General features: G+C 68.0%; 35 protein-coding genes and 2 pseudogenes (1 of these 37 running past the window's edge). 10 read left to right on the top strand and 27 right to left on the bottom strand.

The genetic code is table 11. The annotated features are described in order from the left end of the window. The 4 genes from ileS to KIH73_RS06905 form a co-directional block, all read right to left on the bottom strand. A protein-coding gene (gene ileS, locus KIH73_RS06920; protein ID WP_219081918.1) for a mupirocin-resistant isoleucine--tRNA ligase crosses the window boundary here: on the bottom strand, nt 1-1396 show its beginning. Its footprint begins 1931 nt before the window's first position; only the first 1396 of its 3327 coding nucleotides appear in the window; it begins with the start codon at nt 1394-1396; its stop codon lies off the left edge, out of view. Nucleotides 1397-1665: 269 nt separating this feature from the next. Then, nucleotides 1666-2313: a GNAT family N-acetyltransferase gene (locus tag KIH73_RS06915; protein ID WP_219081916.1), complete on the bottom strand. Its 648-nt coding sequence runs from the start codon at nt 2311-2313 to the stop codon at nt 1666-1668. Between the two features lie 92 nt (nt 2314-2405). Then, nucleotides 2406-2822 carry a GNAT family N-acetyltransferase gene (locus KIH73_RS06910; protein ID WP_219081914.1) on the bottom strand — a complete coding sequence of 139 codons (417 nt, stop codon included), beginning with the start codon at nt 2820-2822 and terminating at the stop codon, nt 2406-2408. A 708-nt stretch (nt 2823-3530) separates the two neighbouring features. Further along, the gene (locus tag KIH73_RS06905) at nt 3531-5768 is read right to left on the bottom strand and encodes an exo-alpha-(1->6)-L-arabinopyranosidase (RefSeq protein ID WP_219081912.1); all 2238 of its coding nucleotides are present in this window, start codon (nt 5766-5768) and stop codon (nt 3531-3533) included. Nucleotides 5769-6039: 271 nt separating this feature from the next. Here KIH73_RS06905 and KIH73_RS06900 point away from each other — a divergent pair, with 271 nt between their 5' ends. Then, the gene (locus KIH73_RS06900) at nt 6040-6777 is read left to right on the top strand and encodes a TetR/AcrR family transcriptional regulator (protein ID WP_219081910.1); all 738 of its coding nucleotides are present in this window, start codon (nt 6040-6042) and stop codon (nt 6775-6777) included. 52 nt (nt 6778-6829) lie between these two features. On the opposite strand, the gene KIH73_RS06895 is transcribed toward KIH73_RS06900, so the two are convergent. Then, a complete protein-coding gene (locus tag KIH73_RS06895) occupies nt 6830-7894 on the bottom strand; it encodes a LacI family DNA-binding transcriptional regulator (protein WP_219081908.1) in 1065 nt (354 codons plus the stop codon). Between the two features lie 369 nt (nt 7895-8263). Between KIH73_RS06895 and KIH73_RS06890 the strand changes: the two genes are divergently transcribed. From KIH73_RS06890 to KIH73_RS06880, 3 genes are all read left to right on the top strand, one after another. Continuing rightward, nucleotides 8264-9571 carry an MFS transporter gene (locus tag KIH73_RS06890; protein WP_219081906.1) on the top strand — a complete coding sequence of 436 codons (1308 nt, stop codon included), beginning with the start codon at nt 8264-8266 and terminating at the stop codon, nt 9569-9571. 250 nt (nt 9572-9821) lie between these two features. After that, on the top strand, nt 9822-12482 hold the full coding sequence (locus KIH73_RS06885; RefSeq protein WP_219081903.1) for an alpha-L-rhamnosidase: 2661 nt from the start codon (nt 9822-9824) through the stop codon (nt 12480-12482). Nucleotides 12483-12833: 351 nt separating this feature from the next. Next, the gene (locus tag KIH73_RS06880) at nt 12834-14123 is read left to right on the top strand and encodes an MFS transporter (RefSeq protein ID WP_219081901.1); all 1290 of its coding nucleotides are present in this window, start codon (nt 12834-12836) and stop codon (nt 14121-14123) included. A 280-nt stretch (nt 14124-14403) separates the two neighbouring features. On the opposite strand, the gene KIH73_RS06875 is transcribed toward KIH73_RS06880, so the two are convergent. The 10 genes from KIH73_RS06875 to KIH73_RS06830 all read right to left on the bottom strand — a co-directional run bounded on the left by KIH73_RS06875 (nt 14404) and on the right by KIH73_RS06830 (nt 29668). Next, nucleotides 14404-15120: an Abi family protein gene (locus tag KIH73_RS06875; protein ID WP_219081899.1), complete on the bottom strand. Its 717-nt coding sequence runs from the start codon at nt 15118-15120 to the stop codon at nt 14404-14406. An 821-nt stretch (nt 15121-15941) separates the two neighbouring features. Then, on the bottom strand, nt 15942-17390 hold the full coding sequence (dcuC, locus tag KIH73_RS06870) for a C4-dicarboxylate transporter DcuC (RefSeq protein WP_219081897.1): 1449 nt from the start codon (nt 17388-17390) through the stop codon (nt 15942-15944). A 228-nt stretch (nt 17391-17618) separates the two neighbouring features. Next, nucleotides 17619-18995 (bottom strand): C4-dicarboxylate transporter DcuC, encoded by a 1377-nt coding sequence (dcuC, locus tag KIH73_RS06865; protein ID WP_219081896.1) that lies wholly within the window; start codon nt 18993-18995, stop codon nt 17619-17621. Nucleotides 18996-19037: 42 nt separating this feature from the next. Beyond that, the gene (rihC, locus tag KIH73_RS06860; RefSeq protein ID WP_219081894.1) at nt 19038-19958 is read right to left on the bottom strand and encodes a ribonucleoside hydrolase RihC; all 921 of its coding nucleotides are present in this window, start codon (nt 19956-19958) and stop codon (nt 19038-19040) included. A gap of 56 nt (nt 19959-20014) precedes the next feature. Beyond that, nucleotides 20015-20506 (bottom strand): GNAT family N-acetyltransferase, encoded by a 492-nt coding sequence (locus tag KIH73_RS06855; RefSeq protein WP_219081892.1) that lies wholly within the window; start codon nt 20504-20506, stop codon nt 20015-20017. A 570-nt stretch (nt 20507-21076) separates the two neighbouring features. Continuing rightward, nucleotides 21077-22087 (bottom strand): LacI family DNA-binding transcriptional regulator, encoded by a 1011-nt coding sequence (locus tag KIH73_RS06850; protein ID WP_219081890.1) that lies wholly within the window; start codon nt 22085-22087, stop codon nt 21077-21079. Between the two features lie 265 nt (nt 22088-22352). Further along, nucleotides 22353-24371: an ABC transporter ATP-binding protein gene (locus KIH73_RS06845; RefSeq protein WP_219081888.1), complete on the bottom strand. Its 2019-nt coding sequence runs from the start codon at nt 24369-24371 to the stop codon at nt 22353-22355. Between the two features lie 59 nt (nt 24372-24430). Then, nucleotides 24431-26263, bottom strand: coding sequence for an ABC transporter ATP-binding protein (locus KIH73_RS06840; protein WP_219081886.1), 1833 nt, complete (start codon nt 26261-26263; stop codon nt 24431-24433). Continuing rightward, on the bottom strand, nt 26260-26886 hold the full coding sequence (locus KIH73_RS06835; RefSeq protein ID WP_219081884.1) for a MarR family winged helix-turn-helix transcriptional regulator: 627 nt from the start codon (nt 26884-26886) through the stop codon (nt 26260-26262). The genes KIH73_RS06840 and KIH73_RS06835 overlap by 4 nt, the downstream gene beginning before the upstream one ends. 445 nt (nt 26887-27331) lie before the next feature. Next, complete coding sequence (locus KIH73_RS06830) at nt 27332-29668, bottom strand: glycoside hydrolase family 3 N-terminal domain-containing protein (RefSeq protein ID WP_219081882.1); 2337 nt, start codon at nt 29666-29668, stop codon at nt 27332-27334. 120 nt (nt 29669-29788) lie between these two features. On the opposite strand from KIH73_RS06830, the gene KIH73_RS06825 reads away from it, so the two are divergent. Beyond that, a complete protein-coding gene (locus KIH73_RS06825; RefSeq protein WP_219081880.1) occupies nt 29789-30430 on the top strand; it encodes a TetR/AcrR family transcriptional regulator in 642 nt (213 codons plus the stop codon). Nucleotides 30431-30562: 132 nt separating this feature from the next. Here KIH73_RS06825 and KIH73_RS06820 read toward each other — a convergent pair whose 3' ends face one another. The 6 genes from KIH73_RS06820 to KIH73_RS06795 all read right to left on the bottom strand — a co-directional run bounded on the left by KIH73_RS06820 (nt 30563) and on the right by KIH73_RS06795 (nt 40407). After that, a complete protein-coding gene (locus KIH73_RS06820; protein WP_219081878.1) occupies nt 30563-32209 on the bottom strand; it encodes a glycoside hydrolase family 43 protein in 1647 nt (548 codons plus the stop codon). Between the two features lie 133 nt (nt 32210-32342). Beyond that, a complete protein-coding gene (locus KIH73_RS06815; protein WP_219081876.1) occupies nt 32343-33533 on the bottom strand; it encodes a glycoside hydrolase family 5 protein in 1191 nt (396 codons plus the stop codon). Between the two features lie 437 nt (nt 33534-33970). Next, nucleotides 33971-36085, bottom strand: coding sequence for a beta-galactosidase (locus tag KIH73_RS06810; protein WP_219081874.1), 2115 nt, complete (start codon nt 36083-36085; stop codon nt 33971-33973). A gap of 98 nt (nt 36086-36183) precedes the next feature. Beyond that, a complete protein-coding gene (locus KIH73_RS06805) occupies nt 36184-37524 on the bottom strand; it encodes a glycoside hydrolase family 30 protein (RefSeq protein WP_219081872.1) in 1341 nt (446 codons plus the stop codon). 167 nt (nt 37525-37691) lie between these two features. Then, entirely contained in the window at nt 37692-39020 is a 1329-nt protein-coding gene (locus tag KIH73_RS06800) for an MFS transporter (protein ID WP_219081870.1), read from the bottom strand. 724 nt (nt 39021-39744) lie between these two features. After that, nucleotides 39745-40407: a TetR/AcrR family transcriptional regulator gene (locus KIH73_RS06795; protein WP_219081935.1), complete on the bottom strand. Its 663-nt coding sequence runs from the start codon at nt 40405-40407 to the stop codon at nt 39745-39747. Between the two features lie 484 nt (nt 40408-40891). On the opposite strand from KIH73_RS06795, the gene KIH73_RS06790 reads away from it, so the two are divergent. Both KIH73_RS06790 and KIH73_RS06785 read left to right on the top strand, forming a co-directional pair. Beyond that, on the top strand, nt 40892-42151 hold the full coding sequence (locus KIH73_RS06790) for an MFS transporter (RefSeq protein ID WP_219081867.1): 1260 nt from the start codon (nt 40892-40894) through the stop codon (nt 42149-42151). A gap of 4 nt (nt 42152-42155) precedes the next feature. Next, nucleotides 42156-43676 carry an alpha-N-arabinofuranosidase gene (locus KIH73_RS06785; protein WP_219081865.1) on the top strand — a complete coding sequence of 507 codons (1521 nt, stop codon included), beginning with the start codon at nt 42156-42158 and terminating at the stop codon, nt 43674-43676. Between the two features lie 155 nt (nt 43677-43831). Here KIH73_RS06785 and KIH73_RS06780 read toward each other — a convergent pair whose 3' ends face one another. From KIH73_RS06780 to KIH73_RS06770, 4 genes and pseudogenes are all read right to left on the bottom strand, one after another. Further along, a complete protein-coding gene (locus KIH73_RS06780; RefSeq protein WP_219081863.1) occupies nt 43832-44461 on the bottom strand; it encodes a TetR/AcrR family transcriptional regulator in 630 nt (209 codons plus the stop codon). A gap of 210 nt (nt 44462-44671) precedes the next feature. Beyond that, nucleotides 44672-47692, bottom strand: a pseudogene (locus KIH73_RS11210) (acyl-CoA dehydratase activase-related protein); the annotation flags it as partial. Nucleotides 47693-47823: 131 nt separating this feature from the next. Continuing rightward, a pseudogene (locus KIH73_RS11205) lies at nt 47824-49663 on the bottom strand (acyl-CoA dehydratase activase); the annotation flags it as partial. Nucleotides 49664-49838: 175 nt separating this feature from the next. Continuing rightward, nucleotides 49839-50726 carry a C39 family peptidase gene (locus KIH73_RS06770; RefSeq protein ID WP_219081858.1) on the bottom strand — a complete coding sequence of 296 codons (888 nt, stop codon included), beginning with the start codon at nt 50724-50726 and terminating at the stop codon, nt 49839-49841. A gap of 273 nt (nt 50727-50999) precedes the next feature. Here KIH73_RS06770 and KIH73_RS06765 point away from each other — a divergent pair, with 273 nt between their 5' ends. Further along, nucleotides 51000-51869: a D-hexose-6-phosphate mutarotase gene (locus KIH73_RS06765; RefSeq protein WP_219081857.1), complete on the top strand. Its 870-nt coding sequence runs from the start codon at nt 51000-51002 to the stop codon at nt 51867-51869. A 201-nt stretch (nt 51870-52070) separates the two neighbouring features. Here KIH73_RS06765 and nrdG read toward each other — a convergent pair whose 3' ends face one another. Both nrdG and nrdD read right to left on the bottom strand, forming a co-directional pair. After that, nucleotides 52071-52787: an anaerobic ribonucleoside-triphosphate reductase activating protein gene (gene nrdG / locus KIH73_RS06760; protein ID WP_219081855.1), complete on the bottom strand. Its 717-nt coding sequence runs from the start codon at nt 52785-52787 to the stop codon at nt 52071-52073. 175 nt (nt 52788-52962) lie between these two features. Continuing rightward, entirely contained in the window at nt 52963-55347 is a 2385-nt protein-coding gene (nrdD, locus tag KIH73_RS06755) for an anaerobic ribonucleoside-triphosphate reductase (protein ID WP_219081852.1), read from the bottom strand. 400 nt (nt 55348-55747) lie between these two features. On the opposite strand from nrdD, the gene xseA reads away from it, so the two are divergent. After that, entirely contained in the window at nt 55748-57061 is a 1314-nt protein-coding gene (gene xseA, locus KIH73_RS06750) for an exodeoxyribonuclease VII large subunit (protein ID WP_219081850.1), read from the top strand. A gap of 128 nt (nt 57062-57189) precedes the next feature. Further along, nucleotides 57190-57546: an exodeoxyribonuclease VII small subunit gene (locus KIH73_RS06745; RefSeq protein ID WP_219081848.1), complete on the top strand. Its 357-nt coding sequence runs from the start codon at nt 57190-57192 to the stop codon at nt 57544-57546. Nucleotides 57547-57671: the final 125 nt, after the last annotated feature.

Here is a 57671-nt window from a genome sequence, read left to right as displayed (position 1 = left end):
CCTTGATCTTGGTCACGGAGACGAACCAGCTGGAGACCGGCTTGTAGATCAGCGGGGTCGCGCAGCGCCAGCAGTGCGGGTAGGAATGCACGTAGCTCTTCTCCTGGAACAGGATCGCGCGGTGCTCCTCGGGCACGGCGGCCAGCGGGCCGTCGCCGGCGCGTAGGTTGCGCAGGATCGGCAGGTTGGCGTCGAACACGTACAGGCCCTCGTAGTCGGGGCACAGCGACGTGAACTTGCAGCCGGCGTCGAGCACGTCCACGGACCTGATGTCGTGGGCGTTGAGCGTGTTCATGTCGTCCTCGCCGTAGGGGGCCTGGTGGACCAGACCGGTGCCCTCGGTGGTGTCGACGTAGTCGGCGGTGAGGATCTGGTAGGCGTTCGGGCCGGGGGTGCCGCCCTCGGCGAGCGCGTCGTCGCCCGCGAAGTACGGGAAGACCGGCCAGTAGCGCCAGCCGACCATGTCGGAGCCCTTGAGCTCGCGCACCACCTCGTAGCCCTCGCCGAGCTCCTTGGCGTACGAGCCGAGCAGCGCCTTGGCGAAGTAGAACTTCTTGCCGGCGAACCTGCCCTCGACCGGCTTGACCTCCACGTAGTCGATGTCCGCGCCGACGACGATCGCGAAGTTGGTCGGCACGGTCCACGGAGTGGTGGTCCAGAACACCGCGTAGGCGTCCTCCTCGTCCCTGAGCCTGACGGCGACGGAGACGGTGGTGTCCTGACGGTCCTGGTAGACGTCCGCGTCCATGCGCAGCTCGTGCGCGCTCAGCGGCGTCTGGTCCTTCGGGCAGTACGGCAGCACGCGGTAGCCCTGGTAGGCCAGGCCCTTGTCGTACAGCTGCTTGAACGCCCACATCACCGACTCCATGTACGGGATGTTCAGCGTCTTGTAACCGTGCTCGAAGTCGACCCAGCGGGCCTGGCGGTGCACGTAGTCCTGCCACTCGTTCGTGTACTTGAGCACCGAGGCGCGGCAGGCGTCGTTGAACTTGGCGATGCCCATCTGCTCGATCTGGTCGACGGACTCGATGCCGAGCTCCTTCTGCGCCTCGAGCTCCGCGGGCAGGCCGTGCGTGTCCCAGCCGAACACGCGGTTGACCTTGTGGCCCTTCATCGTCTGGTAACGCGGGATGACATCCTTGGCGTAGCCGGTGAGCAGGTGGCCGTAGTGCGGCAGGCCGTTGGCGAACGGCGGGCCGTCGAAGAACACGAACTCGTTCTGGCTGTGGTCGCCGCTCGGGCGGCGCTCGATGGACTTCTGGAAGGTGTCGTCCTTGTCCCAGTAGTCAAGGACGGATTCCTCAAGCCGCGGGAAGCTCGGGTTCGGAGCGACGTTCGCGCTCTGCTCGCCGGCCGCGGCCTTGGGGTACACATGGGAATTGGTGGTCTCGCTCACCGTTGGTCTCCTCGTGCAGGTCTTGCCGTTGTTCTTTCTGCCTCACGAGGACGACGACCGCCCGGCTCGCGTCCGCCTCGGCCGTCCGGCCCTCTCCGGGACCGGTGCGACCGCCGCATCCGCTCGCCGCGGCTGCCACCGCGGTACCACCTCGCTTGCCGCGCGCCGGACCGGGCCTCCGGTTCGTTCCGTCATCCGAAACGACTCCGGCGTGCCCGCCGCGCGACCGCTCGACGTTCGGCTGTGTCGGGCCGATCCCGTCGGTTCTACTAGGCCCTCCGGCCGTTCTTCCGATGGCTCCCCGCTGATAACGGATCATCGCCGTGCAACGCCGCCCATCTTATCACCGGCGTCCGGACGTAGGCGCCACCCCGCCGGAGAACGCACGTCCCATGGGACGGGACGCGCGTTTCCCGGACGGGCCGCCGCCGGGATGGACCGGCGAACGGGATCACATCTCCCTGACCATGATCAGGAACTCGTAGACGCCACCGTTGGAGTCGCGCTCTACGGTCTCCCGGTCGCGGAATCCGCAGGAACGGTACACCTTGATGGCCCGCTGGTTGAAAGGACGCCACGCTCATGACCAGCCTGTCGAACCGATAATGCTCCTCTATGAACTCCACGATGCGTCCGACGAAGCGCCGGCCCATGCCCTTGCCGCACATGTCCGGTCTCATGCCGAGACCGATTTCGATCGACCGGTCTTCCTTGACGACGCAGAAGAACCCGATCAGCCGGTCGTTCTCCCACACCTCGTAGTGGTCGTTCCGGTTCCGCAGATCCTCGTCGACGAATTCCTCGTAGTCCTCCACGTCGGCGGTCATGTCATAGAAGGCATATTCGCCGTCGTACTTCCACTCGTCCGCAATCTCCAACGCATGCTCCTGCGTCAGCGGCTTGATCACCAAATCCATGAATCGTCTTTCTTTTCGGTGCCGCAACGCCCGATTCCGCGAACATCGCGCATCCAAGGGCCGTGGGATGCACGGGATTCAGCGGGCGGGGCCTAGCGGCGGACCATCTTGAACATTCCGGGACCGTCCCACGCGCAGGGACGTTCCTCGAAACCCCTTTTCACGTAGAACGGAAGCGCCTCCTTCGTGCTGATCAGCTCCAGGCTGACGGCCCACCCCGGGTCGATGCGCTCCCTGATGCACCCCTCCAGCCGCTCCATCAACAGGGTCCCCACACCCCGGGCCTGATATTCCGGGATCACCGCGAAGTCCTTGATGTAGAACGACATGCCGCCGTCGCCGATCAGCCGCACCATCCCGACCGGCCGTTCGCCGTCATAGGCGGTGAACGTCGCCGTCGTGTTGCGCAGCGCCTCGCCGACCTGTTCGAGGCACGGCGCCTCCCAGCCGACCGAGGTGTACAGCGCCAGGAACAGCTCCGGCGTCAATGTGTTGATGCTTACGTCCATGCCAATCCCCAATCACGGGGCCGACCGCCCCGATACATATACGGATGTCAATCGAATATCACGGATATCAATCGGCTGCGCCGCGGCGCATCATCGACGCACGCGGCGCCGACGACGGCGGAAGACGCCGCGCCGGCCGTTCAGGCACTACAGTGTGCCTACCCGTTTATTTCCACATGCCTCCATGCTACAGCCGCTCCGCGACGACGCGGCCGCGGCGGAGCCATGAACGCCGCGCCGCCATCCGGTTCCGTGCACCCGAAGCGCTACGGCGCAGACGGATCGTTGACCTTCAAGATTCGCGTGTCAGCGGTGTGCCGTCGATTATCGTTCCATGAAACGCTGCGTGCGCCATCATGCGACGACGAAGGTCGCGCATTGGCGCTGTGTTATCGACTGCCATTCAGCAGCCGATAACACAGTCCACATACGAGTCCCGCCGCACACCACCGCACACTGCCAGTTACCGCACGCCGCACGCCGCCGCACGCCGGCAGTCGCCACGCCCGCCCCTGACAACACGCGAGGGGAGGCACCCGTCGATACGGGTGCCTCCCCTTGCTGTCGGTGCGTGCCGAGGCGCGGAGCGACCGGGCCGAACAGCCGGACCGGGCGCCGGACGGCCGCCGACGGCGGATGCGGCGCGCGTCACGCGGGCGTCGCCATGCGCCCCGCGTCCCGGCGCCCGGCCGCCGGCTCAGCGGACCGTCACTTGGCGGTCGCCTTGCGGTAGGCCTCGACCAGGTCGGCGGCCAGCCTGCGGCCCTCGTCGCCCAGGATGACGCCCAGGCCGTTGAGCGGCATGCTGCGCAGGAACATGGTCATCAGCGCGCTGGCCTGGATGATCGGATGGCCGGCCTCGGCCTCCATGTCGGCCAGCACATGCTGCAGGATCGGGGCGCCGATCGGGTCGTCGAGCCACTCGCCGTAGGTCGACCACTCGTCGAGGTCCATGATCTTGCCGTCGTCGTCGATCTCCACGGTCACGGTGTCGGCGATGTCGCGCGAGGAGACGCCGACCTCGATCGCGTACGAGCCGCCCTCGACGTGCCAGTCGTCGAAGGTCTCGGACCAGTAGGCGAACGCGCGCTCGTCCAGTTCGATCTCGACGGCCTTCGACTCGCCCGGCTCCAGCCGGACCTTGGCGAAGCCCTTGAGCTCGTGCACCGGGCGGGCGACCTTCGCCTTCGGCGGGGCGACGTATACCTGCACGGTCTCGGCGCCGGCGACCTTCGAGGTGTTGGTCACGGTCGCGCTCACGCGCACGGCCCGCGGGCCGGTCTTCTCGGCCGTCACGCCGTCGATCGCGAACGTGGCGTAGGACAGGCCGTAGCCGAACGGGTAGGTGACGGCCTTGCCGAAGGTGTCGTAGTAGCGGTAGCCGACGAACACGCCCTCGCCGTAGTCGACGTGGCCCTCCTCGCCCGGCCAGTTCACCATGCTCGGGTCGTCGTTGATGTCGTCGATGATGGTCTGCGACAGCTTGCCGGACGGGGACACCTTGCCGAAGATCACGTCGGCGAGCGCCGCGCCGCCGGCCTGGCCAAGCAGCCAGGTCTCGAGCACGGCCTTGGCCTTGCCCCGCCACGGCAGGGAGACGACCGAGCCGTTCGACAGCACGACGACGACGTTCTCGTTCGCCGCGGCCACGGCCTCGAGCAGGTCGATCTGCTTGGCCGGGATCGACAGGGTCTCGCGGTCGAAGCCCTCGGACTCGTACTCGGCGGGCAGGCCGAGGAACAGCAGCACGGTGTCGGCGCCCTCGGCGGCCTTCACGGCCTGCTCGGTCAGGGCCGGGTCCTGCTCGGCGCCGTCGAGCGTGAAGCCGGGCGCGAAGTCGGCCTTGATGCCCTCGGCCTCGAGCGCGTCGAGGAAGCTGGTGAGCCTGGTGGGGTTGATCAGCGAGGAGCCGGCGCCCTGGTAGCGCGGCGTGCGGGCGAACTCGCCGATGACGGCGACCTTGGCGCCCTTGGCGACCGGCAGGATGCCGCCCTCGTTCTTGAGCAGCACCATCGATTCGACGGCGGCCTGGCGGGCGATCGCGTCATGGGCGTCCACGTCGTAGCGGTACCCCTCGATGCTCATGGCCGGACGGGCCTTGTCGACCAGGTCGATCATGCCCTGGGCCATCTCGTCGAGCTGCTTGGGGGTGATGCGGCCGTCGAGCGCCGCCCTGACGATCTGGTCGTCGGTGCCGCTCGGCGGCATCTCGAGGTTCAGGCCGGCGTTCAGCGAGGCGACGCGGTCGTGCACGGCGCCCCAGTCGGACATGACGATGCCCTCGAAGCCCCATTCGCCGCGCAGCACGTCGGTGAGCAGCCAGCGGTTCTGCGAGGAGTGCACGCCGTTGATCCGGTTGTACGAGCACATGACGGTCCACGGCTGGGCGGTCTTGACGATGTGTTCGAAGGCCGGGAGGTAGATCTCGCGCAGCGCGCGCCGGGAGACGGTGGCGCTGATGCGCAGGCGGTCGGTCTCCTGGTTGTTGGCGGCGAAGTGCTTGAGCGAGGTGCCGACGCCCTTGGACTGCACGCCCTTGACGACGCCGACGGCCTCGTGTCCGGCGAGGTACGGGTCCTCGCTCCAGTACTCGAAGCAGCGGCCGCCGAGCGGGTTGCGCTTGATGTTCACGCCGGGGCCGAGGATGACGGCGACCTTCTCCTGGATGCACTCCTCGCCCATCGCCTCGCCGACGCGCTCGATGAGCTCGGGGTTCCACGAGCTGGACAGGCCGGCGGCCGGCGGGAAGCAGGTGGCCGGCACGTTCTGCTCGACGTCCATCGACTCGGTGTTCTGGGCCTTGCGCAGGCCGTGGGGGCCGTCGGTGATCGTGTAGTTCGGCAGGCCCTTGGCCTCGACGTTGCCCAGGCTCCACGGATTGGTGCCGCTGGTCAGCGCGGCCTTCTCCTCGACGGTCAGGTCCTTGACGGACGGGTAGTCGCTCATCGTTGTTCGCTCCTTATAATCGTCATCGATTTCGGCCGGCCGGGTGGGCGCCGCCTCGCGTCGCTTACCAACCGGTTGGTAGGCAATTATGATACCGGCGTTCCGCCGATCGCGCAACCATGTCGCCGCGTCGCGGGGCCGGGTGGTACACGTTCGCATCGGCGAGCGCGCGCGACGCCCGCGCGGCGCCCCGTGCGTCCTATGATAGGGTCACGAACGGTGCGGTCCGAGCCCCGGCCCGCACGACCGCCGCACCATCGAAGGAGCCGACATGCCTCACCGCGACCCGGACCGTCTGAGCCAGATCGAACGCGTCACCGCGGAGCTGTTCGGCAAATCGGGGTACTACGCCACCTCGCTGCAGTCCATCGCCGACATGGTGGGCATCACCAAGGCGGGGCTGCTGCACTACGTGGGCAGCAAGGACAACCTGCTCACCATGGTGATGCGCGACTACGACGTCGAGGGCATGGCGGCGACGGGGCTGACGGCGGAGGGATTCGCGGCGGACGGCCCCGACGCCCCCGCAACGGACGCCCCGGCGACGGACGATTCCCCCGACGCGGCGACGGATGCAGATACGGCAGATGCGGATACGACGGATGCGGACGCAGGCGACGGCACGGATGCCGGCGCGGCGCCCCGCGGCGGGGAGCCGGCGGGAAGCCGGTCGGTGCCGGAATACTTCCGCCAGCTGGTGGAGACCAACGCCAGGCGGCCGGAATTCGTCCGGCTGTTCACGATGCTGAACACGGAGACGCTGAACCCCGACCATCCGGCGCACGCCTACTTCCGCGAGCGCGAGGCGATGCTCGAGCGCGAGGCCGCCGACCCGCGCTGGCGCATCCCCGAGGGCGTGGACGGACAGGCGGCCATCATGGCGGCGTTCCTGGCGATGGACGGCATCCAGATCACCTGGCTGCGCGAGCCGGGGCGCGACCTGGTCGCCATGTGGCGGCGCATCGAGCCCGCGCTCTTCCCGCCGCAGATCTGGGGCGAGGCCGAATAGCGACAGCGGGCGTCCGGCCGGCCACGGGCCGGCGGCGCACGCCCGGACCGGCTCAGGCGCGCGTCGAATCGCGCCGGTGCAGGTGCGGTTCCAGCATCGTGACGCTGTTGACGTAGCCGACCGGGTTCTCGATCGCGTCCAGCAGCTCGGTCATGGCCTTGCGGCCCATGTCGGCGCCCGGGGCGTCGACCGTCGTCAGCTGCACCGGCGCGGTGTGCGACAGCCGCACCCCCTCGCACCCGATCACGCCGACGTCTTCCGGCACGCGCAGCACGCCTCCGTCGACCAGCGCGCGGATGACCCCGACGCCGAGGTGGTCGCTGGCGGCGATCACGCCGTCCGGCACCCCCTCGCCGCCCTCGGCGCGCCGGGTCAGGGCGGCGCCGACCTTGTAGCCGTCCTCCACCATCAGACCCTGCGAGTCGATAAGCTCCAGCGACACCGCGCCTCCCCGGCGCTCCACCGCACGGCGCACGCCGGCGTACCGCTCCTGCACGGCCTGGTAGTCGAAGGAGTGCGCGACGAACGCCAGCCGGGCGCAGCCGGTGCGGATCAGCTCCTCGGCGGCGATCATGCCGGCCGAGAGGTTGTTCTCCAGGACGCTGCTCACCGGCACCGTCGACAGCGGATCCGCATGGTCGACCAGCACGACCCGCACGCCGGCGGCATGCGCGGCCTCGACGTCGCGCCCCGAGCCGGTGACGCTGCTCAGCACGATCCCGGCGCACCCCATCCGCACGAACATGCGCACCAGCTCGCTCTGGCGGCTCGCGTCCGAGGAGGCGTTGGCGCCGACGACCTGCATGTCGTTGTCCTCGCACACCTCCTGGATGCCCTCGAACACGTCGGTGAACAGCGAGTGCTCGATGTCGGTCATCACGTAGCCGACCAGCCCGCCGGCCGGCGAGGCCTGCCGCTGGGCGCGCCCCTGCCGCGGCACATACCCCAGCTCGTCGATCGCCGCCTTGATCTTGGCCTTGAGCGTGTCGGACACGCGGTCGGGATAGTTCAGATAGTTCGACACGGTGCCGATGGCGACGTCGGCGCGCTTGGCGACGTCGGAGACGCCCACGCGCTTCGAGCCCTGCGCGCGCGGCCCGCGATCCGCTGACGACATATACCCCTCCTGCCCCGTGGGAGCCGGCCGCGACGGGCCGGCGTTTGAACGTTCACCATCCATCGTAGGGCACCACGCCGGCATATCGCCGCATTGGCCGCGACACGCCGCCAACAAGATTTCAACAATTTTTCAATCCTGATTTGAAATTTCAAAACAGCACACCTATACTCGACATCAGCGGGAACAACGGCCATCCGGCCCGCCACCAGCGGAAAGAGCCGGCCGCGCCGCTCGCGGGCACTGATTCCAAACCGCCTGCTCGATGCCGAGCGTTGGACACCAGACGATTTGAAATGAGTTGAAAATATTGAATTTCATGTTGCGCCGCCGCAGCATCGCGACGACGCCGCAGGAAAGGAACGGAGAATGACCTCGTCACAGAAGCAAAGCAGGGGACTCGGCCGCTACATGTCGCTGGCCGTGGCCGCGGGCGTCGGCTCGATGCTGGGCTCCGGCATCATCGTCGGCCTGTCGTCCACCATCACCGTCTGGCAGAACGGCCTGGGGCTGACCACCGGCCAGGTCGGCATCCTCTCCGGCGTGCTGACCTTCGCCATCGGCTTCGGCTCGCTGTTCGGCGGGCGCATCGCCGACAAGATCGGCCGCGTCCTGTTCTTCAACTGGATCAACATGTTCTACGCCATCGGCGCGGCGATCTGCATCTTCGCCAACAACTTCGCGATGCTGCTCATCGGCCTGGTCATCGCGGGCTTCGCCTCCGGCGGCGACCTGCCCGTGTCGATGACGGTCGTCTCGCACGACGCCCCGGACGAGCACACCGCCGCACGCCTGGTCTCCACCACCCAGGTGTTCTGGCAGGTCGGCGTGTTCATCTCCTACATCTGCGCGTTCCTGGTCTCCACGATGTCCGGCGCCGCCGGCGGCCGCGTCGTGTTCGCCATCCTCGCCGCGTTCGCCGTCGTCGCCTGGCTGTGGCGCGTCGCCTCGCCGACGTTCCGCCGCTTCCACGAGGAGGCCGACGCCCGCGACGCCGCCCGCCCGGCCGCCGCGCAGCCGCAGGGCAAGGTCTCGGTGACCTCCGTGCTCTTCGGCGCCGACAGGAAGGTCCTGCTCACCTTCTTCCTGGCGATCACGGTCTTCTACGTGGGCTGGAACCTGCTGGCCAACACCTGGGGCCAGTTCCAGACCTACATGTTCTCGCAGGCCGGCGCCTCGCAGTCGCTGGCCACCGGCCTGGGCATCATCCTCAACCTCGTCACGCTGGTCATCAACATCGTCTTCGCCTCGATCTCCGGCGGCAAACACCGCAACAAGGCGTTCTTCGTCGGCATCGTCATCAGCTTCATCGCCATGGTGTGCATGGCCATGGGCGGCACGAACCTGTGGGTGCTCGTCGCGGCCACCGCGTTCATGAACCTCGGCTCCCCGCTCGCCGGCGAGGCGCTGTACAAGGTCTGGACCCAGGAGAGCTTCCCGATCGAGATCCGCGCCTCCGTCCAGGGCTTCATCAACGGCTTCTCCCGCCTGTGCTGCGGCCTGTTCGCGCTGATCACCCCGGCGCTCGTGATGCCGGACACCATCCAGGTCACGATGTGGGCCTTCGCCGGCATCGTCATCGTCGAGGCCGTCGCCGGCACCATCATGGTCGTCTCGCAGAAGAAGCACGGCACCGACGAGCAGCGCCAGGCCCGGCTCGCGGCCAGGCAGGCGTAGCGGACGCCGCGGGGCCGAACCCGCGACCACGCACGCGGCCGCGCGCGAGAAGAGGAGCCGGGGCCGGTCACCCACGGCGCCGCGCGGCCGCCCGCCTCCGTCGTCCGGGCGTCCCTCTGCCCGCCCGGACGGCGCCGACCACCCACCCTGTCCCGAGGGGCCGGTAAGCCCGTCATCGAGGACGCCGACCCCTTCCGCGAACGAACCGACACACCACCCAGACACCCGCATACTCACGAAAGGAGCAGCAATGGACGCTGCACCTGAAACCACCCCCGACTACGCCATCGAACACCTGCGCGTGGAGCACTACAACGGCGACGTGCTCGGCATCGGCGAATCCCAGCCGAGGCTGTCCTGGAACTACACCGCCACGCCCCCGGCCGACGCCCAGCTCAAGGTGAGCGTGACCCGCCACGTCCTCGGCGGCCGGACCGTCACCGAGGAGACCTACCTGCCGGCCGAGCCCAGCACGCTGGTGCCCTGGCAGTTCCTGCCGCTGGCCTCCAAGGAGGAGGTCCTCGCCACCGTGCAGCTCGTCACGCCGAACCACCAGCCGCTGGGCGAGCCGAGCGCGACGCTGCGCTTCGAAACCGGCATCCTGGACTTCTACGACTACTGGGCCGACTTCGTCGGTCCCGCATGGCCCGAACCGCAGACCGACCACCGCCATCTGCCGCTGGTGCGCACCGAGATCGACCTCAGGGACAAGCCGGCCCGCGCCCGCCTGTACCTGACCGCGCTCGGCGTGGTCGAAGCCGAGATCAACGGCGAGCGCGTCGGCGACGACGTGCTGTGCCCCGGCTGGACCGTCTACGACAAGCGGCTGGAATGCTGGACCTACGACGTGACCGAGCAGCTGGAGGCCGGCCGCAATGCGCTCGGCTTCTGGCTGGGCGACGGCTGGTACCGCGGGCGCCTCGGTTTCGACGGCGGACGCGTGAACTTCTACGGCGACCGCATCGGCGTGCTCGCCCAGCTCGAGATCGAGTACGGGGACGGCACCACCGACAGCGTGTGTTCGAACTCGTGGGACGGCACCTGGAAGGCCGCGCCCGGCCCGATCGTGTGCTCCGACCTGTACGAGGGCGAGCATTACGACGCCCGTCTCGAGCAGCCCGGCTGGTCCGAACCCGGCTTCGACGACGCCGCCTGGACGCCGGTCGCCGAGGTGTTCTACGAGCCGCAGCGAATCGAATGCCCCGAGCTGCCGCCGATCCGCACGCGCGAGTCGCACGCGCCCGTCAGCATCGCGCAGGTCGGGGGCACGCGCCGTGACGACGGCACCGCCACCTGGCTGATCGACTTCGGGCAGAACTGCTCGCAGCGCATGCGCGTGCGCATGCACGGCCTCGGGGCCGGTCAGTCCGTGACGATGCGGCACGCCGAGGTGCTGGAGCCCGACGGCTCGTTGGCCACCCGCACGCTGCGCCGCGGCCAGCAGTGCGACGTGTACACCTCCAACGGCGCCGACGCCTGGTGGGAGCCGCGGTTCACGATGCACGGCTTCCGGTACGCGACCATCGAGGGCTGGCCGGGCGAGCTGACCGCCGAGGACATCGACTGCCGCGTCTACCACACCGACATGGAGCGCACCGGCTGGTTCGACAGCTCCGACCCGGCCCTCAACCGCCTGCACGACAACGCGCTGTGGTCGATGCGCTCGAACTTCCTGTCGATCCCGACCGACTGCCCGCAGCGCGACGAGCGCATGGGCTGGACCGGCGACATCGACCTGTTCGCGCCGACCGCCACGTACCTATACGACACGCAGGGGTTCCTGGTCAACTGGCTCAAGGACGTGCGCAACGAGCAGCTCGCGTGGGGCACGGTGCCGTTCTACGTGCCGTTCGTGCCGCTGCGCGTGTGGGCGATCCCGCAGGCGATCTCGATCTGGGGCGACGCGGCGGTGGCCGTGCCGTGGGCGCTGTACATGGACGGCGGCGACACGCGCGTGCTGGAGAAGACCTATCCGCTGGTCACGGCGTGGATCGACGAGGTCGCCGGCTACCTGTCCGAGGACGGGGTGTGGGACCGCGAGCCGCGCTACAGCCTCGGCCAGCTCGGCGACTGGCTCGACCCGACCGCGCCGCCGGACGATCCGACGCAGGCGGTGACCGACAAGGTGCTGGTGTCCACCGCGTTCTTCGCGCGCAGCTGCCGGCAGGCCGCCGACATCGCCGAGGCGCTGGGCCATGCCGAGGACGCCGAACGGTTCGCCGCGCTGCGCGACAAGGTGACGAAGGGCTTCCTCGATAGGTTCACGAACCTCGACGGCACGATGACCTCCGATACACAATGTGCGTATGCGCTGTCCATCGCCTTCGGCCTGCTCGACGGCGAGCCCGTGCGCAGGATCAAGGCCGGCAACCGCCTGGCCGAGCTGGTGCGCGAATCCGGCGGCCGAGTGAGCACCGGGTTCGCGGGCACGCCGTTCGTGCTGCCCGCGCTGAGCATGACCGGGCACGACGAGGAGGCCTACGGCCTGCTGATGTCCGACGCCTGCCCGAGCTGGCTGTACCAGGTGCGGATGGGCGCCACCACCACATGGGAGCGCTGGGACTCGATGCGCCCGGACGGCACGCTCAACCCCGGCGGCATGACCTCGTTCAACCACTACGCGCTCGGCTCGGTGTGCGAATGGCTGCATTCGCGCATCGGCGGCCTCAAGGCCCTCGAACCCGGATGGTCGAGGTTCGCGGTCTGCCCGCAGCCGGGCGGCGGCATCGACCACGCCTCGACCGCGCACCGCACTCCGCACGGCCTGGCGCGCTCGTCGTGGAGCGTCGCCGACGGCGTGATGTCGCTCGACGTGACCGTGCCCGTCGGCACGACCGCGGTGGTCGACGTCGCCGGGGCGCAGCCCGAGGAGCTCGGCGCCGGCACCCATCACCGCGAATACGCGCTGTGACGCCGCCGTCTTCCGCACAGTAGGCACATACGCGGTTCCGTAGGCACCCGTTTCGGGACTCCGACCGGCGGCATGTGGCTCAATGCCGGCGTTTCCGCCGCGCTTCGGCCCGGGGCCGCGCGGCGGATGTGCCTACGGAACCGGATAGGTGCCTGCCGAATGGCGTATTCGTCGTCCGGAACGGCTTCCGGGCGACGATGCGAACCATCCGCGCGTTCCGGGGCGCCTATCCATGCGGCCATGCGCCCCGGCCGCGCCTTCCCGCGGTGCGGGCAACGCCGCGGACATTCGCTTGTTTTCAGCCGCGCACGCGTATCGACGCGCGCGGCCATATCCGAAAGGACCATTCCCATGAGCCTCAACGATGAGGAGCGCGAGGCCGTCGTCGCCGACGACATCGCCCCGGACACCGGCCTGCCGATGCCCACCGGCCACAAGATCCGCTTCGCCGCCGGCATGATCGTCTTCAACATCCTGTGGATGACGGCCGGCACGGCCGCCTCGCAGGTGCTGCTGCCGAGCCGGTTCACCACCCTCGACATCGGCCAGCCGGAGACCGTGCTCGCCACGATGAACTCGGTGAGCATCATCTTCGCGCTGGTCGCCAACGTGGTGTTCGGCGCCCTTTCCGACAGCACGCGCAGCCGCTTCGGCAAGCGCACGCCATGGATCCCGCTCGGCGGCGTCGTCGCCGGCATCGCCTACTACATGACCTCCGTCGCCACGTCGCTGGTCGGCATCGTCGCCTGGTGGTCGGTGCTGCAGATCGGCGTCAACATCATGATCGCGCCCTGCGTGGCGATCCTCTCCGACCGCGTGCCCGCCAGGATCCGCGGCACGCTGTCCGCGTTCTACGGCGTGGGCCAGATCCTCGGCCAGTCGCTCGGCGCGCTGATCGGCGCCCAGTTCGTGACCAACGAGCGCGTCGGCTTCGTCATCGGCACCGTGATCTGGCTGCTCACCGGCTTCATCACCATCGTCATCATCCCGCGCGAGAAGTCCTCGCTCGGCGAGGGCGGCGAGCGGTTCAGCCTGCGCAAGGTCGTCATGCAGTTCCGGCCGCCGACCCGCAACGCCCGCGACTTCTACCTCGCGTTGGTCGGCCGCATGTGCCTGATCTTCGGCTACAACATGATCATGGCCTACCAGCTGTACGTGTGCATGAACCACATCGGACTCGACAACGAGGGCGCCGCCGGCGTGGTGGCCGAGATGGCGACCATCACGATGGTGGTCTCGCTGGTCACGTCGCTGGCGTCCGGGCCGATCTCCGACCGGCTTGGACGGCGCAAGCCGCCGATCGCCGTCGCCTCGGTCGTCATCGCCGCCGGATTCGCGGTGCCGTGGCTGGTGCCGACGTCGACGAGCATGCTCGTCATGGCCGGCGTGGTCGGCCTCGGCTACGGCATCTACATGGCCGTCGACCAGGCGCTGAACGTGGACGTGCTGCCCGATCCGGACGAGGCGGGCAAGGATCTGGGCATCCTCAACCTCGCCAACACGCTCGGCCAGGTCGTCGCGCCGATCATCACCTCGTCCCTGGTGATCGCGACCGGCTCGTACGCGGCGATCTTCCCCGTGGCGATCGCGGCCGTGCTGGTCGGCGCCGTGGTCATCATGTTCATCAGGAACACCCGCTGAGCGCGCGACGGGTGGCCCGCCGGCCGGCACGAAGCGGATGGCGGGCCACCTGTTTCGGCACCACCTCGACTATGTGTAGCGGATTTGAGGGTCTGCGGACATCGATATGCGCTACGTGAGGCATGCAAACGCGAAGACCCGGAGTACGGATGGCGGCATTCCGCGCCCGCCACTCCCGCAATGGCGGATGCAGTGCCTCACGTAATGCGGTTCGATGTCCGCAAGTTCTCAAATCCGCTACAGATAGTCGGGGTAACCATCTGGTCCGGTCATGCTCACGTCATTGTCTGCCGACCGGACGCCGGGCCAGCAGCCGGGGCACCGTGCTGTCGACGCCCATGAACCGCGCCAGGTCGCGGTCCAGCATCGCCGCGACCCGCATATATGCGGCGACGCCATCGCCGACGTCCAGACGATGCCGGACGTTGGGCATGGGAAAGCCACGCGCCAACGGCTCCTGATGCGCGCACCGGTTGCGCAGCTGCCTGACCACCTGCAGCTGGGACAGCACCCAGGAGCGACCATACCGCTCCCCCGCCATCCCGGCCTGCCGCCGGCCGCCCGGGAACGCGCGGTGCAGACCGTCGCGCCACAGGGAATCGAAATACGAGTTGAACAGGTTCACCCAGAACCCCAAGGTCAGTTCCGCCGTGAGGCTGGATCTGGTGACATCTTTCGCACGGCCGGCAAGGGACGTTTTGGCCATATGCAGGCCGCGTGACAGACGGCTTTGCGTGGCGAACACGGGCGACTCGAACCACCGGTCGCCCAGCAGGATCCGCAACTGCGTCTCTATCGAGTTGCGCAGCGCCAATTCGACGAGCGCCAGATCGCGCAGCACCGCATTGGACACGTCGCGGTCCCACAAGTACAGCCTCACCGCATCATCCGCGCGCCCCTGCGACTGGCCTCGGTAGACGGCCATGCGTTCGTCGGCGATGCAACGGCTCAGCGCCTCGGCGTAGCGACACGCGATATCGGACTCCGCGGCCCTCACGTTATCATGAACGTATAAGCCCCCGGGAACTCCTCTCCTGACTTGAGCAGTGATTGAGCCCGGGGTATTGTCTATTCGCCGTTCGTCCATCGCGTTGCCCCTGTCGATTCATCGCGTTCCGGCACGCACCAGCGCCGATGATTCGACGATAGGAAGGCTCGAACGCCAAGTCCACCCCGGGCGGCCGTTGTGGTCGAAGGGTTCGTGGTTATCCACAATGCGGCATGTCGTACCCCGCGCAGACGCGGGGGCCCGCTGCGCACGGACCGGACGCCGCGCGTTCCGGCCGTCCGCCGGACCGTATCTTGCCAAGGTGTAGCGGATTTGGGGGTCTGCAGACATCAATATGCGTTATGTGAGGCGGCATGGCGCCGGCGCCCCGGTCACCGTTGGCGGAATACCGCCAGTCATACTCCTGTTCTCCGTGATTCGATGCCACAGATAGCGCAGATCGATGTCCGCAATGCCTCAAAAGTACTACACATAACGCGAAAGGATCCGATCCGCCGGCGAACACCGTCCCGGGACGACCGCATACGGCGGGCGGCACCCCACCCATACGACAACGCCCGAACTCGCCGCCACGCGGGATCCGGAGCAGTAGCCACCGGCGTCGAGGATGTGGGCCCAAGCCCGTTGTCACGCGAAACTTCCGTCACGCTCCTGAACGTCGTGGCATTGTCGATGCCGCGAGCCCGCTGCCGCGCGGTACTTCAGCGACGCCACGCCGGACCGGTCGACCTTGCCGTCCCGAGTCCGTTGCCGCGCGGGGCTTCCGGCACGGCAACGGACTCGGGGGCGCGCGGTACCCAGCGCCGGCCCTAGGCGGCGCCCATCGGCAGGAAGACGGCCATCGACAGCACGAACATCACCACGACGCCGGTGATCATCGGCACGCAGGTGCGGCGGATGATCTCGAACGGGCTCCTTCTGACCGTGCCGGAGACGATCATGATGACGCCGGCCACCGGCGAGATCTGGCGCAGCAGGTTGCCGGCCAGGCTCATCGGCACGGAGATGGCCAGCACGTTGATGCCGGCGGCCGCGGCCAGCGGCACCATCAGCGGCACCATCGCGAAGAACAGCGCCGTGCCCGAACCGGACAGGATCACGATCAGCGCGCTCAACGCGACGAGGATCAGCGGCAGCACGAAACCGAGATTGCCGCCCTGGATGCCGGTCATCGCGCTCTGCAGCGCGTCGATCAGGCCGATCGACTGCAGGCCGACGACGAACACGGACGCGGCGACCAGCAGCGCGACCACCGGCATCGCGCCGCCCATGCCGGTGAAGAACGACTCGGTGCCGGCCAGCGTGGCGCGGGCGTCGCGCGTGCGCACGAACTCGCATGCGATCGCCACCACGAACGACAGGATCGAGGCCAGCTGGACGCTGATGCTGATCTGCAGGCCGGTGATCGAGGTGACCGCGAACACCACGAGCAGCATGATGATCGGCAGCAGCGGCAGGATCGCGTACACGGCGCGGTAGAGCGCGCCGCCCGTGACCTGACCGACCGACGCCAGCTCGATGTCCTCGTCGCCCATCGTCGTGGCGCGGCCGAGGCGCGCGTCGCGCCGGTCCATGAACCGCTGCCAGAAATAGTGGGCCACGGCCATGGCCAGCAGCGTCGGGATCGAGACGAGCACATGGTACCGGAACACGTACTCGCTGGCCGTGATGCCGGCGAACCGCGCGGTTTCGGCGAGCTCGGCGGCGATGGCGACGTTGTCCGAACCCAGCGGCGTGGGCATGACGGTGGCGCTGGTGGCCACGACGGCGGCGGCGCTCAACGTGCTCATGCCCGCCTGGCGCAGCACCGGGAACAACGTGGCCAACAGGATGATGGACAGGTTCGAGGCGCTCGGGACGACCAGCGAGAGCAGGTTGCCCAGCAGGAACGTGACCGGCACCAGGACGTACGACGACTTGATGCGCCCGAGCGGCTTGGACAGCACGCTCACGGTGACCTCGTTGGCACCGATCTTCGACATGTAGGCGGTGTAGCCGCCCAGGATGAGCATGATGAAGCCCGCCGAGGTCAGCGTCTCGACGAACTGGTCGCCGACCGCCTTGAACGGGTCGAGCCAGGTCACGCCGCTGGACGCGAAGTCCGAGAACGCGATGGGCTTGCCCATGATCAGCGCCACATACATCAGCAGGATGCCGATCATGAACAGCGAGATCTTGATGTCCATCTTCTTGATGAGCATGAACACCACCACGGCGACCGCAACGATGGCCACCAGGTACATCGCGATCATTTCCATGATCTTCTTCTTTCTTGTCCATTCATGCGCGGCCTCTCCTCACTGATTGGCGGCACATCATGACGCAAAAGGGTAAGTTCATATTCCCCAATCATTTCCGTGAGACGGAAACAGGGTCGGCCCGGAACGTCCCGGACCGACCCATTAGGGAGGGAAGGAAAGTACAGCAAGTGTAGCGGCCTGGACCGGCCAAACCGCTACACAGCGTCAATGCATTCTCCGTAACGATCAGTACGGCAGAATCAGCACAGACAGGACGAACACCGCGATGATGCCGACGATGCTCGGAACGCTGGTACGCTTCAGGATCTTGGTCGGCGCCACATTCACCGTTGCCGCGACGATCATGATAACCGCAGCGACCGGCGAGATGCCACGGGCAAGGTTCGCGATAAGCTGCATCGGCAGGGAAATCAGGATGCCGTCGACGCCAGCCGCGGCCGCAATACCCGGGATCAGGGCGATGACGGCGTAGAACATGGCCAGACCGCCACCACTCAGGATACCGAAGAGGCAGGTGGCAGCGGCAAAGATCAATGCCACCATCAGTCCGGCGCCGGTCGACCCCTGGACGGAATTGGTCAGTGCATCGATCAGGCCCAGCTTCTGGATGCCGGTCGTGAACAGCGAACCGCCGACCACGAGAATAACCACCTGGCTGAAGCCCTGTCCCATGCCCTTGAACATCTCACCGGCGGACTCCTGCACAGCCTTGAAGGACTTGTGACGAATCGTCTCGGTAATCAGCGCGACGAAGAAGGAGATAAACGTCAAGACGAAAATATCCATCGTCAGACCGTCGATGAACATCGCGGCGATACCGACACCGAGGATGAGAATCAGCGGCAACACGGGGAAGATGGCATAGTACTTCGGCACGGAAACGGTCTCTTGCTCCTGCAGGTTCGCATCCTCCAGACCGATGTACGCCGCGGAACCTTCGTGCTTATCGCACCACGCCTGCCAGAAGAAGTGGGCGACGCCCATGATGAGCAGTGCAGGAATGGAGACCTTGGCATTCCAGGCGACGTAATCGAGCAGGTTGTAACCGAGAGTCTCAGCGGCAATCACGTTATCCGCGCCAAGCGGGGTGGGCATGATGGTCGCGGTACAGGCGATCACGCCAGCCGCGGTAAGCGCAGAAACACCGGTACGCACCAGAATCGGGTACAGGATCGACATAAGGATGATAGCCAGGCTGGAAGCGCTCGGGACGACCAGCGACATCACGTTGCCCAGCAGGAACACGGCCGGCACGAACAGCGCCTTGTGCTTGATGTGCTTCAGCGGCTTGACCATGATGTCAACAGCCATCTGGTTCGCACCGATCTTATTCATGTACGCCGAATAGCCGAACAGAATCATGATGACCAGGCCGGCCGAGCTCAGCTGGCTAATCACGGTGTCCTTGAGCTGCATAAACACGTCGAAGAGACCGAAACCGGTTCCGGCTCCGTCTTCATACAGCGGGTGGCCGAGAGCCCATGCGCCCATCAGCAGCACCAGACCGCCGATGATGAGGCTCAATGCCGGGTTGTATTTCTTAATTATGAGGAAGCCGACTGCGACAAGCGCAACGACGACCAAGATGATTTCGGCAATCATCTAGTTCTCCTTTATTCTTTTCTCTGTTTATTCCCGTTCGGTTCAGACGCAACGCCTGATGCCGTCAAGGAACCACTTACGGAACGCCTCTCCATCCACATCGATGGCAACTGAAGCGTTCGAGTCCTGATGCAGATATCCCTTCAGATCCACAACCGTGCACCCACTGGTCAGCTCGCCACACACCTCAACATCGACATATGTATCGGCGAAGGTGAACAGCTCGGGTGCCAGCAGGCAGGCCACCGCGCACGGATCATACATCTTCAACCCCGTGTTGAAGCTCCCGCCGCGATAACGCTTAAACAGGTCGTGAATCATCGTGCCGGTCTTGCCCATAGCCGGAAGCTGTACGCTATCCTCCGGATAGACCAGCGCTTTGAGACCGACGTCCAGGCCGGCCATGACAATCGGGACTCCCGCGTGGAAGACGATTTTCGCGGCTTCCGGATCGACACCGATGTTAAACTCCGACATCACGCCCTTGTTTCCACGTGAAGCGGAGCCGCCCATCATGACGATGCGATCGATGTTCGCCTTCACTTCGGGATAGGTCTTCAACAGCAAGGCAATATTGGTAAGCGGACCGATCGGGATGAGGGTAATCTTCTCTTCGCTGTCGAGAATGAGCTTGCGCATCGCGTCAACCGCATTAAGAGAAGAAAGCAGCGATTCGTTCGGCTCGGGGAACTCGAAACCTTCCATTCCCGTCTTGCCGTGAATCGCGCTGGCGTCCTCAAGCGGACGCAGCAACGGCTCCGAAGCGCCACGAGCCACAGGCACGTCGACCCTGAAGTAAGTGACCAAACGAAGCGCGTTCAACGTGGTGTAGTCGATGCCCACATTGCCCGCCACCGTGGTGATAAGCTTCACATCAAGCTCTTCGGAGAACAGTGCGAGCGCGATCGCAACAGCATCATCGATGCCGGGATCGGTGTCTATGATGACCGGAATTGGCTTCATTGCTCCTCTTTTCTACTTGTTGTGTTTTCATGGGTCACACATATCCGTGAACGAATTCACGAAGTCAGAGCGGCCTCGAGAAACGTGGACCTCATCGCCTCGCCGGACGCGGCCGCGGGGACGCCCGCCGGCGCGGGATCAACGAAGCGGACCATGCCGCTGCCCAGGTCGGCCGTCGGGCGGCGGGTGAACCCGTGCCGCTCGTAGAAGCCCTCCTTGCCGGGCGTCGACATCAGGCCGACGTACGCGTGCTCGCAGCAGTGGGCCCGCACGTAGCCGATCAGCTCGTCGAGGACCATCGAGCCGATGCCCAGGTGGCGGTACTCCGGCGCCACCACCAGGTCCTTGACGAAGAAGGCGATGCGGCCGTCGCCGACCAGCCGGCCGATGCCGGCCGGGACGTCGTCGACGGTCACGACGACGGAGAACAGCCCGCCGTCGAGGGCGGCCTGGACGTCCTCGCGACGGTAGCGATGGAACCCCGCGGTCTCGCGGATGCCCTCATAGATCTCCGCCGTGAGCGCGTTGCGCCGAACCGAAATACGCATTGCCGATGGAACCTCCGCATTGAGCGTCCGTTGGATGCTACAACGTTTTATCAACCAACAAACGTCATGCTACATCGTTTTATCGCGACTGTCAAAACCGCCGCGGACATGGCATGACTCGCACGGCGGACCACCAGCGCATCGGCAGACGACCATCACCGCTCCTCCCGGCACCGGCCCGCACGGACCGGACGCCAGATCAACGCTCCGACGCCGCGGCACGACCCTGTGCCACGGCGACCGCGCACGCGGACGCCCCGACCGGCCCGGCACGCCCTCGTACCCGGAGCCCGCGGACGGCGCCTCCGCACCCACGATGGTTCAGCATCATAACAGCTCCGCGACCGTGCCGTCGCGGCCGGCGCGTCCGATGAGGCCGCCCTCCCGCCGGCGGCGCGCCCGACGTAATCGCCCGCTCCCCCGACGCGGCCCCGCATCCACCGGCGCGGCCGCACGGTCGGCTACGGCGCACACACCGGCACCGGCCACGCCGCCCCCACCGGCGCCCGGCACGGCCGCAACCCATCGCCCACCGCCGATCGGCCGGCCGCGCCCGACGCGCCGCCCGCGTCAGCCCACCGGCGCGACGCACACCGACCCGCGCTGGACGAACACGGTCGGGATCCGTCGGTTCTCGGCACGGCGCTTGCGCTTGGCGTCGATGCGCGCCAGCAGCATCTCGACGCCCTGGCGGCCCATGTCCCCCACCTGCTGCGAGATGATCGCGATCTGCGGGGTCATCAGCTTGAAGGCGTCGATGTCGTCGAACGACACCACCGACACGTCGGTGCCGATGTCGATGCTGCGGTCGTGCAGCAGGCCGATCAGCGCGATGGCGTCCGGCGAGTAGGCGAACACGATCGCGGTGACGTCGGCGGCCAACAGCTCGACGAGCGCCTGCTTGCGCGAGGCGAAGGTGTTGTCGCAGGCCACGATGGTCGGCTCCTGGTCGAACAGGCCGGCGGCGATCTCGCGGAACGCGGTCTCGCGCTCGTTCACGCTGAACGAGCCCAGCGAGGGGTGCGCCACGTAGCCGATGCGCCGATGCCCGAGCTGATGCAGCGTGTCCAACGCCTCCTGCAGCCCCGTGTACGGGTCGGAGACCACGAACGGCACGCTGTCGACGCCCTGCACGCGCCGGTCCACGAACACCAGCGGCAGATCCTGGTCGACGAGCATGTCGATGCCCGGGGACTGCACCCCCTGCGGCACCACGATCGCCCCGTCGATGCGGTAGCCCAGCAGCGTGTTGATGAACGCGTCCTGGCGGTTCACGTCCTCGGCGGACGTGCCGATCAGCGTGCTGTACCCCTTCTCGTGCAGCATCTCCTCCACCGAGCACACCAGGTCGGCGAAGAACGGGTTGCGGATGTCCGGCACCAGCAGGCCGACGGTCTTCGAGCGGGACGAACGGATCGCCTGCGCGCGCGAGTCGGGGATGTAGCCCAGCTCGTCCACGGTGCGCTGCACCAGGTCGCGCGTCTCCTGGGAGAACCGCCCCTTGCCGTGCAGAATCTGCGAGACCGCGGTTATCGACACCCCCGCCTGACGTGCGACGTCCCGGATCGTTACGAAGCCCATGACACCCTCCCTGCGTTTGACACCATACCTTACAGCGGCCGGATGTCGCCGGTGTGAAACACGGCCGTTCCTGTGCGGCAACCACACACCGCCGGCCCGTGAGGCGCAACGACGACGGGCCCGGAGCGCGCGGACCACACCCCCGAACGCCGGCGTCCGTCGGGGACGCCGTCGGGGGCATGGCCCGTGCGCTCCGGGCCCGTCGGCTGCATGGGCCAGGCTGCCGGCATGCGCGCGGCATGCGCGGCCGCCCGGCCGCACGGCGCTACTCGAGTTCGATCGCGCCGGTGTAGAGCTGGTAGTACTCGCCCTTCTTCTCCAGCAGCTCCTCGTGGGTGCCGCGCTCGATGATGCGGCCGTGGTCGAGGACCATGATCACGTCGGAGTTGCGGATCGTGGACAGGCGGTGCGCGATGACGAACACCGTGCGCCCCTTCATCAGGTTGTCCATGCCGGCCTGGACGACCGACTCGGTGCGGGTGTCGATCGACGAGGTGGCCTCGTCGAGGATCAGGCACGGCGGGTCGGCCACGGCGGCGCGCGCGATCGAGATCAGCTGGCGCTGGCCCTGCGACAGGCCGGAGCCGTCACCCTTGAGCACGGTGTCGTAACCCTGCGGCAGCATGCGGATGAAGCTGTCGGCGTTCACGAGCTTCGCCGCCTCGATGCACTGCTCGGGCGTGGCCTCCGGGTTGCCGTAGCGGATGTTGTCCATCACGGTGCCGGTGAACAGGTTCACGTCCTGCAGCACGATGCCCAGCGAGCGGCGCAGGTCCTGCTTGCGGATGCTCTTGACGTTGATGCCGTCGTACAGGATCTGGCCTTCCTGGATGTCGTAGAAGCGGTTGATCAGGTTGGTCACCGTCGTCTTGCCGGCGCCGGTCGCGCCGACGAGGGCGACCTTCTGGCCCGGCTCGGCGAACCAGGTGATGTCGTGCAGCACCGGCTTGTCCGGGTCGTAGCCGAAGGTCACGTTGGTGAAGCGCACGTCGCCGCGCAGCAGCGTCAGGCGCCCGTCCTCCGAGGTGACCGCCTGGCTGCGGGCGTCCGCGGCGATCTCGGCGGCGCGGCCCTTGAGGGTCTTCGCGTACTCGAGGGTGCGGGTGCCGTCGTCGCTGGCCTCGCGCTTCCAGGCCCAGTGGCCGGTCGGCCGGGGCCATTCGGTCATCGTGCGGCCGTCGGAGGAGAGCTGCACGTTGACCAGGCGCACGGTGCCGCGGTCGGTCTCGACCGGCTCGTCCATCAGCTGGAAGATTCGGCCGGCGCCGGCGAGCGCCATCATCACCATGTTCAGCTGCATCGAGACCTGGCCGAGCGGATTGATGAACGAACGCGACAGCGTCAGCAGCGAGATCAGCGCGCCGAGCGACAGCGCGCCCGAGCCGGACAGGCCGAAGTTGCCGAAGCCCGCGAGCGCCCAGGCGCCGCCGACCACGGCGAGCAGGATGTACAGCAGGTAGCCCATGTTGTTGACCACCGGCATCGTGACGTTGCCGTAGATGTTGGCCTGCGAGCTGGCGTGGAACAGCTCCTCGTTCTTGCGCCGGAAGGTCTCGGCCGTGGCCGGCTCGTGGTTGAAGACCTTGATGACCTTCTGGCCGTTCACCGCCTCCTCGACGAAGGCGTTGACGTCGCCGAGGGCCTCCTGCTGCCTGACGAAGTAGCGGCCCGAACGGCCGACGAGGACGCGCACGACGACGAACAGCACGACCGTGAACGCGAGCACGAACACCGTGACCGGCACCGACAGCCACAGCATCGAGACCAGCGCGGCGAGCGCGGAGATCGCGGACTGGAACATCTGCGGGAACGACTGGCTGATCGCCTGGCGCAGCGTGTCGGTGTCGTTGGTGTAGCGGCTCATGATGTCGCCGTGCTCATGGGTGTCGAAGTACTTGATCGGCAGCAGCTGCTGGTGGGCGAACATCTCGTCGCGGATCTTCTTGAGCACGCCCTGCTCGATGTTGACGAGCAGCCACTGACTCAGCCAGGCGCAGAACGTGCCGACCGCGTACAGGCAGGCCATCAGCGTCAGCACGTGGACCAGCGGCGCCCAGTCGGGGTCGTCGAGGCCGACCAGCGGCAGGATGTAGTCGTCGATCAGCGACTGCAGGAACAGCGACGAGCCGGCCTGGGCGGCGGCCGACACGAGAATGCAGATCACGACGACCGCGACCTGGAACTTGAACTTGAAGATGTAGCCGAACAGGCGCTTGATGGTGCCCGACGCCGCCTTGGTGCGCCTGAGCAGCGAGCCCTGGCCGCTGGCTTTGCCCTCAGCCATCCCTTGCATGTCCTTTCTGGTTTCGTTCGTCTCGGTGGGGTTCACGGCGGTCTGCGTCATCACTCCTCACCTACCTTGTTCTGGGTCTGGGACTCGTAGATCTCGCGGTACTCGTCGCAAGTCTCGAGCAGCTGCTCGTGCGTGCCCTTGGCGATGATGCGGCCGGCGTCCATCACGAGGATGAGGTCGGACTCCTCCACCGAGGCGACGCGCTGGGCGATGATGATCTTGGTGGTGTCCGGGATCTCGTGGTGGAACGCCTCGCGGATCAGCTTGTCGGTCTTGGTGTCCACGGCGCTGGTGGAGTCGTCCAGGATCAGGATCTTCGGCTTCTTCAGCAGCGCGCGGGCGATGCACAGGCGCTGGCGCTGGCCGCCGGAGACGTTGGTGCCGCCCTGCTCGATGTACGTGTCGTACTTCTTCGGGAACTCCTGGATGAAGCCGTCGGCCTGCGCGAGCCGGCAGGCGTGGCGGATCTCCTCGTCGGTGGCGTCCGGGTTGCCCCAGCGCAGGTTCTCGGCGATCGTGCCGGAGAACAGGATGTTCTTCTGCAGCACCATGGCCACCTGGTCGCGCAGCGTCACCAGGTCGTAGTCGCGCACGTCGACGCCGCCGACCTTCAGCGACCCCTCGGAGACGTCGTACAGGCGCGGGATCAGCTGCACGAGGCTGGACTTGGCCGAGCCGGTGCCGCCGACGACGCCGACGGTCATGCCGGACGCGATCCTCAGGTCGATGTCGTCGAGCACGGGCCGCTCGGAGCTGTCGGAGTAGCGGAAGGTGACGTGGTCGAACTCGATCGAGCCGTCCTTGACCTCCATCACCGGGTTCTCGTGGTCGCGCACGGTGCTGATCTCGTTGAGCACCTGGCAGATGCGCTCGGCCGAGGCGCGCGAGATGATGACCATGACGAAGATCATCGAGATCATCATCATGCTCATGAGGATCTGCAGCGCGTAGGTGACCAGCGCGGTCATGTCGCCGGTGGTCAGGCCGAGCGCCGGGTCGTTGCCCGAGGCGACGATCTGGCGGGCGCCCACCCAGGCGATGACGATCATCGCCGCATAGATGCACAGGTTCATCGCCGGCGAGTTGAAGCTCAGGATCTTCTCGGCGCGGACGAAGTTGTTGTAGATCAGCTCGGAGATGGAGCCGAACTTGCGGTCCTCGTGCTCCTCGCGGTTGAAGGACTTGACCACGCGCACGCCCTGCAGGTTCTCGTCCACGACGTTGTTGAGCTCGTCGTAGGTGTGGAACACGCGCTCGAAGATCGGATGCACGTAGGCGGCCAGGGCGAAGAGCACCACGCCGAGGATCGGGATGATCACGAGGAACACCAGCGAGATCTGCGGGCTGATGCGGAACGAGAAGATCCACGAGACGATCATCATGATGGGGGCGCGCACGGCGGTGCGGATCACCATCATGTAGGCGTTCTGCAGATTGGTCACGTCGGTGGTGAGCCTGGTGATGATCGAGCCGGTGGAGAAGCGGTCGATGTTCGTGAAGCTGAAGCCCTGGACCTTGTCGAACAGGTCATGGCGCAGGTTCTTCGCAAAGCCGGCGGCGCCGATGGCCGCGTACTTTCCGGCCAGGAATCCGCAGATCAGCGAGACGACCGCGCACAGCAGCAGGATCAGGCCGAACTTGAGGATGGCCGGCATGCTGCCGCCGGTGATGCCCTCATCGATCAGCGTGGCCATCACGGTGGGGATGGCGATCTCGAGGATGCCCTCGACCGCGACGAACAACGGCGCGAGCACGCTCGGCTTCTTGTATTCCCGCAGGCTGCGGAACAGCGTCCGCAGAATATGCTTCGGACGTTCCTGCGCCTGGTCCACGGCCGGCTGCGCCGTCGTCTGGACGTCGGCGCTTGCAGTGGTGGATGTCATTGCGTTTCCGTTCCTTCCTCTGTAGTGGTGTTGGTTGACGTTCGTTCGGCGCCGTCCCCATACGGCACGTCACCGTTTTGCGATGCGCCGGGCGGATGCGGCCACGGCCGCTCCCCCGTCCTCGCGCAGTCCCAGCCGACCTTGCCGGTGGCGGCGAGGTTGTTTTTCATGCGGCCGAGCACGTCGAGCAGTCGCCGCACGTCCTCGGCGTCCAATCCGTCGAGCAGCACCTGTTCCATGCTCGAGGCGTTGTCCCGCAGCGTCTGGGAGATCGCCCTGGCCTTGTCCGTCAGCACGATCTTGCGCAGACGCGCGTCATAATCGACCGACCGGCGTTCGATGAGCCCCTTCTTCTCCATGAGGCTCAGCACGCGCGAGGCCGTCGAGCGGGTGATCGAGAACCGCTGCTCGATGTCGTACTGGAAGATGTCCCGTCCCTCGTGCCGTTCGAGGTACACGATGATGTGCGTGTTGCCCCCCGTGGCGATGCGCGCCTCCTCCGGCATGGTGGCCGCGAGGTATCGGTTGATCATGTTGTGCAGCGAGCGGATCTCGATGCTGGGGCGCGTGCGTTCGAGCACGGCGGCCATATCGGGCTCGGCCCACTGTCTGATGGATTCCATCGGCGGCGCCCCACCCCCTTTCCCCGGTCCATGCCCGGCTCTCCGTGTCTTGCGGGAAGCCAGCATATTATGCGGCATATACAACTGTTGCATATACAACATTTCGGCGTGTCGCGCGGAAACCGCGGAATTCCAAGGCCGCCCAGGCCATGCCGCCCGCGCCGGACCTCACGCCGTGGGCGAACATCCACCGGAACGCCACCGGGAGGGACCACCCCGCCCCTCGGACGGTCCGGCTCACAGGTTCGGCGGCGCGGAACCCGTGAACCGGAACGCACGGAACAGCACGCCACCCGCACATCGGCATCGGCGGAATTCCGCGGTTCGGTACGGAAAACGCACATGCGCCCGGTTCACAGGTTCCGCAGCACGGAACTTGTGAACCGGGCGCATGGCATCAGGCGGCCCGCCCGCCCCTTCGGGACCGGGGCCGGACGGCCCGGCCTCAGGCCACGGCGAACGTGGCCCGCCTGAGGTCCTCGCGGCGGCTCGAGTGGCCGATCAGCAGCTCGAACTCGCCGGGCTCGACGATGCGGCGCGCCTGATCGTCGACGATCGTGCAGTCGGCGACCGGGATGTCGAACGTGACGGTCGCGCTCCGCCCCGGCTCGAGCTCGATGCGGCGGAACGCCTTGAGCTCGCGGTCGGTCCAGCTGTAGGAGGTCACGATGTCGCCGACGTAGGCCTGGACGACCTCGACGCCCCTGCGCCCGCCCGTGTTGGTCACCGTGACCGAGGCGTGGATGGTGTCGTCGGTCGAGAACGGCGTGTCCGCGCCGTCGATCGCGACCTCGCCGTACGAGAAGGTCGTGTACGACAGGCCCTCGCCGAACGCGAACGCCGGGTCCTGCGTCAGGTCGGCGTAGCGGTTGCCGTGCTGGCCGCGGATCTGGTTGTAGTAGACCGGCAGCTGGCCCGCGTGGCGCGGGAACGTGATCGGCAGGCGCCCGCTGGGCTCGGTGAGCCCCAGCACGATCTCGGCGATCGCGCGGCCGCCCTTCATGCCCGGGCTGGGCGCCCACAGCAGCGCGGAGACGCCGTCGGCGGCCGACTCGTCGACGATGACGCCGTTGGCGCCGATCACCGAGGCGGGCAGCACCTGCGGCTTGGAGCTCATCAGCACGACGACCAGCGGCTTGCCGGTTTCGCGCGCGACCCGGGCGAGCGCGTCGAGCAGCGCGTTCTGCCCGCCGAGCAGCTCCAGCGTGGCCGTCGAGCAGGTCTCGCCGATCGTCTGGATGACGTCGCCGACCACGGCGACGACCAGGTCGGAGCGCCGGGCGTTCTCCACGGCCTCGTCCAGCAGGGCCTCGTCCACGGCGGCCGACACGCCGATCTTCGGGCGCGGCTGGCCGTCCGGGTAGGTCTCGCCCTCCGGATCAGGCACGAGGTCGACGATGTCGGCGCCCTTCGAGTACGCGACCTCCCAGTCGCCGGGCACGAGCGCACGGAAGCCGTCGAGCACGGTCTCGATCATCTCGCGCGGCTGGCCGTCCGGCATCCAGTTGACCTGGCCGGAGCTGCCGGCCCAGTCGCCCAGCTGCGTCTGCGCGTCGTCGGCCAGGGGCCCGACGACGGCGATGCGCTTGGGGCCGCCGACCTTCGCGGGCTCGTACGGCAGGGCGCCGTCGTTCCTCAGCAGCGCCACCGCCTCGCGGGCGATGTCGAGGTTGAGCCGCTGGTGCTCCTCGGAGCCGACGACGGCCTTGATGCGCTCGGGATCGGGCAGGCGCGGGTCCTCGAACAGGCCGAGACGGAACTTCAGCGCGAGGATGCGCGCGACGGCCGAGTCGATCAGCGATTCGTCGAGCAGGCCGGTGCGCACGGCCTCGATGGCGCCCTCGTAGAACTGCGGCGTGGTCATGACCAGGTCGTTGCCGGCCTTGACCGCGTCGGCGGCGGCGTGCACGTAGTCGGGCTTGACGCGCTGCTCCCACACCGAGCGGCCGACGTTGTCCCAGTCGGTGATCAGCGTGCCCTGGTAGTCCCATTCGCCGCGCAGCTTGTCGGTGAGCAGCCAGTGGTTGAACGTGACCGGCACGCCCTCGATCGACTCGTAGCCGAGCATGAACGTGCCGCAGCCCTCCTTGGCGACGCGCTCGAACGGGGGCAGGAACCAGGATTCGAGCTTGCGGTGCGACAGGTCGGCCTCGGAGGCGTCGCGACCGCCCTGGGTCTCGGAATAGCCGGCGAAGTGCTTGGCGCAGGCCAGGATCGCATCCTTGGCCAGCGGCTCGCCGGCCTTGGCGCCGCCCTGGTAGCCGCGCACGATGGCCGAGGCCATCTCGCCGATCAGGTACGGGTCCTCGCCGAAGGTCTCGCCGACGCGGCCCCAGCGGGTGTCGCGCGCGATGCACAGCACCGGGGAGAACGTCCAGTGCACGCCGGTGGCCGAGACCTCCTCGGCGGTGGCGCGGCCGGCGGCCTCGACCTTGTCCGGGTCCCAGGTCACGGCCATACCCAGCTGCTCGGGGTAGATCGTGGCGCCCGGCCAGAACGAGTAGCCGTGGATGCAGTCGTCGCCGATGACCAGCGGGATGCCCAGGCGGGTCTTGGTGTTCACGGTCTCGACGGCCCGGGGCAGGTCCTCGGGGCTGGTGTGCAGGATCGAGCCGACGTGCCTGTCGACGATGAGCTCGTCGAGGTTGCCCATGCGGGCGTCGAGCTGCATCATCTGGCCGACCTTCTCCTCCAGGGTCATGCGGCCGAGCAGGTCCGCGATGCGCTCCTGGACGGGCAGGTCGGGGTTCTTGTACGGCATGGTTGCGTCGTTGACGGCCATTGGCGTTCGCCTTTCTTCATTGAATGCGTCCGGCAGCTTAACTACCGTTTGGTAATTAACACTATAGCACCGGCGGGGACGCCGCGCCATACGGTGTCGCGCCGCGCTAGACTGCCAGATATGACGACCACACCGACAGCCCCGCGCCCCCGCACCCGCAAGTCCCCCGAGCGGCGGCGCCGCGAGATCCTCGACGCCGCCGTACGGCTGATCAGCGAGCGCGGCTTCAACGGCATCGCCGTCCAGGACGTGGCCGACGAGGTCGGCATCTCCAAGCAGGGCCTGCTGCGCTACGTCGGCAGCAAGGACCGCATGCTTTCGATGGTCTACGAGGAGTACTACAACGCCTCCGGCACCCCGGAGGAGTTCTTCGCCTCGGGCCTGCCGGGCTCCGCCCCCGACGCCCCGCACTTCCCGGCCTATCTGCGGTTCCTGGTGCGGCACAACGCGCAGCGGCGGATGCTGGTCCAGCTCTTCTCGGTGCTGATGGCCGAGACGCTCAACCCCGAGCACCCGCTGCACGACGAGTTCGAGGCGCGCATCGCGACGATCTGGGACGGCTACGCACGCCACCCGTGGAGCATCCCGCCGCGCCTGCGCCCCTGGGACGAGCATATGCGCCCCTACGTGCGCAAGGCCATGGAGGCGATGGACGGCATCCAGTTCCGCTGGCTGCGCAACCCGCCGATCGATCTGGTCGACGAGTGGGTGGGGTTCGAGCAAATGATCTTCCCCTCCCCCGAGTGGGACGACTACCGCTGAGCGCGGACTCCGACGCGCCCGCGGCCCCGCGCGCCGCCGGACCACGCACGATACGACGGCGGGGCGGGCCCGGCGCCGGCCGGACCCGCCCCGCAGGTCATCGTCCGCGGATCGCCCGCGGCCCCGACCCCGTCACTCGACGGGCGCGGACTCGTCGGCCTCGTACTCGAAGAAGTCGAAGTCGGCGGTCTTGGAGTGCAGCGCGGCGTCGGTCACCGCGATGCCGACCATCGTGCCGGTGAACTCGCCGAACTTGCAGTACTCGTCCGAGAACGTGGTCGTGTCGAACTCCGGGCCGATCGCGCTCCAGTGCTCGCCGTCGTAGCCCCACTCGAACCACGAGCGGCGGCCGCGGATGTTCAGGCGCATGTAGATCGCGCGGTCCTCGACCGCGGTGCGCGTGTCGAGCATCTCGGTCTTCTCGCCGTTCTCCAGCCGCACGATCGAGATGGCCGGCCCGCCGAGCGTCTCCGACCAGTACTCGCGCAGGAAGGCGTTGTTCATGTTGTCGTAGTACAGCACAAGGCCGGCGCTGTGCTGGTAGACCTCGGGGCTGAACTCCATCTTCGTGGTCACGGTGGCCTGCACGCTGGTGAGCTTGCGGGCCAGCAGGCTCGTGCGGTTCAGCGAGGCGAGCGACTCCTGGCCGCGCAGCCGCACCCAGCCCGGGCGCGCGGTCACGTCGGCGAACGAGGTCGGCATGATGCGCGGCGCGTAGTACCAGTTGCCCAGCTCGGGGGCGTCGAAGTCGTCGCGCGCGGGGATCCGCGGCATCGGCACGTCCGGCAGGTCGGGCTCCTCGACCTCCGGCTTGGCCAGGTTCGAGCCGTCGGCCATGCGCAGCCAGCCGTCCTCGGTCCAGGTCATCTTCTGGATCGCGGTCTCGCGGCCGAGCGTGCAGCGCAGCTCGGGCACGAACGGGCGCGCGGTCAGGTGCACCAGATAGGTCTCGCCGTTCGGCAGGTCGACGTAGCTGCCGTGGCCCGACTTCTGCAGCACCGAGTCGGGGTTGAAGTACTTGGGCTTGAGATGGTCCGGGTCGGCGCGCTCGTTGGACTCCCGCGGCTGGGAGGTGACGATCGCCCCGAGAGGGTCGGGCTCGTAGGGCCCCCAGACGTTGCGCGAGCGGCCCATCGTGACGGCGTGGTTGTACCCGGTGCCGCCCTCGGCGCACATGATGTAGTACCAGCCGTCGCGCTTGGTCAGGTGCGGGGCCTCGATGCAGCCGCGGTCGGTGGCGCCGCGCCAGATGCGCTTCGGGTAGCCGACGACGTGCTTGGCGACCGGGTCGTACTCGACGCAGCAGATGACGCCGGGCTTCTCGTAGCCCTCGCGGGTCTCCCACTCGAGCGAGACCACGTACTTCCTGCCGTCGTCGTCATGCAGGATGGAGGCGTCGAAGCCCGAGGAGGTCAGGTACACCGGCTCGCTCCACGGCCCGGTGATGTCCTTGGCGGTGATCAGGAAGTTGTCCACGTCGAAGTAGCGGGCGTTCATCGAGTTCATGACGCCGTACACCACGTAGAACATGTCCTCTTCCTCGCAGTAGGTCAGGCAGGGGGCCCAGATGCCCTTGGCGGAGGGCAGCTTGGCGAGGTTCGGGTTGGTGTCGTCGGTGAGCACGTGGGTGAGCAGCTCCCAGTGCTTCATGTCCTTGGAATGGTAGATCGGGATGCCGGGGAACCACTCGAAGGTGGAGACGGCGACGTAGTAGTCGTCGCCCTTGCGGCAGATGGCCGGATCGGGGTTGAACCCCTTGAAGATCGGATTGTGCAGCATTGCGTTGTCCTTAGCGTGAGTCATGTGCGGTTGCGTGCGGGCCGGCCCGCCGCCGAGGCGGGCGCGGGCGGAGGGGTCCGGCCGGACGCACGGCGGCGCGCCCGGTCGGAACAGTCGGGATGGTCGGCGGCGGTCAGCGGTGGCCGACCGGATACCAGTCCTGGGCGATGCAGCGGCCCAGGTCCCAGGCGTCCCAGCCGATCCAGCCGGGGGTGTTCACCGTGTCGGTGAGCAGCTTGTAGTTCCAGTAGTAGTGGCCGTGGCCCTTGCTCCAGGCCTCGAGCTGCGACTTCGCCACGCCCTGGTACAGGTCGCGCTTCTCCTGCGGGCTCAGCGTCTCGGCCGCCGCGCCCTCCTCGCCGTTGAGCACGGACTGGCCGCCATGGGTGTCCACGCCGCAGCCGACCGAGTTGAACAGGCACCACTCGCCCACGATCACCGGGAAGCGCCGGCTCATCTCCTCGATCATCGGCGCGTAGGTGCCCTTGACGAAGCCGTCGTAGCCCTCGACGGTCTGCGGGCAGCCCACGATCTCGGCCATCATCAGGTACTGGTGGGTGTCGAAGATGACGTTGACGAAGCCCTTGGCGTCGTCGAGGAAGTCCTTCCAGCGGTACAGGTCGAAGCCGTCGTGGAACACCACGGCCTTGCTTTGGGGCAGGCCGCCCTGCTCGCGCAGGCGGTGGTAGGCGGCGACGTAGAAGTCCTCGAGCCAGTCGAAGGCGATCGGGCCGGTGCCCTCGGCCAGCTCCGGGTCGACGGCCTTGTAGCGTTCGGTCACGTTCATGTTGTCCCACGAGGCGGTGGTGTTCGGTTCGTTGATGACCTCGATGCCCAGCAGCGCGTCGCGCCGGCCGTAGCGCCGCGCCAGGCGCTCGAGCACGGTGAGCACGAACTCGACCTCGTCGGGCAGCTGCGCCCACTTGCACACGCCGGAGATGCCGCCGTTGTCGAAGCCGTTCTGGCTCATCGGCGCGGTGTGCAGGTCGATCAGGATGCTCAGGCCGTACTTGTCGGCCCAGTTGAAGGCCTTGTCCAGCTCCTCGACGCAGCCGATGAACGGCGGACGGTCGCCGAAGACGAAGTACGGCACCGGGATGCGCACCGAGTTCAGCCCCCACGATCTGATCGTCGCGAAGTCGCGCTCGGTGATGTATTCGGCGCGGTGGGTCCTGATGCGGGCCTCATAGACCGCCGGGTCGAGCTGGGTCGGCAGATAGTACTCGTCCTCGGCGGTGGTGCCGTCGAACAGGGCGGGGTTCATCCACTTCTCCAGCACCAGCCAGTTGCCCAGGTTGACGCCGTTGATGTATGTCGTGTCCATTGGTTGCTCCATCCATGTCTGCACTGACTATCGAACACTGGTGATTTCCGTATCTACCGCATACTTGATATTGCTGCGCGCCCTCGGGTGCGCAAACCGCGAGGCGACCCATTCCGCAACGACATGCGCCGCCCGCACCGCCGGTTCGCCCCATCTGCAGGGCGTCCCGGCGACTTGTTTATCTAATATGTGGTAGATAACTACATTATCCACCCCGATCCCCTATTTGTCAAATCAATAAACCAATGTGTCGCGGGGCATCGTCGACGCCTGCGGGCTTCAGTAGGCACCCGCCGCGCCCCACGGCGCGCAATACGACGAAGGCGGCCGGCGGAAACGTTGGAATGCCAACGCCTCCGCCGGCCGCCTCGCAGCCTGCGGTGCCTACGGAACGCGGCATGCGCCTACCACGGACCGATATGGCGGGCCGATGCGGCTCAGCCGGCGATCACGACCACGTTCCACGGGCCGACCGCGACCGCGTCGCCCTCGGCGATCGCGGTGCCGGCGGCGGGTCCGACGGCCGGATCGTCGACCGCGGTGCCCTCGGTGACCACGCGCCGGCCGCCGACGACGACCTCGCCGGCCACAGGGCTCAAGACCTCGACCGGTTCGGCCGAGTAGTTGAGCAGGTAGGTCACGGTCTCGCCGGCCTCGTTCACGCCCTGGCGCACGGTGAGCGCGCCGGCCAGCGCGCGTCCGGCGCCGGTGACGCCGGCACGGTCGGCGGCCTCGGACATCACGGCGCGCATCGCGTCCGGCGGCAGCACGGCGGCGATCCACTCGCCCCAGCCCCCGCCGAAGGCGTTGCGGGTCACCGCCGCATAGTCCTTCCACGCGTAGTGCGTGTAGAAGGCGAGCGTCTCGGCGCCCTCGGCCGGCCTGATCAGCTCGATCAGCGCGGCGGCCTCGGCGTCGGGGGTGCCCTCGAGCGCGCCGCAGAACGCGACGCCGACGTGCTTCGGGCGGGTGAACTGGTTGTAGCTCATGCCGAACACGTCGGTCAGGCCGTGCGGCGCCGCGTCGTGCCAGACCTTGACGTCGTCGTCGGCGACGAAGGAGCGCAGCGTGGCGACCAGGTGGCCGCCGGCCTCGACGTAGGCGTGCAGGTTGTCGATGGTCTCCTGCGGCGTGCAGTACAGCGCCGGGGCCACGACCATCGCGTAGCCGGCCAGCTTCTCGGCCGGCGCGTCGGTCGGCACGAAGTCGCATTCGATGTTCAGCTCGAACAGCGCGTCGTACACGGCGCGGACCACGTCGTTGTACTTGAGCGTGCCGCCGAACGGGAAGCCCGCCTCGATGAGGAACCAGTCGAGCGCGGACAGCGACTCGTTGGAGACCATGATGGCGACCTGGTTGCGCTTCCTCAGGTGCTTCAAGCGCCCGCCGACCTTCGGGTCGGCGATCTCGCGGCCGAACACGCCGGCCTCGCGGTAGGTCGGGTTCTCGGCGTAGTCGTGGCCGAGCAGGCCCTTCCAGTAGGTCTCGTAGGAGTTGTGGATCGAGCTCCAGTGCCAGTACATCACGCCGTCGGCGCCGCCGGCGAGGTGCGAGTACGCCTGCAGGCGCAGCTGGCCGGGGAACGGCAGCCAGCCGTGCTGGCCCTGCGCCTCGGTCTCGAGCACGATGTAGTTCGCGCCGTCCTTGATCGAACGGGACATGTCGCCGCCGAACGCGATCTCCTTGCCGGTCAGGTCGTCCTCGGTCGGGTGGTAGATGTCCACGCCGGCGATGTCCATGGCCTTCGCGGCCTTGAAGTGGTCGACGGCCGGCTGCACGCCGTAGGAGTAGCCGCGCCACTCGAAGTCGAAGTTCTGCGTGACGAACTGGTCGTCGCGCGCGTACTCGCGCACGATCGAGGCCTGCCACGCCAGGAAGTCGGTGACGGTCTGGCGGCGGAAGCGGTCGAACGCGCCGCGCAGCGACTGGTTGATCGACGCGGTGACGTCCGGGAAGTCCTCCCAGGCGTTGATCCGGTTCGACCAGTAGTCCAGGCCGAACGCCTCGTTCATCGCGTCGAGGTCGTCGTGGAAGCGCTCGCGCAGGTGCTTGACGAACAGCAGCTGCATGTCCGGGGAGACCGAATCGTAGTACTTGGTCTCGTTGTCGACCTGGTAGCCGATGACGGCCGGGTGGCCGGCGACGTGGGAGATCAGCTTGCGGATGATGCGCTCGGCGTAGAAGCGGTACGCCGGGCTGACGATGTTCATGATCTGGCGCGCGCCGTACTTGCCCGGGCCGGCCGGGGTGTCGGCCAGCACCTCGGGGTGCATCCGGACCATCCAGGTCGGCACCGCGTAGGTCGGCGTGCCGACGATCACCTTGATGCCGGCCTTGTGCGCGGCGTCGAGCGCACGGTCGACGTGGCTGAAGTCGAACACGCCCGGCTGCGGCTCCTCGGTGCTCCACGTCGATTCGGCGATGCGGATCACGTTGACGCCGGCGGCCTTCATCATCGCCATGTCCTCGTCGACGCGGTCGAGGACGCGCGGGACGTACTCGTCGTAGTAGGCGGCTCCGAACAGGATGTCGTCCACGGTGTTCTTGCCCATAGGTTCTTGCTCCTTGGTTGTCGCATGGGGCGCGGGCCCCTGGGTTGCGCCGCCGCGGCGCGCCCGGGGTCGGGCGCCGCGGCGGCCGGTCGCGTCCGTCAGTCGAGGACGAACGTGTTGAAGGAACGCGGCGCGAGCGTGACCTTGATGCCACGGCCGGCGTCGTCCGGATCGGCGAAGGTGAACGGCATCTCGTACTCGAGGGCGTTCTGCGCGACGACCACCACGGTGCCGTCCGGGTTGCGGAAGGCGATGGCCATCGAGTTGAAGTGGCCGGCGGTGCCGAGCACGCGGGCGCCCGGACGCACGTACTTCGAGAAGTGGCGCATCACGTACCACTCCGGGTTGCGGCGCACCTCGTGGGTGTCCGCGGTGATGGTGTACAGCGAGTTCTGCCACCAGCCCCAGGTCGAGTCCTGGTCGTCCAGGATCATGTTCCAGTACGTGTAGGCGGTCGCGCCGTTGCGGAAGTAGTGGTTGATCAGATGGAAGACGTACTCGGCGTACTCCCAGCTGTTCCGGCCGTCGCCGCACTCGGACTCGGACTGGATCAGCTCGATCTCCGGCCACGACTCGTGGGTGCGGGCGATGCAGTTCTGGCCGGCCCACTGGTAGGAGATGCCCTTGATGTACTTGCGGCACTCGTCGTCGAACAGGATGTTGTCGACGTAGCGGTTGTAGTTGTCCAGCGCCATGCCGTAGCCGCCGCCGGTCCACTTCATGTCCTCCGGGCCGTTGAGCGTGCCCAGCCAGATGTCGGTGTCCAGGCCGGCCTTCTCGAAGGCGGGGCCGAGGTAGTCGCGGATGAAGACCTTGAGCGCGTCGGAGGTCCACAGCGCGCTCGGGAACTTCTGGTCGGCGAACACCTCGTTCTGCACGTGCAGCTGCGTGACCCTGATGCCGTGCTCGGCGTAGGCCTGCACGTACTTGACCAGGTAGTCGGCGTAGGCGGTCAGGTTCTCCGGGGTCTGGATCAGACGGCCGTAGTTGTAGGCCTTCGGGCGCTTCATCCAGGTCGGGGGGCTCCACGGGCTGGAGAACAGCTGCATGTCCGGCTGCCACTCCTGGGCGCGGTGGATGTACGGGATCAGGGTCTTCTCGTCGCGCGCGACGCTGAAGTGCTCGAGCGCGTAGTCGCCGTCGACCTCGTCGTAGCTGTACCAGTCGGAGGCGAAGTCGTTGGCGCCGATCGGGGCGCGGTTGAACGTGAAGTTCATCTCGTCGGGGCTGAACAGCTCCTTGATGATCTGGTCGCGCTCCCGCTCGGTGACGGTCTGCAGCGGCAGCCAGCCGAGTTCGTTGAAGCAGCCACCGAAGCCGCGTAGCGCCTGGTAGGCGTTGCCGTCAAGCTGCAGGTCGGCGGAGGTGGTGGCGCCGGTGTGCTCGGGGGTCTTCTCGACGAGCCTGGCGTCCTGGGTGGTCTCGATCCATTTCGTCATTGAAATCTCTTTTCCTGGTCGGTCCGGGGGAAGGCGATGCTCCCCCCTGGGACCCAGCATAGGTCGTGATGCGCGTGAACCCGCCGGCGGTGCGCGGCGGGTTCACGCGGATGGGCGATGGCGGCGCGGGCCCGCCGGGCCGCGCCGCCGTGCCGCGGGGCACGTCGTCACTTGACGTTCTTGATGAGCATGATGAACACGCAGCCGAACAGCGCGAAGCAGATCGCGATCGGGAACGCGAACACATAGCCCAGGGACAGGACCACGGAGCTCATGATGACCGGGCCGAGCATCTGGCCCAGCGTGGTGGCCAGGTTCAGGATGCCCAGGTCCTTGCCGGCCTCCTCCTTGTTCGGCAGGACGTCGACGAGCAGGGCCTGGTCGACCGAGCTGTACACGCCGTAGCCCAGGCCGGCGATCGCGGCGTACAGGAACATGCCCATGCTCGAGGGCATGATCCACGGCATCGCGATGCCGATGGCGAAGCACACCGAGGCGACCACGACCGGGACCTTGCGCCGGCCGATCAGGTCGGAGAACGGGCCGGCGACCACGGAGCCGACCAGCGAGACGACCATCGTGATCGTGGACATGATCGAGATCGTGACCGCGGACTCCTCGACGGACTGGCCGACGTAGTTCTGCACGATGTACAGCTGGTACGCGGTGATCATCTGGTAGCTCAGCAGCATGCACACGCGGCCGGCGAACGCCTTGTAGAAGTCATGGGCGGTCGAGAAGCGCGGGGGCTTGAAGGAGACGAGCACGTCCTTGATGCCGCCCTGGGCCTTGGGCAGGTAGTCGGCGGGCTCCTCCTTCGGGAAGATCAGCACCGCGACGACGCCGCCGAGGAACATGAACACGCCGGCCACGGCGAAGCCCGGCAGCATGTTGGTGATGAAGACCGCGCCCAGCATCACGCCGATCGGGGAGCCCACGGTCGTGCCGGCGCCGTAGAAGGCGGACATCGTGCCGCGGATGCCGGAGGGGATGCGGTCGGACAGGATCGCGACCAGCGGGGCGATCATGCAGTTCAGGCCGAACATGCACAGGCAGTACCAGAAGGTCAGCAGGACCGGGTTCGTGGTCGTGCCGGTCAGGAACAGGGTCACGCCGCCCAGGACCGCGCCGAACACGATCCACGGGGTGCGCCGGCCGAAGCGGGAGCGCGAGCGGTCGGAGAAGTTGCCGAACATCAGGTTCGAGACCAGCGAGGCGACCGCGGTCCACGCGTTCACGATGCCCAGCAGCGCCTCGGGCTCGATGCCCTCGATCGACTGGTAGTGCTGCGGCAGCAGCACCGAGGCGACGACCTGCAGGCCGATCGCCCACAGGAAGCCGAACACGAAGAAGCCTGCGCCGAAGCGGGTCATCGTGATCTTCGAGATCGGGCGCCCGGTCTCCGGCGACAGCGTCGGGTCCTTGTCCGCGGCGGCGATCGCCGCATCATGCGCGGCCAGACGCTCCTGCTTGCTCAGGGTAGCAGTCTCATTCATTGTGACTTCTTTCCTCTGTCTACGTTGACTTGTCACCCAACGACCGGTGTCAACGTCGCTATCTACCGTTCATTAGGCAGTAACACTATATAGCCACTTTGTTTGAAGGTCAAATTAACAATACTATTGTTGATATATCAGGCGTGTTGCTGATTTATGCAAGCGCTTAAGAAGCGTTAGTTTATAAAGTTTCACGACACTCTCCATCCCCCGTTGGACGACGTTATCGCATCAGGGTTCGATAACGATGCGAGCGCTATCAGCATGCGTTGCGACCCACCCGCGCATCCCCGCGGAACCGCCCCGACCCGCGGCGCGCCCGGGCCGGCGCGTCGCCACGGGATGCGGAAGCCCGCCCCGACCGTCATGCGCGTCGAGGCACGCACCCGAAACCAGGCCCAAGCCACCGTCACGGGACACGAAAGTTCGGCCGGACCACCGTACACGTCGCGGGACACGAAAGTTCGGCCGGGCCACCGTACACGTCGCGGCACACGCCCAGGCTCGGCAACGCCACAGGACATGAAGTCCAGCAAGACCTTCGCACACGTCGCGGCGCGCCCGGAACCGGGCCCGGGTTCACACCCGAATCCGAATCCAGGCCCGGCCCCAAGTCCAAGTCCAGATCCACGCCCGGTCCGGCACCGAGTCCAAGCCCGCGTCCGGGCCCAGGTCGGGATTCAAGTCCGGCACCGGCCCCGAAGCCCCGGCCGCGCCGGCGCCGTCAGCGATACCCGTCCCACTGCGGCGAGGGGAACAGCACGCGCTCGGCCCTCGCCCACAGCTCGACCATCGTCTCGTCGGGGTTCGTCAGGGCCTGGACCTGCACGCCGTCCATCGCGAAATAGGCGGTGACCACCAGGTCGTGCAGCCGCTCCTGGTCGCGGTAGGCCTCGGGCAGGTTCCAATGCTGCGCGGTCATGTTGGCCAGCACGACGTGGTGGCGGTCCCGGTAGAACGCATGGGCGGGGTGGTGCGGATCGGCCGCCTCGACGGCCAGCCGCATGAACAGCGTGACCAGCTCCGGGCGCTCGGCGTTGCGCTCGACCATCCGGCGCAGCACCCACGGCAGGCTCAGCGGCGCGTCGTCCGGCAGGCCGCGTTCGGCGCGGTACTCGCCGGCGAGCGCGTCGTACGAGGGCATCGTGCGGTCGTAGTTGCGCTCGACGACCAGCGCCAGCAGCTCGTCGCGGTCCTTGACGTAGTGGTACAGCCCCGGCAGCGTCAGCCCCACCGCGTCGGCGATCGCCTGCATCGACACGCCGTAGGAGCCGTACCGGGCGATGAGCCCGGCCGCCTGCGTGGCGATCTGCTCGCGACGCTGCTCGGGCGTCATGCGCACGCGGCGATTGATCGGCCGGAAACCGGATCCCCCATCCTGCACCATGGTTGCCACACCCTCCTCCGGGACGCTCGGAGCCCCTCGGCCCAAGCCTAGCAGCGCCCGGGCCCCGCCGGCCCGGTTCACGGTTCGCGGCGCCGCGATCCCGTGAACCGACGGCGTGTTCGATTGGCGCGGGCATCCGCGGAACGACGCCAAACACGACTGTGCGCCACTGTGCGATTCCGTGCGTTCCGGTTCACAGGATCCAGCGAGCCGCAACCGTGAACCGCACCCGGGCCGACAGGCGCCCGGCGCGCGACACACCATCACTATTTTATATTTACTAGATATAAAATAACAGCGTTGTCGCCGTCCTCAGGGACGCGACACGCCCCATCCCGTCCCGCACGCCCGACGAAGGGCCGCCGGACGCACGACGGCGACGCCGGCCAGCCGACGCGCCGCCCCACCGGCCCAGCCGAGAACCGGCGGCCCGCGTCACGTGCGGGCGGCCGCACACCCCCAACCCATCAAAGGAGATATCCCCATGTCTCAGGACCAGCCCACAGCAACGGCGCCGAAGTCGCTGACCAAGGCGCAGACCATCCGCTTCGGCGCGGCGTTCTTCATCTTCAACCTCTGCTGGATGGTCGGCCTGCAGATCGTCGCGGCGGTGCTGCTCCCGCAGCGCCTGTCCGAGATCGCGCCCGACTCGTACAACGCCATCTTCGGCGTGCTCAACTCCGCGACGGCCCTCGCCTCGCTGATCTCCAACCTCGTCGTCGGCAACCTGTCCGACCGCACCCGCTCCGTCTTCGGCCGCCGCAGCCCGTGGATCGCGGCGGGCGGCGTCATCGCCGGCGTCTCGCTGTTCCTGCTCGGCGTGCTGCCCGACGGCGTGACCATCGGCATCAGCTACTGCGTCTCGATGGTCGGCCTGAACATGATGATCGCGCCGGTCGTCGCCTCGCTGGCCGACCGCGTGCCCGACAACATGCGCGGCACGATGAGCGCCTTCATCTCCGCCGGCACCCTGTTCGGCTCCTCGCTCGGCCAGATCATCGGCGCCCGCTTCATCACGATGCAGCTGCCGGGCTTCGTGCTCGCCGGCATCGTGATGGCCATCGCCGGCATCGCCACCGTGTTCGTCTGGCCGCGCGAGCGGTCCAGCAAGGACATGCCCGAAGTCTCCGGCTCGCTCAAGGACATCCTCGCCAGCTTCCGCCCGCCGACCCACGGCGCCCGCGACTTCTGGCTCGCGTTCGTCGGCCGCTCGCTGCTGCTGTTCAGCTACTACATGATCCTCAACTACCAGCTGTACATCCTGCAGGACTACATCGGCCAGTCCGTCGAGGACTCGGCGGCCACGATCTCCACGATGAGCGTCGTGCTCATGGTCGTCTCCCTGATCTCGGCGCTGACGGCCGGCCCGATCTCCGACAGGATCGGCCGGCGCAAGATCCCGGTCGTGCTCGCCAGCCTGCTGCTCGCCGTCGGCTACGCGATGCCCTGGCTGCTGCACAGCCCGCTGGGCATGATCCTGTTCAGCGCGATCGGCGGCTTCGGCTACGGCATGTACGGCTCGGTCGACCAGGCCCTGAACGTCGACGTGCTGCCGAACGAGGAGGAGGCCGGCAAGGACCTGGGCATCCTGAACATCGCCACCACGCTCGGCCAGATGGTCGGCCCGGTGATCACCAGCGCCATCGTCGTCGTCACCGGCAGCTACGGCATGGTGTTCCCGACCGCCATCGTCGCGGTCGTGCTGGCGTGCGTCTTCATCATGATGATCAGGAAGGTGAAGTGAGACCATGAGCGTGTTCATCGATCCGAACCGCCGCATCGGACGCATCGACCCCAAGCTGCACGGGCAGTTCATCGAGTTCCTCGGCGAGTGCATCGACGGGGGCCTGTGGGTGGGCGAGGACTCCCCCATCGAGAACGAGCACGGCTACCGCAAGGCCACGCTCGACGCGCTGCGCGCGCTCAGGCCGCCGCTGATCCGCTGGCCCGGCGGCTGCTACGCCGACACCTACCACTGGCGCGACGGCGTGGGCCCGGACCGCGCGACCACGTTCAACGAGAACTTCGCGACCTACGAGCTCGACCCCCACGACTTCGGCACCGACGAGTTCCTGCGCCTGTGCGAGATGCTCGGCGCCGAGCCGTGGATCAACGTCAACATGCTCTCCGGCTCGATCGCCGAGATGAAGGAGTGGATGGAGTACTGCAACCGCGAGCAGGGCACCGACCTGGCCCGGGAGCGCGCGGCGAACGGGCACCCCGCCCCCTACGGCGTGCGGTACTGGGGCCTGGGTAACGAGGTGTGGGCCGGCGGCGGCACGATGACCCCGCAGACCTACATGGACGAGTACCGCCGCTACGCCTCGGCGATGCCCTCGTTCACCACCGACCTGTTCACCCCGACGCCGATGGTCGCGATCGCCTCGGGCCCGGACGGCAACAAGCCGCGCGAGCGCGTGAAGTGGACCGAGGACTTCTTCCGCCTGCTGGCCGAGTACCGGCAGCCGAAGATCGACGGCTACGACCTGCACTTCTACAACTGGAACATCGACGACGACCGGGACACGCCGACCGAGTTCGACGAGGCCGGCTGGAACCGCGTCGTCGAGGGCTGCCTCGAGCTGGAGGACATCCTGCGCGAGCAGTGGACGCTGATGAACGAGGGCCTGGCGCTGATCAACGAGCCGGAAGGCCCGTTGGACTCCAAGCTCGACCACGTCGACCTCATCGTCGGCGAGTGGGGCAACTGGCACAAGACCGCGTTCCTCGCGCGCCCGGCGCTCAGGCAGCAGGTGACGATGCGCGACGCCGTGACCACCGCCCTGACGCTCGACCTGCTCCAGCGCAACTGCGACAAGGTGACGATGGCCTGCAACGCGCAGACGATCAACGTGCTCAATTCGCTGATCCTGACCGAGGGCGAGCGCACCGTCCTCACGCCGAACTACGACGTGTTCATGATGTACCGGGGGCATCGCGGCGCCACCGCGCTCGACGTGCCGCGCCGCGACACCGAGTCGCCGGTGTACGTCTTCGCCTCGCTCGGCGAGGACGGCCGCACCCTGCTGGTGGACCTGACGAACGCCGCGATGTACGACGCGGCCGACATCGACCTGAAGTTCCCGGTCGACGTGCGACTGGAGTCCATGACCACGCTGGCCGCCGGCGACCCGCACGAGTGCAACACCGCGGACGACCCCGACCTGGTCCGGGCCGCGGGCATCCCGGTCGGCGGCGACGTCGCGCAGTCGCACGCGGTGACGCTGCCCGCCGCCTCGGTGAGCACGCTGCGCTTCACCGTGGTCTGACGCGCGCGGCGGCGTGCGCGCCGGCGACCGGCCGCACCGCCGCCTCCCCGCATGACGGACGGCCCCCTTCCGACGATTCGGAAGGGGGCCGTCCGTATTGTGGCTCAACCGCCCGCGACCCGGCGCGCCGACCGACAGGCCGGCGGTCGGCGCGCTCAGCGGTAGTGGTCCCAGATCGGCGAGGGGAACAGCAGCTTCTCGAACACCAGCCACTCGTCGTACAGGTCGATGGGCGGCTCGCGCAGCCACCGCAGCTGGATGCCGTCCATCGCCTCGATGCACTGGCGGACCACCGGATCCATGCTCTCGTTCCATGAGCCCATCTCGGGCGGGATCCTCCACGGGATCTCGCTGTACTTCTCCCAGACGCTGGCCGGGCGGACGCGGAAGTAGTCGTGCAGCGGGTGCGAGGGGTTGAACGCCTCGGTCTCGAGCACCATGTACAGCTGCACCATCATGCGCCGGTTCGCGTTGTGCCGCACCAGGTAGCGCAGGTACGCCGGGAACAGCGGACCGTCCGGGTCGCTGCCCGGCAGCCCCGTGGCCAGGAACTCGCCCGGGGTGCCGTAGGCGTCGTAGATGTCGGTGATGAGCAGCGACAGCAGCCCATCCTTGTTGCCCACGTAATGCAGGAGACCCGGCTGACTCATCCCCACCTCGTCGGCCACGTCCTTCAGCGAGATCCCGTTGAACCCGCGTTCGCTGATCAGCCTGGCGGCGGCCTGGGTGATCTCGCGCTTGCGGTCCTCGGGATCCTTGCGTATGCGTTTCTGCCTTCTCACCATGCCGTCCAGTCTACCCATGACCGGGGCGGGGGCGGGGCATAGGCCCGCGGGGTTCGCGCCCCTCGGCGCGCGAGGGGCGCCTCGGGCCGCAGGGTTCGGGGGATGGTCCGCGCGCATCGGCCTCATCCCGCCGATCGCCGCGGACCATCCCCCGAACCCTGCGGACGGCGTCGGCGTGTCGCCCACGCCGACGGCCGGCCCGCCCCCACGTCAGTCGGCCGACGTCATCTCGTCGGTGCGGTGCGCCGCCCCCGGCGCGTCCGTGCCGGCGGCGTGCGCCTTCTTGGCCGCCGCGATCATCAGCTTGATGCGGTTGAGCTGGTTCGCCTCGCTGGCGCCCGGATCGTAGTCGATCGACACGATGTTCGCCTGCGGGTACAGGCGGCGGATCTTGCCGAACATGCCGCGCCCTGTCACATGGTTGGGCAGGCAGGCGAACGGCTGCGCGCAGATCACGTTCGGGCAGCCCTGCTCGATCAGCTCCAGGATCTCGGCGGTCAGCAGCCACCCCTCGCCGGCCTGCACGCCGATCGAGGTGACCTCGGCGGCCTTCCTTACCAGCTCCGGCATCGGCTCGTCCTGCTGGAACTTGCCGTGCGCCAGGTCGATGGCGGCGCGCACCGGGTTGAGGTAGCGGTCCAGGCCCCAGCGCATCACCGCGTACACGGCCTTGTTGCCGCCCATGCCCAGATGCTTCTCGTTCCAGTCCGAGATGTACGGGCGGGTGGTCATGAACTCCATGATGCCGGGCACCACCGCCTCGCAGTCCTGCGATTCGATGACGTCGACGACGTGGTTGTTCGCGTCCGGATGGTACTTGACCAGGATCTCGCCGACGACGCCGACGCGCGGCTTGCGCGGGACGTCCTTGAGCGGCAGCGCGTCGAACGACCTGACGATCTGCTTGAGCAGCGCCTGGTAGGGCAGGTAGCCCTTGCCGAGCACCCGCTTCGCGGTCTTCGACATGCCGTGGTGCTCGATCGTCTCTCGCACGATCGTGTCCCACTGCCGGTACAGGGCGTTCGCGCTGCCCGGCTCCTGCTCGTAGGGGCGCACGCGGTACAGGCACTTCATCAGCAGGTCGCCGATGACCAGCGCCTTGATCGCGCGGTGCAGCAGCTGCGGGGTCGGCGTGAAGCCCGGATTGTCCTCCAGGCCCTGCGTCGAGATCGCGAGCACCGGGATCTGCGGGTAGCCGGCGTCGACCAGCGCCTTGCGGATCAGACCGAAGTAGTTCGTCGCGCGGCACATGCCGCCGGTCTGCGTGATCGCCAGCGCCACGTGGTCGGGGTCGTACTTGCCCTCGAGCAGGGCGTCGACGAGCTGGCCGATCACCATGATCGCCGGATAGCAGGCGTCGTTGTTCACGTACTTGAGGCCGACCTCGACGTCCTGGCGGCTGGCGTGCTCGAGGATGTCGAACTTGTAGCCGGCGGAGCGGATCACCGACTCGACCAGCGAGAAGTGGATCGGGCTCATCTGCGGGGCGACGATCGTGTAGTCCTTCTTCATCGACTTGCCGAACGGCACCTTGTTCGCGTACTTCGACAGCGTGGCCGAGTTGTGCGCGGAGGCCTTCCCCGCGGCCGGGGCGCCGGCGGCGGCGCGGCGGGACGCGTTCCTGACGGATTCGGTGAGCTTGGGGTTGTTGCGCATCACCGTGTCGAGCATGACCTGGCGGCCCGGGGTCGGCGCCTCGGAACCGGTCCTGCGGAAGCCGGCGTCGCGCCCGGCGGCGCCGCGGGCGTCCTTGAGGGCGGCCTCGGCGGCGGCGAGCTGCGCCTTGGCCTCGTCGACCCTGGCCTGCGCCCGGCGCAGGGCCTCGGCCGTCCCCTCGTCCGCGGCGGCCCCGCCGTCGGCGCCGGACACCGGGGGCTCCTGGCGCGCCTTGTTGCGCTCGCGCTCCTCGACGGCGGCCTTGAGCGAACGCAGGCGGATCTTCGCCGCGCCCAGGTTCGAGACCTCGTCGATCTTGAGCAGCGTGTACACGTCGGCCTTGTCCGCCAGGATCTCGGAGACCTGGTCGGTGGTGATCGCGTCGAGGCCGCAGCCGAAGGAGTTGAGCTGGACGAGCTCGAGCCCCGGGTACGAGGCCACGAAGTTCGCCGCGGCGTACAGCCGGGCGTGGTAGGCCCACTGGTTGGTCACGCGCAGCGGCATCTTGGTGACCTTGCGGTCGCCGACGTGGCGGAACCCGTCGGCGTTGCGCCTACGCGGATCCTCCTCGCCCTCCGACAGGTACTCGCTTAAGTGCAGGTCCTCGCCCGGCTGCAGCTCGCACACCGAGTCCTCGGAGAGCACGACCATGCCGAGCGAGCAGATCGTCTCGGGGATGCCGTGGTTGATCTCCGGATCGATGTGGTACGGGCGGCCGGCGAGCACGATGCCGCGGCAGCCGTGCTCCTTCATGTAGGCCAGCGCGCGCAGGCCCTCCTGCTGCACGTCGTACTTGAAGACCTTGTCCTCGGCGTAGGCGGCCGCGACGGCCTTCTCGGCCTCCTCGCGCGTCACGCCGGCCCAGTCGAACGACTCGACGATGCGCTCGACCATGAGCCCGCGGTTCGCCAGGTTGAAGTAGGGGCGCAGGTAGCGGACGCCCTCCTCGCGCAGCTCCGGCATGTTGGCGCCGATCACGACCGGGTAGTTGGCCACGACCGGGCAGTTGTAGTGGTTGTCGGCGTTGTCGACGAGGTTGTCCTCGTAGCTCACGCACGGGTAGAAGATCGTCCTGACGCCCTTGTTCAGCAGCCACTTGATGTGGCCGTGCACCAGCTTGGCCGGGTAGCAGATGTTCTCGGAGGCGATCGACTCGATGCCGGTCTCGAACAGCTCGTGGCTGGAGCGCCCGGAGATCACGACCTTGAAGCCCAGCGAGGTGAGCAGCGTGAACCAGAACGGGTAGTTCTCGTACATGTTGAGCACGCGCGGGATGCCGATCTCGCCGCGGGTGGCCTTCTTGTCGGTCAGGCGGCGGTAGGCGAACGCGCGCTTGTACTTGTAGTCGTACAGGTTCGGCCGGTCGGAGCGCTGCTTCCTCGCGTCGCCGCCGCGCTCGCAGCGGTTGCCGGTGACGTAGCGCGAGCCGTCGGCGAAGGTGGTGATCGTCAGCTTGCAGTGGTTCTGGCACAGCTTGCACACGTCGCGCTCCGAGGTCATCGTCAGCGTGTCGAGCGCCTCGCCGCGCAGGATCGTCGACGCGGTGTGCGCGACGCCGTCGATGACGACGACGTTGTCGCCGGCCGCGGCGCCGGTGGCGCGGAAGCCCTCGTCGTCCTTCGCCGCATCGCCGGAGCCATCGTCGGCCGCGCCCTCGGCGGCCTCGGCCGTCGTGGCCCGGGCGCCGTCCCGCACGGCGGCGGCGTCGTCGGCCACGTCCTCGTAGTGCATGCGCGCGGTGAGCGCAGCGCCGTACGCGCCCATCAGGCCGGCGATGTTCGGACGGGTCACCTCGCGCTCGGTGAGCAGCTCGAAGGCGCGCAGCACGGCGTCGTTGAGGAACGTGCCGCCCTGCACCACCACCGTGTCGCCCAGCTCGCCCGAGTCGCGCAGCTTGATGACCTTGTACAGCGCGTTGCGCACCACCGAATAGCACAGGCCCGCGGCGATGTCCTCGATCGAGGCGCCCTCCTTCTGGGCCTGCTTGACCGAGGAGTTCATGAACACGGTGCAGCGCGAGCCGAGGTCGACCGGGTGCGTGGAGTTCAGCGCGGCCTGCGTGAACTCCTCGATGCTCAGGCCCATCGAGGACGCGAAGGTCTGCAGGAACGAGCCGCAGCCCGAGGAGCAGGCCTCGTTGACGGCGATCGAGTCGATCACGCCGTCGGTGATCGCCAGGTACTTCATGTCCTGGCCGCCGATGTCGATGACGGCGGTGACGCCGGGGCTGACCATCTCGGCGCCGCGGTAGTGCGCCATCGTCTCGACCACGCCCTCGTCGAGGTGCAGGCCGGTGGCGATCAGGCCCTCGCCGTAGCCGGTGGCGCAGGACCGGGCGATCCACGCGCCCTCGGGAAGCTCGTTCTGGATGCGCCGCACGATGTCGATGGCGGCGGTCAGCGGGCTGCCCTCGTTCGTCGCGTAGCTCGACCACACGATCTCGCGGTCGTCGTTGACCAGCGTGGCCTTGATCGTGGTCGAACCGGCGTCGATGCCCAGGAAGTGCGGTCCGGTGGCGCCCTCCAGCGTGCCGATGCGCACGTGCTCGCGGTGGTGGCGCGCATCGAAGGCCTCGCGGTCGGCCTTGGTCGGGAACAGCGGCGGCATCGTCGGGGTGTTGACCGGCAGGTGCTCCAGCTCGTCCAGGCGGGCCAGGATCTCGGCGCAGGGGCGCGCCTCGTAGTGGCCGTCGGAGTCCAGCTTGTCGGGCTGGCCGGCGAGCAGCGCGGCGCCGAACGCGACGTACAGGTGGGCGTCCTTCGGGGTGATGAACTCGTCGACCTTGCCCTCCAGCGCGCGGCGGAAGGCCTCGCGCAGCTCGGACATGAAGAACAGCGGGCCGCCGAGGAAGATCACGGTGCCGTGGATCGGCCGGCCGGCGGCCAGGCCCGCGATGGTCTGCGTGGCCACGGCGGTGAAGATCGAGGCGGCCAGGTCCGGCTTGGCCGCGCCGTCGTTGATCAGCGGCTGCAGGTCGGACTTGGCGAACACGCCGCAGCGCGAGGCGATCGGGTACAGCGTTTTGTACTCCTTGGCCATGTCGTTCAGGCCGGCGGCGTCGGTGTCCAGCAGCGTGGACATCTGGTCGATGAACGCGCCGGTGCCGCCCGCGCACGAGCCGTTCATGCGCTGCTCGGGGGTGGGCTTGAGGTAGGTGATCTTCGCGTCCTCGCCGCCCAGCTCGATGATGACGTCGGCCTGCGGGTACTCGGCGTCGATCGCCTCGGTCTCGGCGATGACCTCCTGGACGAACGGGACGTGCAGGCTGTCGGCGAGCGCCAGGCCGCCGGATCCGGTGATGGCCAGGCGGATCGGCTCGTCGCCGCGGCCGCATTCCACCAGGCGGTCGTGGATGTCGTTGAGCAGGCCGGCCACGGTGGCGCGCACGTTGGCATGGTGACGACGGTAATCGGAGAACAGCACGCCCTCGAGCGAATCGGCCTGATCGAGCACCACGGCCTTCACCGTGGTCGAACCGATGTCGAGACCTACGCGCAACGGCTTCGTATCGCGGTCGGAGACCGCGGTATTCGCTGTATCCACCATATGTACCTCTATCGATTGTCGTCCGGGACGGCGACGCGACGCCGCCGATTACGCCCGGTTACCCATCATGTAAATATAGTCGGGCACCGTCCCAGACACTCCCCGGGGGCGCATGATTCGCCTGTCGGCGCGCATAATTCGACACCGGCGTCCCGGCTGTCGGACGGGGCGGCGCCTATGCCGCCCCGACGGCGACCGCGCGGTCGCCGAGCTCATGGTAGGCGTGGAGGAACACGTCGCGCCCGACCGTCTGCACGCCGTCGCGCAGCGGGTCGTTGACCAGGAAGGCGTCCGGAGTGAACCCGACGAGCAGCACGCAGTGCAGGTTGGCGTACGTCGTCATCGCCTCGCCGGTCTCGGCGTTCGTCCAGTCCTGCCGGAAGTACAGGGCGTCGCCGTAGTCGATCGTGACCCAGACCACCACCGGGCGGCCGTGGGCCAGCTCGGCCACCAGCCGCTCCTCGTCCGCGCCGCTGAGGTCCCTCGCGCGCGCCGGCGAGCCGACGGCCCGCAGGTACCGGTCGGCGGTCCGCACCAGGCCCGGCGCGAGGATGTAGTACCCCTGGCCGCCGCCGGGGTCGCCGATGTAGGTGGTCTCCGGGTCGGGGGCCAGCACCTGCGCCGGGGTCTCGACCAGCTCGCCGCGCGGCATGTAGTCGTAGGCGATCTCGGTTTTCGTCACGTCGTACGACAGGTAGTTGAGCAGCATCGTCAGGCTGGTGGCCTCGCAGCCGTTGGGCAGCTCCGGGTTCTGCGCGAGCAGCGGCACGTCGAGCCGCACGGCGCCGTCGACCACCGGCACCAGCCGCTCGCTCGGGCCGATCGAGGCCAGCAGCGCGGCGCGGGACACGGCCGGCGCGCCGGCGGCCGCGTCGGCCGGTGCGCCGGAATCCCCCGACCCGCCATCCCACACGCCGTCCGACGCGACCGTGCCCGTCGCGGCGGGCGAGGGCGAGGACGCCGACGTCCGGGCGTCGGCGCCGGCCGGCCGCATGCCGGGCGCGACGCCGCCGAACGCCGCCATCACGCCCGTCAGGCATGCCGCGACGGCGCGTTCCGCCATCGTCCGCCGTACCCGCATACGCCCTCTTCGCTCCGTCCCGTTCGTCCGTCCGGCCACCTGCGGCGCGGCCGGACGGGCATCCGACACGGCCCCCGTCACGGCGGCTGGACAGCTTCACTATAGGGTCTCGAGCCGCTTCAACCGCAAACGCCGTTCCGGACGGCGGAACGGCCGGGCGGCGCACGGGCCCGCGGCGCGCCGCCCGGCGTCCGGCATGCGGGCGACGCCCGGGCCCGCCGGCGCGGGGCCGGGTTCCCTCCCTATACTTGTGGTATGAGCAGTGCTTTCACCATCCGCGATATTGTCAACGACGACTCCTCCGCCTCCATCAGCGACTACGGCGCCCATGTGGTGTCCTGGTCCCCCGCCGGCCAGCGGCCGGTCATCTGGCATCCCCGCGCCATCCATCTCGCCGAGGGCACGGCCATCCGCGGCGGCGTGCCCATCATCTTCCCCTGGTTCAACACCGGCTGGTCGCACGGCCGGGCCGCGGACAAGAAGCCGAAGCACGGCTTCGGCCGCGTGTCGTTCTGGCGGTTCGACGACGGCGCGTCCAACGACCACCACGCCCGCTACGTGCTGGACTCCGCCGACTTCGACGCCGCGGCGCTCGCGCAGCTCGAGTCCGGCGGCGCCCCGCGCTTCCGCGCGTTCTACGACGTGGAGGTCGGCCCGGCGCTCACCATGTCGCTGACCGTCGTCAACGACGGCGACGAGCCGATGATCTACGAGGCCGCGCTGCACACCTACATCCGGGTCGGCGACGTGGAGCGCATCGCGATCACCGGGTTCGAGTCCTCCGACTACCTGGACAACACTCAGGCCGACACGCCGCGGCACAAGGCGACCGGCGAGCCGATCACGTTCTCGGGCATGACCGACCGCACCTATCTGGCGGACGGCGTCGACACCGTGCGCGTCAGCGACCCGGTGCTCGGCCGCACGATCGTCGTGAGCAAGCAGGGCGCGCCGCAGTCGGTGGTGTGGAACCCCGGCGAGCAGGCGGGCGATGCGATCGGCGACATGCAGGCCGGCGAATGGCGCGGCTTCGTGTGCGTCGAGTCGGTGGCCCGCTTCGACCGCAGCGTGGTGCTCTCCCCCGGCGAGACCCACACGCTGTCGCAGACGCTGCGCGTCGCCTGAGCCGTACCGGTCCCGCCTCGGCCTCGTCGACGGCGGCCACGGCGGGACCGTCCGGGATCCGACCGCCCGGCTCTCTCCGCCGGGACCGGCCCGCCGATCACGCCCGGGCCCCGGCCGGACGTACCGCCGTGGCCCGGGCGTGATCACGAAGCCGGGGGTGCGGCGACGACGCCACGCACCCGGTCCGGCCGAAGCGCCGGTTCAGGACGCGGCGCCCTCGCCGGCGGCGCGCTCCACGCCGTAGATCTCGGGGATGAAGCGCTCCTGGTCGTGCAGCTTGGCCCAGACCACCGGTTCGCCGGCCTCCAGCGAACGCGGCACGTCGAGGATCCGCTGGTTGCGCGAGCCGCGGAACTGCAGCAGCGAGTCGTGCTGCGTCGCGATGTAGCGGCCGTCCACCAGGATGTCGATCAGCCCGAGCAGCTCGCGCTTGTCCGGGGTCTCCCCCGGGCGCATCAGCTCCTCCCAGGTGTAGCCGGTCCAGCACCAGATGTCCTTCGAGGCCCCGAAGCGCTCGCGGATCCGGCGGGCCAGCGGGATCAGCATCGGGGTGTTGAGCAGCGGCTCGCCGCCCAGGAACGTGATCCCCTGCACGTAGTCCTGCGCCAGGTCCTCCATGATCTGCGCCTCCAGTCGGTCGGTGTAGGCGTGGCCGACGCCGAAGTCCCAGATCGAGGAGTTGTAGCAGCCCTCGCAGCGGAACGGGCAGCCCGACACGTACAGCGAGCAGCGGATGCCCTCGCCGTCGGTCATCAGGAAGCGCTTGTAGTCGGCGACCATGCCGCGGCTGAGCCGGCGGCCGTCCCACTGGCCGGCGCGCGGGTTGTTGGTCAGCTCGCTGGGGACGGCGGGGCCGCGCCCCGTCTCCCCGGCCGCGAAGTCGCGCCGTCCGGCGCCCGTCGATTGGAATTCGCCCATCGGATCCTCCTTGCCGCGGGCCCGCGCCTTGCCCCGGGCCCATGCCCATCGCGGCGTCCTCCCGCGGGAAGTGCGGGAGGACGCCCCCAAACGCCGGACCGGCCCGGCGGCCGCTCGGCCTGCCGGACCGGTCCTCGGGGTCGCCGCGCCCGGGCGGGCGCGGGATCCGACGTCGCTACTTGGCCTCCTCGAACCACTCGCGGGTGGTGCCGTCGTTCAGCGTCACGTGGCCGGTCTCGCCCGACATGTGCTTGACGCGGTGGGCGATCTCCTCGTGGCGGCCGTGCACCATCGGGCGCTGCACCGGGTTGCCGAGGTAGCCGCAGGTGCGCTTGGTCACGTTGCACTTGTCCGGGTCGGAGTTGCCGCACTCGGGGCACTTGAAGCCCTCGTCGGTCGGCTCGAAGTCGCCCTCGAAGCCGCACACGAAGCAGTGGTCGATCGGGGTGTTGGTGCCCAGGTAGCCGATGCCGATGTTGTAGGCGTAGTCCCACACGGCCTCCAGCGCCTTGGGGTTGGCCTGCAGGCACGGGAACTCGCAGTAGTTGATGAAGCCGCCCGAGGCGTAGTACGGGAAGTCCTTCTCGTAGTTGAGCTTCTCCATCGGGGTCGGCTGCAGCCACACCGGGTAGTGGAAGGAGTTGGTGTAGAAGTCGTGGTCGGTCACGCCCTCGACCTCGCCGAACTTCTCGCGGTCCATGCGGTTGAAGCGGTCGGTCAGCGACTCGGCCGGCGTGGAGTACACCGAGTAGTGGTAGCCCTCGGCGGCGCTCCACTGCTTGCACAGCTCGTTCATGCGCCTGACGATCGACAGCGCGAACTCCTTGCCCTGCGGGTCCCAGCCGTGGTCGCGCATCCAGTTCTTGCCGTAGAACACGGCGGTCGCCTCGTACAGGCCGATGTAGCCCAGCGACACGGTGGCGCGCTCGTTGCGGAACAGCTGGTCGACGTTGTCGTTGGCGCCGAGGCGGCCGAACGCGCCGTAGCGGAACAGCGTGGGGGCGTTGACCGGCGTGGCCTGCTTGCAGCGCATGATGCGGAACTGCAGCGCCTGGTGCGCCACCTCCATGCGCTCGTTGAAGATCTTCCAGAAGCGCTCCACGTCGCCGTGGGACTCCAGCGCGATGCGCGGCACGTTCACGGTGACCACGCCGAGGTTCATGCGGCCGTCCTCGACGTCCTCGCCGGTCTCGGGGTCGGTCCACGCCTGCAGGAAGGAGCGGCAGCCCATCGGCGCCTTGAAGGAGCCGGTGATCTTGACGATGTTCTCGTAGAACACCACGTCCGGGTACATGCGCTTGGTGCTCGACTCGAGCGCCAGCTGCTTCATGTCGTAGTTCGGGTCGCCCGGATCGGCGTTGACGCCGTGCCTGATCGTGAACACGAGCTTCGGGAAGATCGCGGTGTGGCGGTCCTTGCCCAGGCCGCGGATGCGGTTGAGCAGGATCGCGCGCTGGATCTCGCGGGCGAACCACGAGGTGCCCAGGCCGAAGCCGACGGTCACGAACGGGGTCTGGCCGTTGGAGACGCGGTTGGAGTTGATCTGGTACTCCATCGTCTGCATCGCGTCGTAGATGGCCTTGCGGGTCATGATCTTCGCGTAGATCTCGCGGATCTGGTCCAGCTCGGGCAGGTCCGTGTCGAAGGCCTCGTCCATCGGCAGCGGCTCGCGGTTCTCGAAGTGCAGCCAGGTCGGCTCCTGGGCCTTCAGGCCGCGGATCATGTCCTCGGCCACCGCGATCGGGGTCGAGTCCGGGATCATCGAGTGGGCCATCTTGAGGTTCTTCGCGTAGTCGCGCCTGGCGTACGGCTCGAGCATCTCGTCGGCGCGGTTCACGGTCTGGCCGCCGTACTGGGCGCCGGCGATGTCCTTGATGATCTGGGTGATCTGGGTGGCGGCGGTGCCGATGGACTTCGGCGAGTCCATCATCGCGTTGCCGAGCGCGAAGCCGTGGGCGAGCATGTCGCCGAAGTTCGGCAGCGAGCAGTTGTTCATCGAGGTGAACGGCGAGTAGTCGGCGTCGTGGAAGTGGATGTCGCCCTTCATATGCGCGTTGGAGACCGCGTCCGGCAGCATCGCGAACGCCGAGGCCTTGGAGACCGCGCCGGCCAGCAGGTCGCGCTGCGTGGCGTAGACGTTCGAGTCCTTGTTCGCGTTCTCGCGCACCAGCGACTCGTCCTTGTTGATGAGCTTGCTGACGGCCTCGTTGATGTCGGTGGCCTTGGCGCGCTCGATGTCCTTGTTCAGGCGGTAGGTGGTGTAGTTGCGCGCGACGTCGTACAGGTGGTCCTCGATCAGGGCGTGCTCGACGAGGTTCTGGATGTCCTCGATCTTGGCGGGGCCGTTGTAGCGCTCCTTGATCTCGCCCTCCACCTGGTTGGCGATGTCGCGGATCATCTGCTCCTCCTGGGGGCCGACCTTCTTGTCGAGGTCGTTGAAGGCGGACTTGACCGCGTTGATGATGTTGATCGGGTCGAAGTCGACGATGCGACCGTCGCGCTTCTCGACCAGCACCCGTGCGGTAGTCGTTCTGGTTGCCTCCAGCACCTGCGTTTCCATGCTCGTCCTCCTGCGTCCGGACGCGCGGCTCGCGCCGCCCGACCGGTTGTCTCGATATCTCCTGCTGCGAGCCGATCCACCCACGTGATTCGCCCGTTCGACCGGCAAACTACATTCGTGTAAGCCGTCTCTAGATGAACGACTTTACGACAACCTCACCCCGATATCTAGTTGCGACGCGCCGCCAGCCCCCCTAGATGTAGTGCCCATCGGCCAAATACCGCGCAAAACCGTCGGTTGTGTGATTTGGGTAACATTCCCGGCCCAGCGTGTCGCGCCGGGGGCGTCCGCACCGGCCCGGGACAGGCTAGCGGAACGACGCGACGGCCCCGCCTCGGCGTGTCCCCCGGCGTTCCGGCGCGACGCGCCCTTGTCCCTCAGATGGGGGAACCTTGGACCCATGAGTTTCGACTATGGATACGGTCCGGCGGCATCGCGGCCGCCGGCGGGGGGAGCCGCGGACGGCCCGCGTCCGCTCGACCAGCTGCCGCGCCTGGCCCGCGACACCACGCCCGAGAACCCCTGGCCGGTCAGCGTGCTGAGCCAGAAGTTCCACAACGCGGTGCTCAAGTGGCCCGAGGCCTGGATCGAGGGGCAGATCGTCGAGATCAACATGCGCCGGTCCACCTCCGGGTACATCACTCTGCGCGACAACCACGAGGAGGTCTCGATCCAGGTCATGGGGTTCAGCCGGTTCGTGGCCAAGGCGCGCGACTTCCGGCAGGGCGACCGCGTGGTCGTGCACGGCAGGGCCGACATCTGGGTCAAGGCCACGCGCCTGAGCTTCGTGGCCGACGACATCCGCCGCGTCGGCGCCGGCGACCTCAAGGCGCAGATCGACGAGCTGCGCCGGCGGCTCAAGGGCGAGGGCCTGTTCGACGCCGAGAACAAGGTGCCGCTGCCCGAGTTCCCCCGGTGCATCGGCCTGATCTGCGCCCCGCAGGCGCGCGCCGAGGGCGACGTGGTGACCAACGTGAACCTGCGCTGGCCCGCGGTGCGCTTCAAGATCGTGCATGTGCACGTCCAGGGCGCGCAGTGCCCGTCGGACGTCGTCTCGGCGATCCGCCAGCTCGACGCCGACCCGGAGGTCGACGTCATCATCGTCGCGCGCGGCGGCGGCAGCTTCGAGGACCTGATCGGCTTCTCCGACGAGGGCGTCGTGCGCGCGACCGCCGCCTGCGCCACGCCCATCGTCTCGGCCATCGGCCACGAGGACGACTGGACGCTCATCGAGCTCGCGGCCGATCTGCGCGCCTCGACGCCGACCGACGCGGCCAAGCGCGTCGTCCCCGACGTGCGCGAGCAGTGGCAGCTGGTCGCCGGGGCCATCGCCCAGATGCGCATGCGCATCGGCGCCCGCGTCGACAACGAGATCCGGCTGATCGAGGGATACGCCGACCGGCCGAGCCTGACCCATCCGGCCACGATGCTCGAGCCGCACCAGCGCTTCGTCGACGAGGCCGTGCAGCGCATGCGCCGCGGCCTGACGCGCATCGTCGACGACGCGACGATGACCATCGAGAAGCGCCACGCCTCGCTCACCGCGCTCAGCCCGCAGTCCACGCTCAACCGCGGGTACGCGGTCGTGCAGACCGCGGACGGGCACGTGCTCGACGACGCCGGCCGCACGGCCGCCGGCGAGTCGATCACCGTGACCCTGCGCCGGGGCTCGGTGCTCGCCGAGGTCACCGCCGCCCGCGAGGCCGCCGACTAGGCGCCGCGCGCGGAAGCGACCGGACGGCGCGGGCGGGGCCACGGCCGTCGGCATCGACGGCACGCGACCTCGCGCCGGACCACACCGCACAACACACACGACGGCACGGAACACCGAAAGGAGCCATCATGGCAGCCAAGACCACCGAACCCACCGCAACCAACGACGCCGACAAGACCGACAAGACCGCGCAGGAGGCCGCCGACCGGCCGGCCGCCCCGGCGTCCTCGCTCACCGACGCGGAGCGTCAGGCCATCGCGGCCATGCCCTACGAGGAGGCGCGCGACAAGCTCATCCAGGCCGTGCAGGCGCTGGAGGCCGGCGGGCTCAGCCTCGACCAGTCAATGCGCCAGTGGGAGATCGGCGAGGCGCTCGCCCGCCGCGCGCAGAGCCTGCTCAACGACGTGCGCGCCCGGCTCGACGCCGCGCAGGCCGAGCAGGCGACCTCGGCCGAGACGGCTGGTACTCAGTCCAACTTGGACTGAGTACCCTTCGCGGCCTCGGCGGCCGCTCACCTCGCCTACGGGCAGTCCACCGGACCGCCCGCCAACGGCTCGGCCCAGTCCAACCCGGACCGAGTACCCTTCGCGGCCTCGGCGGCCGCTCACCT

The organism is Bifidobacterium phasiani (assembly GCF_019331775.1).
GTDB lineage: Bacteria > Actinomycetota > Actinomycetes > Actinomycetales > Bifidobacteriaceae > Bifidobacterium > Bifidobacterium phasiani.
This window is presented reverse-complemented; position numbering and strand designations above follow the sequence as displayed.

Bases quoted from the DNA above. Each gene is read 5' to 3' on its own strand.
- KIH73_RS06785 (WP_219081865.1), top strand. From the start codon at position 42,156: ATGAGCGTGTTCATCGATCCGAACCGCCGCATCGGACGCATCGACCCC.
- KIH73_RS06900 (WP_219081910.1), top strand. From the start codon at position 6,040: ATGCCTCACCGCGACCCGGACCGTCTGAGCCAGATCGAACGCGTCACC.
- KIH73_RS06810 (WP_219081874.1), bottom strand. From the start codon at position 36,085: ATGGGCAAGAACACCGTGGACGACATCCTGTTCGGAGCCGCCTACTAC.
- KIH73_RS06820 (WP_219081878.1), bottom strand. From the start codon at position 32,209: ATGCTGCACAATCCGATCTTCAAGGGGTTCAACCCCGATCCGGCCATC.
- KIH73_RS06855 (WP_219081892.1), bottom strand. From the start codon at position 20,506: ATGCGTATTTCGGTTCGGCGCAACGCGCTCACGGCGGAGATCTATGAG.
- rihC (WP_219081894.1), bottom strand. From the start codon at position 19,958: ATGAAGCCAATTCCGGTCATCATAGACACCGATCCCGGCATCGATGAT.
- KIH73_RS06830 (WP_219081882.1), bottom strand. From the start codon at position 29,668: ATGGCCGTCAACGACGCAACCATGCCGTACAAGAACCCCGACCTGCCC.
- KIH73_RS06825 (WP_219081880.1), top strand. From the start codon at position 29,789: ATGACGACCACACCGACAGCCCCGCGCCCCCGCACCCGCAAGTCCCCC.
- KIH73_RS06850 (WP_219081890.1), bottom strand. From the start codon at position 22,087: ATGGGCTTCGTAACGATCCGGGACGTCGCACGTCAGGCGGGGGTGTCG.
- KIH73_RS06780 (WP_219081863.1), bottom strand. From the start codon at position 44,461: ATGGTGAGAAGGCAGAAACGCATACGCAAGGATCCCGAGGACCGCAAG.
- KIH73_RS06745 (WP_219081848.1), top strand. From the start codon at position 57,190: ATGGCAGCCAAGACCACCGAACCCACCGCAACCAACGACGCCGACAAG.
- KIH73_RS06880 (WP_219081901.1), top strand. From the start codon at position 12,834: ATGAGCCTCAACGATGAGGAGCGCGAGGCCGTCGTCGCCGACGACATC.
- KIH73_RS06885 (WP_219081903.1), top strand. From the start codon at position 9,822: ATGGACGCTGCACCTGAAACCACCCCCGACTACGCCATCGAACACCTG.
- KIH73_RS06770 (WP_219081858.1), bottom strand. From the start codon at position 50,726: ATGGCGGAACGCGCCGTCGCGGCATGCCTGACGGGCGTGATGGCGGCG.
- KIH73_RS06835 (WP_219081884.1), bottom strand. From the start codon at position 26,886: ATGGAATCCATCAGACAGTGGGCCGAGCCCGATATGGCCGCCGTGCTC.
- KIH73_RS06915 (WP_219081916.1), bottom strand. From the start codon at position 2,313: ATGGATTTGGTGATCAAGCCGCTGACGCAGGAGCATGCGTTGGAGATT.
- nrdG (WP_219081855.1), bottom strand. From the start codon at position 52,787: ATGGGCGAATTCCAATCGACGGGCGCCGGACGGCGCGACTTCGCGGCC.
- dcuC (WP_219081896.1), bottom strand. From the start codon at position 18,995: ATGATTGCCGAAATCATCTTGGTCGTCGTTGCGCTTGTCGCAGTCGGC.
- KIH73_RS06765 (WP_219081857.1), top strand. From the start codon at position 51,000: ATGAGCAGTGCTTTCACCATCCGCGATATTGTCAACGACGACTCCTCC.
- nrdD (WP_219081852.1), bottom strand. From the start codon at position 55,347: ATGGAAACGCAGGTGCTGGAGGCAACCAGAACGACTACCGCACGGGTG.
- KIH73_RS06890 (WP_219081906.1), top strand. From the start codon at position 8,264: ATGACCTCGTCACAGAAGCAAAGCAGGGGACTCGGCCGCTACATGTCG.
- KIH73_RS06790 (WP_219081867.1), top strand. From the start codon at position 40,892: ATGTCTCAGGACCAGCCCACAGCAACGGCGCCGAAGTCGCTGACCAAG.
- KIH73_RS06840 (WP_219081886.1), bottom strand. From the start codon at position 26,263: ATGACATCCACCACTGCAAGCGCCGACGTCCAGACGACGGCGCAGCCG.
- KIH73_RS06815 (WP_219081876.1), bottom strand. From the start codon at position 33,533: ATGGACACGACATACATCAACGGCGTCAACCTGGGCAACTGGCTGGTG.
- KIH73_RS06895 (WP_219081908.1), bottom strand. From the start codon at position 7,894: ATGTCGTCAGCGGATCGCGGGCCGCGCGCGCAGGGCTCGAAGCGCGTG.
- dcuC (WP_219081897.1), bottom strand. From the start codon at position 17,390: ATGGAAATGATCGCGATGTACCTGGTGGCCATCGTTGCGGTCGCCGTG.
- KIH73_RS06910 (WP_219081914.1), bottom strand. From the start codon at position 2,822: ATGGACGTAAGCATCAACACATTGACGCCGGAGCTGTTCCTGGCGCTG.
- KIH73_RS06805 (WP_219081872.1), bottom strand. From the start codon at position 37,524: ATGACGAAATGGATCGAGACCACCCAGGACGCCAGGCTCGTCGAGAAG.
- xseA (WP_219081850.1), top strand. From the start codon at position 55,748: ATGAGTTTCGACTATGGATACGGTCCGGCGGCATCGCGGCCGCCGGCG.
- KIH73_RS06905 (WP_219081912.1), bottom strand. From the start codon at position 5,768: ATGAGCGACTACCCGTCCGTCAAGGACCTGACCGTCGAGGAGAAGGCC.
- KIH73_RS06845 (WP_219081888.1), bottom strand. From the start codon at position 24,371: ATGGCTGAGGGCAAAGCCAGCGGCCAGGGCTCGCTGCTCAGGCGCACC.
- KIH73_RS06800 (WP_219081870.1), bottom strand. From the start codon at position 39,020: ATGAATGAGACTGCTACCCTGAGCAAGCAGGAGCGTCTGGCCGCGCAT.
- KIH73_RS06795 (WP_219081935.1), bottom strand. From the start codon at position 40,407: ATGGTGCAGGATGGGGGATCCGGTTTCCGGCCGATCAATCGCCGCGTG.